The sequence below is a fragment of the Geothrix alkalitolerans genome, assembly GCF_022808885.1.
In the GTDB taxonomy this organism is placed as follows: Bacteria; Acidobacteriota; Holophagae; order Holophagales; family Holophagaceae; genus Geothrix; species Geothrix alkalitolerans.
Genome location: NZ_JAKZLE010000004.1, coordinates 223858 through 278796 on the forward strand (window position 1 = coordinate 223858; position 54939 = coordinate 278796).

Below are 54939 nucleotides of genomic sequence, written 5' to 3' on the forward strand. Positions count from 1 at the left end.
TGGCGGTCTACGACCGGCAGACCAAGACGCGCAAAGTGCTGACGGAAGCCATCGACAACTGGGTGGACACCTTCCAGTGGTCCGCCGACGGCAAGTCGATCTGGTTCACCGTGCAGGAGAAGGGCCGTTGGCCCCTCTTCCGCGTGGAGGTGGCCACCGGGAAGACCGCCCGCATGCTGGAGGGCCAGAGCATCCGGGAGTTCCAGGTGAGCCCCGACGAGAAGGCTGTCTACCTCAGCAAGACCCGCGTGGGCGAGCCTGTGGAGGTCTGGCGCTATGCCTTCGGCACCAAGGAGCTGAAGCGCCTCACGGCCTTCAACCAGGCCGTGGCCGACGAGGTCGACATCCGTCCCGCCGAGGAGCAGTGGGTGAAGGGCGCCGACGGCAAGGACATCCAGGTGTTCCTGGTGAAGCCCCACGGCTTCGATCCCGCGAAGAAATATCCCATCATCCTCAACGTGCACGGCGGCCCGCAGATGATGTGGTCCGACACCCTGAGGGGGGACTGGCAGGTCTATCCCGGCGCGGGCTACATCGTGGCCTTCCCGAACCCGCACGGCTCCACCGGCTACGGCCAGGCCTTCACAGACGCCATCAGCGGCGACTGGGACGGCAAGGTGCAGACGGACATCCAGAAGGTGGCCGACCATCTCGCGGCGCTGCCCTACGTGGACAAGGACCGCATGGGCGCCATGGGATGGAGCTGGGGCGGCTACGCCATGATGTGGCTGGAGGGCCACACCACGCGCTTCAAGGCCCTCGCCGCCATGATGGGCGTCTACGATCTGCGCTCCATGCACGGCGCCACCGAGGAGCTCTGGTTCCCCGAGCACGACCTCACGGGCACGCCCTGGGACCAGGCTGCGGCCTACGAGCGCATGAACCCCAGCAGCCACGTGAAGGCCTTCAAGACTCCCTGCCTCGTCATCACCGGCGAGCGCGACTATCGCGTGCCCTACACCCAGAGCCTCCAGTTCTTCACGGACCTGCAGGAGATGGGCGTGCCCAGCCGCCTCATCGTCTTCAAGAACGACGGCCACTGGCCGGACAACCTGAAGTCCATGCCCGTCTACTACAACGCCCACCTCGAGTGGTTCCAGAAGTACCTGGGCGGCGGCGCCGCCCCCTGGAAGACCGAAGACCTGGTGCGGAACCTGGCATTCGGGAACACCGGGAAGTAGCATCGGGTCAGTCCCCGGAGAAACCATGCGTCGAACGGTCCTTCCTGCCCTGATGCTCGCCTGCCTGCTGGCCTGCGCCGAGAAGGAGGCGCCGGCTCCGGCAGCGACCCCGGGGACGGCCCCGGCGGCTGGCACGCCCGCGGCTCAACCGTCGTCACAGCCCTCCTCCCAGCCGGCCCCCGCCGGGGCGAAGGCAGAGCCAGCGGCTCCGGCTCCCAAGGCCGCCGAGATGGCTCCGAAACCCGCCGCGGCCCCGTCGGCTCCAGCGCCGACTCCCGCCGCCGCGCCCGCGCCCGCCACCACGCCCGCGACCACGCCTGCTCCTGCGCCCGTGGCCGCTGCGCCAACCCCCGCACCCGCTCCCGCCGCGGCCCCGGCGCCAGCCCCCAAGCCAGCGCCCGCGTCCGCCGCCGGGCCCATGCCCTCCATGGCCAGCAACGGCCACCCGGCTGTCGGGGCCAGTGCCTGCAGGATGTGCCATCGCGTCCAGCACGACTCCTGGTCCGCTTCGGCCCACGCGAAGAAGGGGCTCGACTGCGAGGCGTGCCACGGCAATGGTGGCGACTACAAGGCCATGTCTGTGATGAAGAACCCGGCGGCAGCGAAGGCCGCGGGCCTGGTCCTGCCCACCCTCGACTTCTGCCGGAAGTGCCATGGCGCGAAGGCCGATGCGGCGCTCTTCGCGCGGGTCCACGCCCACAAGGCCAAGTAGCTCAGGGTTTCGCGGCCTTCAGCTTCCAGTAGTTCCCCCCGCCCGCCGTGCGCGGCTCCAGGCCGCGGCGGGCGGCGCGGAGGCCGTCCAGCAGCACCCGGCGGATGTCGCTGATCACCGGCGGGGCGGTGGCGAAGTAGGAGTGCTCCAGGAGGCTGGTGTCCAGGCCCGAGGCGTCGATGGTCTCGATGCCCGGCACCACGACGATGCCCTCGGCGGTGTCGCCCGCCCGCGGGTAGCCGTGGACCTTCTTGGAGGCCAGCAGGGCGTTGTCGCCATTGGAGGCATAGAGGGTGATGCGGTCGCAGCCCGCCACCAGGGCGGGGGCGATGTCGCGCTTGAAGATCTCGGCGTCGATGTCGGGGGCCGTGAGGATGATCTCCTTGAAGCGGCCCTTGAGCTTCGGCTGTTCCGCGAAGGCCTGCCGCAGCGCGCCCGTGAGGACGCGGTTGCCCATGGAGTGGGCGATGAGGTAGATGTCCGTCGCGCCGCTCTTCTGGGCGAAGTCCACGAGGAACCGCTTCAGGTTCGCCTCGCTCCACTGGGCGTTGTTCTCGTCCGTGGTGTAGCCCTGGAGGGTGCCCTGGGAGGGCCAGCTGTAGAACACGGGCACGCCCCGATAGTCCAGGTCGTAGGTGATCTGGGCGGTCCGGCGGGCAGCGTCCGCGAAGGCCACGTTGTAGCCGTGGACGAACACGAAGCTGGATCCGGATGCGCCCTGCGCCTGAACCCGGGCCCTCACGCGGTTTAGGAACCCGAGCCGCGTGAGGGGCGACCAGTCAAGGACGGCCACGTGCTTGCGGGGATCCTCGCTGAGCTCCAGCTTCCAGAGGGACGGCGCCTCTAACTCGCCGGTCCTGTGGCCGTGGGGGATGCTGACGGTGATTTCGCCGTAGGAGATCCGCTCGCCGCGCCCGCCGCCGAAGGTCCCCGCGCGGGGATCGAGCTTGCGGTCCGTGCCGAACATCACGGATACGCGGGCATAGGCCTGGGCCTGGTCCACGTTGGGGTTGGCCCCCACGGGCGTGGGGCGTGGAGGGGGCAGGGACGGGCGGGAGGAAGCCGCTCGCCGGGGCATCTCGGCCCTTTCCGCCATGCGGTGGTCCTCAGGCGGCCGGGATGCTTCGGCTTCCGCCAGGGGCTCGGGCCTGGGGGGGCGGGCGGAAGGCGCGGGCGGAGGCGGCGGCGGGGGCGCCGGAGTGGGCAATGGGGCGGGTGCCGGAGCGGGCGAGGGGGCTGGTGCCGGGATCGGCCGGACCATCGGCGGGCGGGTGGCGCAGGCCGCCAGGAGCCCCGCGAGCGCGGCGGGCCACAGGATCCGTGAAGGCGTCAGTCGGGGCTGGGGCGCGGGCATGGCATCCTCGTCGTGGAATGCTCGGAAGAGAAGGGGCCTTCTTTCGTTCTGCGGATGCCCGGATTCTACGTCCGTGGATCGCCGCTGGGCCAGTCCCGAGAGAGCGGCCGGAACCGCCCGAATTTCCTGTTTACACAGACAGGGGGTGATCATGATGGGGGCCTCCCCCGGGCCGATCAGCCCTCACGCCGTTCTGAGCGCCGCTTCCATCCACTCTGCCCCGCCGCTCCAGGAGGTGGCCTGCCGGGTTCCAAAGGCCAAGGAATGGACAGGGTCGACGCCTTCAAGATGGGGCGCTTCGACCTCACCCCCATGGGGGACATGATCTTCGTAACGTGAAGCGCTTCACTGGCCGGTGGACTGGGCGGCCATCCGGGCGGCCACCCACTTGTCGATGGCCTGGCGAACGGCAGGCATGGCCTGCTGGGCGGCCACGATGCCTGCCTCCATGCAGCGCTTCTTCTGGGTGAAGTCCAGGGTGCCCACGTCGCCGATGGCCGGTGAGATCAGCACGTCCGCATCCTTCTTCGAGTGCTCCACGTTGAGGGCGAACATGATGTTGGCGGCCTGGAGGCTCACGCCCAGCAGGTTGGTGATGTCCGTGTTCCCCACGTTGGCGCTGATGTCGACGGCGATGACCAGGTCGGCTCCCTTGGCGCGGGCCACGGAGATGGGGATGTTGTCCACCACGCCGCCGTCCACCAGGATCTTGCCCATGTGCTGCACGGGCTGGAACACGCCGGGAATCGCCGAGCTGGCCCGCACGGCACGGGCCACGGAGCCGCGGTCCAGCACGACCTTCTGGCCCCAGTTGAGATCCGTGGCCACGGCGGCGAAGGGAATCTTCAGCTGCTCGATGTTGGCCGGCTTGATGTGGCCCTTGACCCAGGTCTCGAGCTTGTCGCCCTTTGCGAAGCCCATGCCCGCCACCGTGGAGAGGACGCCGAAGTCGAAAAGGTCCTCCTTCTGGAGCTGGAAGGCGGTCCACTCCAACTCGAAGCTGTTGCGGTCCGCGGCGTAGATGGCGCCGATCAGGCTGCCCACGCTTGTGCCCACCACCAGGTCCACCGGGATCTTCTCCTGTTCGAGCGTGCGGATGACGCCGATGTGCGCGAACCCGCGCGCGGCACCGCCGCCCAGCACCAGGGCGATCTTCGGTTTGGGCGGAGGACCCTGCGGCTTGGGCGGAGCCGGGGGCTGAGTCTGGGGTGTCGGCGCCTGGGGCACCACCACGGGGGCCTGGGGCTGGCAGGCCAGGAGCAGGGCGAGACCCAGCAGGGCCCCGGCCCGGGCGATGCGCGAGGAGATGTGGCTGATCATCCTTCGAGAATACCCGACCCTCCCCGGGGCTCATCCGAGAGGCGACCCCTCGTAAGATGATGCTAGAGTGGGGTATGACCCCCCAGGAGCCTTCCATGCGTCCCGCTTCCGCCTTGGCCGCCCTCATGACCTTGCCCGCCCTCGCCGCCGATCCGTCTGTCGCCGCCAATCCCTTCTTCTCGGAGTGGAAGACGCCCTTCGGCGTGCCGCCCTTCGCGGAAATCAAGGAGGCGCATTTCCTTCCGGCCTTCAGGGAGGGCATGGCCCGCCAGAAGGCCGAAGTGGCCAGCATCGCAGAGGCCAAGGAGGCTCCCACCTTCGCCAACACCATCGTGGCCCTGGACCTGTCCGGCCAGTTCATGGACCGCATCGGATCGGTCTTCTTCAACCTCACGGGTGCCGAGACGAACCCGAAGCTCCAGGCTGTGAACCGCGAGGTGATGCCCCTCCTCGCCGCCCACCGCGACGACATCAACCTGGATGCGAAGCTCTTTGGGCGCGTGAAGGCCGTGTGGGACGGCCGAGCCGCGCTGAAGCTGGAGCCCGACCAGGCCCGCCTCCTGGAGCGCACCTACAAGGGCTTCGTCCGGGCCGGCGCCGCGCTCACGCCCGCCCAGCAGACCCGCATGCGGGCCATCAATGCCGAGCTGTCCAAGCTGGGCGTCGACTTCGGCGACCGCCTCCTCAAGGCCACCAAGGCCTTCCAGATGGTGGTGACGGACCCGGCCGACTTGGCGGGTCTGCCCGAGGGCACGCGCCTGGCCGCGGCGGCCGCGGCGAAGAAGGCGGGGCAGGACGGGAAGTGGCTGTTCACCCTGGACGGCCCCAGCATCTGGCCCTTCCTGGAGTACGCCCGGAACCGCGAGTTGCGGAAGCGGATCCTCACGGGCTACCTGGAGCGTTGCAACCAGGGCGGCGACACGGACACCAATGCCATCGTGGCCCAGGTGGCCGCCCTGCGCGTAGAGAAGGCCCAGCTGCTGGGCTACCGCACCTGGGCGGACTTCGTCCTCGAAGAGAACATGGCCAAGGATCCCAAGGGTGTCTACGGCCTGCTGGACCAGATCTGGAAACCCGCGCTGGAGGTCGCCAAGCAGGAGCGCGCCGAGCTGCAGGCCATGATGGCCAAGGACCTGCCGGGCCAGAAGCTGGAAGCCTGGGACTGGCGCTACTACGCGGAGAAGGTGAAGCAGGCCAAGTACGACTTCGACGAGGAATCGGTGAAGCCCTACTTCGCCCTCGATGCCGTGCGGCAGGGTGCCTTCACCCTGGCGGGCCGGCTCTACGGCATCACCTTCACGGAGGTGAAGGACCTGCCCGTCTACCAGAAGGACGTGCGCTGCTTTGAGGTGAAGGAGAAGGACGGGCGCCATCTGGGCCTGATCTACGTGGACTACCACCCCCGGCCCGGCAAGCGCGGCGGCGCCTGGATGAGCAGCTACCGCTCCGCCTGGGTGAAGGACGGAAAGCAGGTGGATCCCGTGGTGGTGAATGTCTGCAACTTCACGGCCCCGGCCGGCGACCGGCCGGCGCTGCTGACCTCCGACGAGGTGCGCACGCTCTTCCACGAGTTCGGCCACGGCCTGCACGGCCTCTTCTACAAGGGCCGCTACCGCGGCACCGCCGGCACGCCCCGCGACTTCGTGGAGCTGCCCAGCCAGGTCATGGAGAACTGGTCCATGGAGCCGGAGATGCTGAAGCTCTACGCCAGGCACTACAAGACCGGCGAGGTGATCCCCGATGCCCTGGTGGCCAAGATGAAGAAGGCCGCCACCTTCGGCCAGGGCTTCGCCACCACCGAGTACATGGCGGCTTCGCTGCTGGACATGGACTGGCACACGCTCACCACCACCAAGCCGCAGGACACGGCAGCCTTCGAGAAGACCTCCCTGACCAAGTGGGGCCTCCTCGCCGAGATCCCGTCCCGCTACCGCAGCCCCTACTTCAACCACATCATGGGCGGCTACGCAGCGGGCTACTACAGCTACATCTGGAGCGCCGTGCTCGACAGCGACGCCTTCCAGGCCTTCAAGGAGAAAGGCAACCTCTTCGATCCCGCCACCGCCGCCAGGTTCCGCGCCGAGGTGCTGTCCAAGGGCGGCACGGTCGATCCCGCGCTGCTCTACCGGAACTTCCGCGGGAGGGATCCGAAGGTGGAGCCCCTGCTGGAGAAGCGCGGGCTGAAGTAGCTCAGTACCGTCCCACGATCTCGTCCCACCGCCCCTGGGCCTTGAGAATCCGCTCGGCCGCCTGGCGCAGCACGCCCCGGCCGCCGGGGACGGGCACGGTCCAGTGGCAGACGGCCTTCACCTCGTCCGCCGCATCCGAAGGGCAGCAGGCCAGGCCCACTCGGCGGAGCAGGGGCAGGTCCGGCAGGTCGTCCCCCAGATGGCCGACCTGATCGTAGGCCAAGCCGTACCTGGCGCAGAGCTGGTCCAGGATGGGCAGCTTCTCCAAGTGCCCCGCGAAGCAGTCCTCCACCCCGAGATCCCGGGCCCGGTTCACGGTCGCCCCGGCGTCCAGGCCCGAGATGAACGCCACGCGGATGCCCGCCTGCTGGAGGTGCTTGATGGCTGCCCCGTCCCGCACGTGGAAAGCCTTGGTATGGCCCGGCTCCGGGCCATAGTGAAGGGCTCCGTCGGTGAGGACCCCGTCGATGTCGGTGCAGAGCAGGCGGATCTTTGCTGCGCGGGCGTCCAGGTCCTCCACGGGGGCCTCCTTCCTCAGCCTAGCATTGGCGGTCGTGAGGGCATCCCCCGGACCTTCGGGTGGATTTTCCCGGTAAAGGGATGATGTCCATCACGAAATCCCCACAAACCCATGCAGAAGGCTGGAATGTCGGTTGCTGGATGCTCCGATGGATATACAGTTTTTCAGTGGGACCGAGAATTTTGGGTTGACACGACCGAAAACTGAATGAATATAGTCGCATGGAGTTGAAGTCGTGAACCACCAGCTCAGCAATCCCATGATCGAAGAAGTGAGCGGCCTGTTCAGCGCCCTGGGGGATGCCTCCCGACTGAAGATCCTGCGCTCGCTCCTCGACAACAAGGGCCCCCTCAGCCAGGGGGCCGTGGCCGAGGCCTCGGGCCTGTCCCAGGCCAACGCGTCGAAGCACCTGGCCTGCCTGGTGCGCGTGGGCCTCGTGACCCGCGAACCCGAGGGCAATGCCGTGTACTTCACGCCCGTGATGCCGCTCGTGGGTGAGCTCTGCGATCTGGTGTGCGGTCATGTGACCGACCGCGCAAAGATGACCTACAAGGCCCTTAAATGAACGAATGCTTTTATATGCAGTTGCTTTTTTTTGTTTAGGAGTATTCCTTTATGAACATTAAAGCCATCACGGGATTGAGCTTGGCGCTGTTGTCGGGAGGAAGCCTCCTGGGGCAGGAGGGCTTGACCGTGGCCGACAGCATCCGGAAGGCTTGGCGGGACCAAGGCGGCCTTCGTGCGGGTCAGGCCATGGTGGAATCCCGCCAGGCGGAAGCCGAAGGCTACCGCGACCTCCGGTTGCCGAGCCTGACGCTCCAGGCCCAGGGGGTCCGCACCAACGAGCCCATGATGGCCTTCGGCATCAAGCTGAACCAGGCGCGGATCACCATGGCGGACTTCAATCCCGACAGCCTGAACCATCCGGATGCCATCGGCGCCTACGGCGGCTCGGCCGTGCTCCAGCAGCCCCTCTACACCGGCGGGCGGATCACCGCGGCCCGGCGTGCCGGCGACCTCATGGCCCAGGCCGAGGCCGCCAGCCAGGAGCGGCGGAAGCAGGAGACAGCCCAGGCCGTGGTGGAGGCCTACTTCGGCACGCAGGTGGCCGAGCAGGCCCTCAAGTGGGTGGAGGACTCCCGGACCTGGATCCAGGGCATGGAAGACTTCGTCGGGGCCCGCGTCAGGCAGGGCCTGATGCTGGAGTCGGAGCTCCAGCGCCTGAAAGCTTTCCACGCCCAGATCGACGCGCAGAAGGCCGAGGTGGTCAAGCAGGTGCATTCGGCCCGCTCGGGCCTGGGCTTGCTCACAGGCACCGGTCCCGTGGAGGGCCCCCTGGCGACGCCGCTGACCCCAGATTTCGAGGGGGGCATGCGCCCCTCGAAGGAGCCCACGGATCCCGCAGCCGACCTTCCCTCCGGCCGGCGAGGCGATCTGCTCGCCGCTGACCTCCAGGCCAGGGCCGCGACCGAAGGCGCCAAGGCCGCCAAAGGCAGCCTGCTTCCCGAGGTGGGACTGGAACTGGGGGCGGGCACCCTCCACCACTCCTGGTCCGAGAAGGGGAATTGGACCTGGGCCGGCGTGGGCGTGAAGTGGAAGGTGTTCTCCGCGCCCGATCAGGCCAAGGCCAGGGCCGCCCGCGCCCAGGAGCGCGCCGCCCGCGACATGCGCGACTTCAAGCAGAAGCAGGCCGAGCACGAAATCCGCGTGGCGAAGGAAAGCGTGCTGGCCGCCCAGGCCCGCTACGCCGCCGCGAAGGAGTCCCTGGCCGCCGCCGAGGAGTCCAAGCGCCTGCGGGAGGCCCGCCACAAGGAAGGGCTCGCGCCGCTCATCGAGGTGCTCGATGCAGAGGCCGCCGTGCAGGGCGCCCACACCCTCATTCTCCAAAGCCTGTTCGATCTTCGCGTGAGCCGCGCCAGCCTTGATCTTGCGACCGGAACCCCCATCGAAGGAGTGAAGCCATGAAGACCGCCCTTTCCGCCCTGGCCCTGTCGGGCGCGCTCTTGGGGACACTGGCCTGCGGCCACAAGGAGGCCCGGCCCGAGGCGAAGGAGCTGCCCAAGGTGGCCGTCGCCCTGGTGGCTGATGGCGGTCCCGAGGGCGGGGCCTGGGTGGCCGCCACCCTCCAGTCCTCACGCACGGCCATGATGTCCACCCGCATGGCCGCCCAGGTCAAGCGCGTCCTCGTCCAGGAGGGCCAGCGCGTGTCAGCCGGGACCCTGCTCATCGCCCTCGGTGATGAGGATCTCCAGGGCCAGCTCAAGGCGGCCCAGACCGGACTTGCGACCGTGGAGGCCTACCACCGCCGCATCCAGGCCCTCCAGGCCCAGAAGGCCAGCACCGCGGTCGAGCTCGAGCAGGTGGAGGCCCAGGTGGCCCAGGCCCAGGCGGGCGTCTCCTCGCTGAAGGCCAACATCGCCTACACGCAGATCCGCGCGCCCTTCTCCGGCGTGGTGCAGTCCCGGAAGGTCAGCGAAGGCGACTTCGTCGGCCCCGGCATGCCCCTGCTGGAGCTGGTGGGCGACGGCGAACAAGAGCTGGTCGCCACCGTGTCCGAGGATGAGGCCAGGGGCCTCAGGGCCGGGTCGAAGGTGAAGTTCGAATCGGAAGGCGTCGAAGGCGAGGCCCAGATCACGGGCCTGGCCCCCGGTGGGGATCCCTACAGCCACAAGGGAACCCTGCGCGCCAAGGTGCTCAGACCCAAGGGCCTCCGCCAGGGCTCCTTCGCCCGCATCCTGGTGCCCGGCCTGAAGGCCGATTCCCAGGGGTTCTCCGTGCCCCGCAGCGCACTCGTGCACCGGGGCGAGCTCACGGGCGTCTTCGTCGCCAAGGACGGACATGCTGAGCTGCGCTGGCTCTCCCTGGGCGAGGCCGAAGGCGCCTACCTGCCCGTCCGCTCGGGCCTGAAGGCGGGCGAGAAGGTCATCGACCATCCCGGCGCGCTCCAGGACGGCCAGCCCATCGAGATCAGACCTGCTACTGCGGCTTCGCCGAAGCAGCAGGTGGGGGGTTCCGGGGGGGACTTCGCGAGCGAAGCGAGCAGGCGGTCCCCCTCGGACCGTACCAAAGGCGGGGTGAGCCATGGCAAGTGAGCCCAAGCTGGGTCTGGCCGGCCGGCTGGCGAAGGGCTTCCTCCGCAGCAAGCTGACCCCCCTCATCGTCCTGGCGTCGCTGCTGCTGGGCATCCTCGCCGTGGTGCTCACGCCGCGGGAGGAAGAACCCCAGATCATCGTGCCGATGGTCGACCTCTACGTGCCCTACCCGGGGGCGAGCCCCAAGGAGATCGAGAGCCAGGTCACCACGCCCCTGGAGCGCCGGCTTTGGGGCATCCCCGGCGTCGAGTATCTCTACAGCATGAGCACCCCGGGCATGGCGCTCATCACCGTGCGCTTCAAGGTGAACGAGCCGCAGGAGCCCAGCCTGGTGAAGATCTACCAGGAGCTGGCCGCCAACCCCCAGATCCTGCCGCCCGGGGCCATGAAGCCCATCATCAAGCTCCAGACCATCGACGACGTGCCCTTCCTGGTGCTCACGCTCCATGGAAGCGAGGGCTCGGCCCAGACCCCTGGCCAGCTGCGCAAGTTGGGCGACGTCCTGGCGCGGGAGCTGTCGGACGTTCCAAGTACGGCGCAGGTGAAGGTCATCGGCGGCGCCCGCCGCATGGTCCGCATCGAGCCGGACCCTGATCGCCTGCGCTCCATCAACATGTCCATCGGCGAGCTCCAGCCGGCCCTCCAGGCCGCCGAGGCCCAGCTGCCCGCGGGCGCGCTCGTCGACCACGGCAAGCGCACGGAGCTCGAGGCCACCGGCTTCGTGCTCCAGGCCTCCGAGCTGCGCCGCCTCGTGGTGGGCGTACGGAACATGAAGCCCGTCTACCTCGCCGATGTCGCCAAGGTGGTGGACGCCCCCGAGCCCGAGCCGCCCATGGTTCACTACGCGGACGCTGCCCGGCCCGGCTTCGAGCCCGCCGTGAGCATCGCCCTGTCCAAGCGGGCGGGCACCAACGCCACCGCCCTGGCCGAGCAGGTCCTGGCCAAGGTGGAGGTCCTCCGCGGCAACCTCATCCCCCACGACGTCAAGGTGACCGTCACCCGGAACTACGGCGAGACGGCCGGCGACAAGTCCAACGAGCTCATCGAGCACCTGCTCATCGCCACCCTCAGCGTCATCGCGCTGATCCTGCTCACCATGGGCTGGCGCAGCGCCGTGGTGGTGGGCGTGGCCGTGCCCGTCACGCTGGCCCTCACCCTGCTCATCACCTACCTGTTCGGCTACACGCTGAACCGGGTCACCCTGTTCGCCCTGATCTTCTCGATCGGCATCCTGGTGGACGACGCCATCGTGGTGGTGGAGAACATCCACCGGCACATGCACCTTCCGGGCCTCCGCAAGAGCTTCGCCACGGTGGTGGTGGAGGCGGTGGACGAGGTGGGCAATCCCACGATCCTGGCCACCTTCGCGGTCATCGCGGCCATCCTCCCCATGGCCTTCGTGCGGGGGCTCATGGGCCCCTACATGCGCCCGATCCCCATCGGCGCCAGCGTGGCCATGATCTTCAGCCTGCTCATCGCGTTCGTCATCAGCCCCTGGGCCAGCCTGAACGTGTTCAAGAAAGAGGCCCACCTGCCGGATACGGACGAGTCCGGACTTCATCCCGCGACACCGGAAACCGCTGCCCCCGAGCCGGAGCACGACTGGCAGGACAAGAACCCCGAAGTGGCGCCGGACACGAAGTTCTCCGCGCTCTACCGCAAGGCCATCCGGGCCCTGATCAACGAGCCCAAGGTCCGCTGGACCTTCTTCGGCGGTGTGGTGGTGCTGCTCCTGGCGGCCATGTCCCTGGTGGGCTTCGGCGTGGTGAAGGTGAAGATGCTGCCCTTCGACAACAAGTCGGAGTTCATGGTCCAGCTTGACCTGCCTGCCGGCACGCCGAGGGAGGACGCCCTTGCCGCTGGTCAGGACATCGCCCGCCGGCTGCTCAAGGAGCCCACCGTCCGCAACGTCCAGGTGTACGCCGGAGAGGCCGCGCCCTTCACCTTCGTGGGCATGGTCCGGCACAGCTTCCTCCGCCAGGCGGCGGAGATGGTGGACATCCAGGTGAACCTGGTGCCCAAGGGCGACCGGAAGGAGCAGAGCCACGACATCGTCGTGCGCCTGCGCCCCGAGCTTGAGAAGATCTCCAAGCCCGCTGGGGCCCGCATGAAGCTCGTGGAGATCCCGCCCGGGCCGCCGGTCATGGACACCATCGTGGCGGAGGTCTACGGGCCTTCCGATGCCGAGCGGGCACGGCTGGCCGGCGATGTCCTGGGGGCGTTCAAGAGCGTGGACGGCATCGTGGATGTCGACTCGACCCTGAACGAGACTTCGCCCAAGATCAGCCTGGTCCTCGACCGGGAAAAGGCTGCCCTCCACGGTGTGGCGCCCGCCCATGTGGTCCAGACGCTCTACATGGCCGGCTACGGCCACACTGCCGGCACCTTCCATGTGCTGCGCGGCTCCAGCCAGGTGCCGGTGGTGGTTCAGCTCCCGGCCGAGAAGCGCCAGCGGCTCGACCAGATTCTCCAGCTCTACGTCCCCGGCGCTCGGGGCATGGTGCCCATCCGCGAACTGGTGACGGTGAAGGATGGCGCCGAGGAGCCGGTCATCCACCACAAGAACCTGATGCCCGTCACCTATGTGTTCTCCGATCTGGCGGGCGCCATCGAAAGCCCCGTCTACGCCCTGGCGGCGCTCAACAAGAAGATCGACGCCATGAAGGGCACCGGCGGCGCGGAGGTGGTCCGTCTGGGCCTCGCCCATCCCGAGAACACCGAGAACCTGATCATGAAGTGGGACGGCGAGTGGCACATCACCCTCGAAGTCTTCCGGGACCTCGGCATGGCCTTCGCCGCCGTGCTGGTGCTGATCTTCGTGCTGGTGGTCGGCTGGTTCGAGAGCTTCGAGATCCCCTGGGTGATCCTGGTGCCGATCCCGCTCTCCCTCATCGGCATCATTCCCGCCCACGGCCTCTTCGGCGCCTTCTTCACGGCCACCAGCATGATCGGCTTCATCGCCGGCGCCGGCATCATCGTCCGCAACAGCATCATCCTCGTGGACTTCATCGAGCTGAAGCTGCGCGAGGGGATGCCGTTGGCGCTGGCGGTGGAAGAAGCCGGCGTGGTGCGCTTCCGTCCCATCCTCCTCACGGCCGCGGCCGTGATCGTGGGCTCCCTGGTGATGTTGGCGGATCCCATCTTCCAGGGACTGGCCATCAGCCTCATGGCGGGCTCGGTGGCGGCCACCCTGCTGTCCGTGCCGTCCATCCCCGTCCTCTACTACCTTGTTGCCCGCCGGGGCCGCGCCGCGGACCTCCAGCGCGAGGCCTCCACCACCGTCAGCGAATAGGAGCCACTCATGAACGTCGATCGCATCGTCCACACCGTCGCCGGCACCTTCATCCTGCTGAGCCTCGCCCTGGCGAAGTTCCACAACCCGAACTGGATCTGGTTCACCGTGTTCGTGGGCGCGAACCTGCTCCAGAGCGGCCTCACCAACTGGTGCCTCATGTCCACCATCCTGCGCAAGCTTGGTGTGCCTGAAGGTCAGGGCGTGGGATGCTCGCGGTGAAGCCCATGGCCCTCCGCATCCTCCTGGGCCTCGCAGTCGGCGGAGTCCTGGGCTACGCCTACCAGCGGCTGGTGGGCTGCAGCACGGGCACCTGCCCGCTCACGGCCACACCGCTGCGCGCCATCACCTATGGCGCCGTGATGGGCCTGCTCTGGGCTGCGGCGAAGTAGGACCCGCGCGGACTGCTGTGTCCACAACTCTTCTTCCCTCTGATTCTGGAGTCGCCATGTCTGAAGTCATTCACCTCACCACCGAGGCCTTCCACAAGGTCTCTTCTCACGGGAACCCCGTGCTCATCGATTTCTGGGCCCCCTGGTGCGGCCCCTGCCGCATGCAGGGGCCCATCCTTGACGAAGTCGCCAAGACCGCGGGCGCGAAGGCCATCGTGGCGAAGGTCAACGTGGATGAGGAGCCGCTGCTGGCCGGCCAGTTCGGCGTCCAGAGCATTCCCACGCTCGTGGTCCTCAAGGATGGCCGCATCCTGAGCCGCATGGTGGGCGTCCAGCCTGCGCACACGCTCCTGGCGGCCCTCCAGCAGGCGGGCGCCTGATGGCCGAATACTGGATCTACCTCATCCCGGTGGCCGCCATCGGCTACCTGCTGTGGAGCCGCCGCTCCGCCTCGACGGCGGACGTGAAGGCCCTGTTGGCGCGGGGGGCGCAGATCGTGGACGTCCGCACCGCGGGCGAGTACCGCACCGCCTCGCACCCCAAGGCCGTCAACATCCCCGCCGACCAGCTGGACCAGCGGTCCAAGGAACTCGACCCCGAGCGCCCCGTGCTCCTCTGCTGCGACAGCGGCAGCCGCAGCGGGTTCGCGGTCGCCATCCTCAAGCGCAAGGGCTTCAAGGAGGTGCACAACCTCGGCTCCTGGCGCCGCATCGCCACCTTGCTGTCCTGACCTCCCGGAGACCTGCCATGAGCGTCCAGACCCCGCCCACCCCCGACCAGATCCTTCAGATGATGCAGGGGAAGATGGGAGACACCCTTCCGAAGTGGCCGGGGCAGCTGAAGGAGCTGGCTCCGGACCTGCTGGTGTCCACGGCGCAGCTCTCCCACGGAAGTGTGCAGCGACCGGAGAGCACGATCCCCCTGAAGTACCGGCACCTCATGGCCGTGGCCGCGGCGCTGGGCCGCCGCCAGGCGAGCTGTGCCCGATCGCAGGCGCGCATGGCGATGCAGGAGGGCGCCACCCGGGAGGAGGTCCTGGACGCGGTCCGTATCGCCCGGCATCTGATCGCCGTCGGTATCCTGGACGCGGCCGCCCCGATCCTGGAGGATCTGGCGGAGTAGGGAGGCGCGCATGGAAGCCAAGGTCCGCTGGGAATCCGGCCTGACGTTCCGGGTGGACCAGGAAGGCCACCAGTACCACATTGACGTGCCGGCCGGCGACGGGGCGCCCACCAAGGGGCCCCGGCCCAAGGGGCTCGTCCTGGCCGGGCTCGGCGGATGCACCGCCATCGACGTGGTGAGCATTCTCGAGAAGATGCGCGTGAAGCTGGACGGCCTCGAGGTGCAGGTGAGCGCCGAAGCCCGGGAGGAGCATCCCCGGATCTTCACCGGCATCCATCTCCGCTATGTGTTCCGGGGCAGGAACCTGCCCATGGACAAGCTGGAGCGCGCCGTGAAGCTGTCCGAGGAGACCTACTGCGGGGTGTCCGCCATGCTGCGGCCGGCCGTGCCCATCACCTCGGAGATCGTGGTCGAGGGCTGACCGGCGGTCCATCCCGGCGCGGAGGCTGGACCAATAAAACGGCGGGCCCACCCCGGGCCCGCCTCCCCTACCCCTGAGCTTTCCGGAACCGCGAGCGGTCCAGCGCTGGGATGAAAATAGGATATGACTAAATAACGATTTAAGACTATTAAAAACAATGTGATTTCCATCACCGACGGTTTCCTGTTTGGTTTCAGGTCTTTGGGTGAACCCCTTCCAGGCCGGCATGGGATACTGGCCGCGCATCATGGATCCAGAGGCGTCGCAGGCCGTTCATTTCGGGAGAAACCATGGGTGATCCGCTTTTCTGGCACAGGCTTCAGTTCGGCTTCACGGCGACCTACCACTACCTGTTTCCGCAGCTGACGATGGGGCTCGCCCTGGTGATCGTCGTGCTGAAGGCCATGGGCCTCCGCACGGGCGAGGCGCGCTACAACGACGCGGCCCGCTTCTGGATCAAGATCTTCGGCATCAACTTCGCCGTGGGCGTGGTGACGGGCATTCCGCTGGAGTTCCAGTTCGGCACGAACTGGGCCGCCTTTTCGCGCTTCTCCGGCGGCATCATCGGGCAGACCCTGGGCATGGAGGGCATGTTCGCCTTCTTCCTGGAGAGCAGCTTCCTGGGGATGCTGATCTGGGGCGAGAAGAAGCTCTCGCCGAAGGGCCACTTCGGGGCCGCCCTGGCGCTGTGGATCGGAAGCTGGCTCTCGGGCTACTTCATCATCGCCACCAACGCGTTCATGCAGCATCCCGTGGGCTACACCCATGCCGCCGACGGCAGCCTCCAGCTAGCCAGCTTCTGGGCCTTCGTGGTCAACCCCTGGGCGCTGGGCCAGTACGCCCACAACATGATCGCCTCCGTGGTGACGGCCTCCTTCGTGGTGGCGGCCATCGGCGCCTACTGGACCCTCAAGGGAATCCATCCGGAGCAGGCCCGGCTGAACCTGCGGGCGGGCACGATCATGGGCCTGATCTTCAGCGGGCTCGTGGCCTTCCCCACAGGAGACATCTCCGGCAAGCTCGTGGCGAAGTACCAGCCCATCACGCTGGCGGCCATGGAGGGCCGCTTCGAGAGCGGGCCCCGCGCCAACCTCACCCTGGTGGGCCAGCCCAACGTGGCCCAGCGGCGGATCGAGAATCCCATCCAGCTGCCCGCCGTGCTGAGCTTCATCGCCTACGGCAGCTTCTCCAGCAACGTGAAGGGCCTGCTCGCGTTCCCCGAGGACCAGTGGCCGCAGAACATCGAGCTGCTCTACTACAGCTTCCACATCATGGCGGGCCTGGGCACGATCATGATCGCGATCATGGGCCTGGCCGCCCTGCTGCTCTGGAAGAACCGCCTCGATACCGCGCGACCCATGCTCTGGGTGCTGATGCTGGCCTTCCCCTTCCCGTACATCGCCACGGCCGCTGGCTGGGCGGTGGCCGAGTTCGGCCGCCAGCCCTGGCTCATCTACGGCCTGCTGCGCACCATCCAGGGCGGCTCCCCCACGGTGAACGCAGGCCACACCGCGTTCACGACGCTCGGATTCGCCGGCATCTTCGTGGCGCTGAGCGTCCTGTGGCTCTTCCTCATCGGCCGGGAGATCGCCCACGGCCCCGTCTCCCACTACCAGAAGGCCTAGGAGGCTGCCATGGAAATGCTCTGGTTCTGGCTTGTCTCCGTGATGATGGCCATCTATGTCGTGATGGACGGCTTCGACTTCGGCGCCGGCATCCTGCACCTGGTGGTGGCCAAGACCAATGAGGAACGCCGCGAGGTGCTGGGCGCCATCGGCCCCCTGTGGGATGGGAACGAGGTCTGGCTGCTGGCGGGCGGAGGCTCCCTGTTCCTGGCCTTCCCCAAGGTGCTGGCCTCGGGGTTCTCGGGCTTCTACCTCGCCCTCTGGCTGGTGGTCTGGTGCCTGATGGCCCGCGGCATCTCCATCGAGTTCCGGTCCCACCTGGAGGATGGACTCTGGCGGCACTTCTGGGACGGGGCCTTCGCGTTCTCCAGCGTGCTGCTCCCCATCCTGTTCGGCGCGGCCCTGGGCAATGTCCTCCGGGGCGTGCCCGTGGACGGGAGCGGCTACTTCGAGATGGCGCTCTGGACCAACTTCCGCCAGGGCCCCCAGCCCGGCATCCTCGACTGGTACACCGTCCTCATCGGGGTGTTCGCCCTGGTAACCGTGGCAGGCCATGGCGCCCTGTTCCTGGCCTGGAAGACGGAGGGCGCCGTGCACGACCGTGCCAAGGGGCTCGGCATGAAGCTGTGGGGCGCCGTGCTGGTCCTGTGGATCGTGGCCAGCTACGCCACCTCGGCCGTGAACCCCGGCATCTTCCACCGCCTCCCGCAGGCCCCTCTGGGCTGGGTGGCCTCCCTCATCTTCCTTGCGGGCCTGGGCCTGGTGTTCGTGGGTCTCAAGCGGGAGCGGTTCCTGATGGCCTTCCTGGGATCCGGGGCCTTCATCCTCGGCCTCCTTGCGGCCAGCGCGGCCTGCGTCTACCCGGTGATGCTGAGATCCACCCTCGACCCCCGGTTCGACCTGACGGCCCTCAACGCCAGCGTGGGCTCCCACGGCCTTCGCGCGGGCCTGGTCTGGTGGCTCATCGGCTTCCCCATCGCCATCGCCTACCTGACCTTCCTCTTCCGCTTCCATCGGGGGAAGGTGAAGGCGGCGGCGGAGGGCGAGGGCTACTGAGCTTGTCCTCATGCTTCAGAAAACGGGCGCCGGGAGGCGTCCGTTTTCTGAAGCGGAGAAGGCGTGATGGCGGCAGCCCCTAGGCGCGGTCCGGGCGGCTCCGGCGCCACCGCCAGGCCAGCCAGGCCCAGCAGGCCACCATGCCGAGCCAGCCGAGGCCCTGGAGCCCGCGAGCCAGCGTCGTGTCCTGGGTCAGCAGGCCCCAGCGCCCCAGCAGGGTGGCCCAGTCGTGCTCGCCTCCACCCACCAGCGGGAGGACCTGCGCGCGGGCGTCCGCCACATAGCGCGCGATGTTCAGGAGGTTCTCGAAGGCCCAGATCCCCGTGGCCGCGGTGCCCACCGCATCCCGGCGCAGCCAGAAGGTCCCGAGCGCGACCAGGGGCACCAGGAGCTGCATGAAGGTCCCGCCGAGGATGGTCAGGACCTCCCAGCCCAGGAGGCCGAAGATGGGATGGCCGGCTTCGTGGAACACCAGATTCACACCGTCCAGAAGCGGGATCCAGCCCTGGTCGGCGCGGATCGCGAGAACGGCGAGCAGGAGGAAACCCAGGGAGACGCCGGCCACGGCGGCGGTTCCCACGGGCTGCCACTCGGCCTCCCAGGCTTCGGCCAGCGGTTCCAGAAGGGGCGTCACGGATGCGCCAGGTGCCTTGCCACGATCCAGTCCACCACCTGGTCGAGGGTCATGGCACTGGAATCCAGTTCCACGGCGTCCGCGGCCCTGCGCAGGGGCGCCTCGGCGCGGGTGCTGTCGGCCTCGTCGCGTCGGCGCTGATCGGCGAGCACCTCGTCGAACACCGGGGTCTGGCCCTTGGCTTCCAGCTCGAGGAAACGGCGCCGGGCGCGGGCCTCGGGGCTGGCGGTGAGGAAGATCTTGCAGCAGGCGCCAGGAAAGACCACCGTGCCGATGTCGCGGCCGTCGACCACCCAGCGACCGGAGGCGCCGATGCGACGCTGCTGCTCCACCAGCACTTCGCGAACCCGGGCATCCGCGCTCACGGGCGTCACCCCGCGCGTGACCTCCTGGCTGCGGATGGCCTCACTGACGTCCTCGCCGGCGAGGAAGATTCGCGTGCTCTCCTGGGCGAGGTCCAGGCCCGCCAGGAGGCGTTCCAGCGCGGGGCGGTCCGCCAGGGACAGGCCCGCGCGCTGGAGAGCCAGGGTTGCGGCGCGGTACATGGCGCCGGTGTCGAGGTACTGCCAGCCCAGACGCGCGGCGGCCCGTCGGGCTGTGGTGGACTTTCCCACGCCGGACGGGCCGTCGATCGCGATCAGGGGAAGGGCGGAAGCGGTCATGCCTTCATTCTGGGGGACCGCTCCCGGCCTTGCCATTACTTCATGCCGAGATCCTTGAGGACCTTGGGATCTTTCTCGTCCTGGGCCAGGATCGTGTGGCAGGTATCGCAGTCGCCCTTGATGCTGCGGCCATCAGCGGCGGTGTGGCTGCCGTCGTGGCAGCGGAAGCAGCCCACGGATTCCTCATGCCCGATGTTGTTCGGGTGCGTGCCCCACGTGAGCTTCATCTCGGGGAACACGTTGCGCATGTAGATCGCCTTCACGGCCTCGGCGGCCGCGTCCACCTGGGCCCGCTTGTGCTTGAACACGTCAGGGTAGGTGGTGCGGTAGAACTCGTTGATGCCGAGCACGATCTTCGAGCCGGCCTCCTGCTGACTGGCGTACTCGACCTTCAGCAGCTCCACCGCCTTCTTCTTGATGTAGGGCAGCTCGGGGCTGATGAGGCCGTTGGCCATGGACTTGTCCACGGCGCGGTCGGGCAGCTCGAAGGTGTGGGTGGGCCGGTTGTGGCAGTCGATGCAGTCCATCTTGCGCTCGGTGGCCTTGGCCAGCTGGTCGGGCGTGAGCTTCTTGTAGTCGTCGGTGACGTACTCCACGAGCTGGCCGTTGTCGTCGCGGTAGGTGACCTTGGGGATCTCCTGACGGCGGTGGTCCGTGCTGATGTAGCTGATGCGCTCCATGGCGTCGAGGTGGCGGCCGTGGATGCCCGTGGTGCCGTTGGCGGTGTGCCCACCGATCTTCAGCAGGAGGATGCTGGTGGAGGGGGTGTTGGCCTCGTCATCGGCGTACTTGGTGCGGATGAGCAGCTTGTCGTCCGTGAACTTCTGGGGCCAGTGGCACTGCTCGCAGGTCTCGCGGGCGGGACGCAGGTGCTCGACGGGGCTCGGGATGGGGCGGGAGTAGGTGCCGAAAGCCACCGCGAAGAGCTGGCGGGTGCCGGAGATCTTGGCCCGCACGAGGGCGGGAGCGCCGTGGCCGATGTGGCACTGGGCGCAGCCCACGCGGGAGTGGGGCGAATTCAGGAAGGCGGTGTACTCGGGGCTCATCACGGTGTGGCAGGTGAGGCCGCAGAAGCGGTTGGAGTCCATGTACTCCACGCCCTTGAGGCCTGCGGTGCCGAGGATGCCGACGTTGATGAAGGTGAGGGCGCCCACCACCAGCAGCAGGCGGCGGATGCCAGGCTGGGTGAAGTCCACCTTCTGGAGGGGCGTGGGGGCCTCCCCCGACAGGCGGCGCTGGCGGCGCACCCGGAGGATGCCCACGGGGATGAGAACCAGGCCCACGAGGAAGATGGCGGGAAGGGCGAGGAACAGCAGGATGCCGACGTAGGGGTGGACGGCCCGGGGGCTGGTCAGCTCCATGAACCAGAACCAGACGAGCGTGAAGGCCGAGCTGGTCGTCAGGGCCACGCCCAGCAGGGTGATCCAGTTGTTCCCCAGCTGGAAGCAGAGCCTGGCGAGGTCTCTGATGCGTTCTTTCAAGCTCATGGATCCACCTCCGCGACGTGGGGAAAAGACAAATGACACCCGAGTGGGCAATGCCTCATCCCACCCTAAATTCCTCCGGGATCAGCCGCAAGACAGAGCAGGGTCGAGGAGGCCTTATCTCCTTTGATATCAACGGGGGCCGTTCCAGGTTGTGACAGAGGCCCAGGCTACTGGAAGGTTACCATTAGATCGTCTTTTCACGCAGGAGGCGGAGGAAGGACCCGCCGTACTGCTGGAGCTTCTTGGGCCCCACGCCGCTCAGGGCCAGGAATTCCGCCTCGGTGACAGGCTGGAAGCGGGCCATCTGCTGGAGGGTGGCGTCGCTGAAGATCACATAGGCGGGCACGCCCCGGGCATCGGCGAGCTGCCTCCGCAGAGCCTTCAGATCCCGGTAGAGCGCCTCTTCGCCGTCCACCGGTCCCTCGGGCAGGGCCGGGCGAGTTCCGCGCGGCGAGCCGCGCTTGGCCTTGCCGGGTTTCGGCGCGGCTTCCAGCGGATCCGCCCCGGAGCAGACATCGCAGGACGCCCCGCAGGGCTCCATGCGCTCCCCGAAATGGGCCAGCAGGGCCTGGTGGCGGCAGCGCGTGGCATCCGCCAGGCGGAAGAGATCCCGGGTCTGGCGCTGCTGGGCTTGAGCCAGGTTCGCCTCCAAGCCATCCGTGAACCGGTCGTAGCTCAGCACATCGCCCCAGCCGTAGAACATGACGCAATCGGCGTCGGCGCCGTCGCGGCCCGCGCGGCCGATCTCCTGGTACCAGCCCTCCACGCTCTTGGGCATGTCGCGGTGGATGACGTAGCGGATGTTGCTCTTGTCGATGCCCATGCCGAACGCGACGGTGGCGACGATGACATCCACGTCATCCCGCTGGAAGGCCTCCTGGGCCGCGGAGCGCGCCGCGGCGTCCATGCCCGCGTGGTAGGCGGCGGCGAGGACGCCCTCGTCGCGCAGGAAGGCCGCCGTGGCCTCCACGGCTTTGCGCGACAGGCAGTAGATGATGCCGCTCTCGCCGCGCCGCGCCAGGACGAGCCGCAGCAGCGCCTCACGCACCGGCGGCAGTCCCTCGGCGCCCTTGCGGTAGGCGCTGATGCGCAGGTTGGGACGGAAGAAGGAGCCCTGCACTTCGACGGGCTTCCGCATCTCCAGCTGTTCCGCGATGTCGCGGCGCACCTCGGGCGTGGCTGTGGCCGTGAGGGCCAGGACGGGCACGCCCGGGAAGCGTCGCTTGAGGCCGGCCAGGGTGCGGTAGGCGGGGCGGAAATCGTGGCCCCAGTGGCTGATGCAGTGGGCCTCGTCCACCGCGATGAGGCGCAGATCCACCTCGCGGAGCAGGTCGGCGAGGTAGAGCTCGAGGCCCTCGGGCGCCGCGTACACCAGCTCCAGCTCGCCGTTCTTGAGGGCGCGGATGCGCTCGCGGCGGGCCTCCGCGTCGAGGCTGGAGTTGAGGAAGGTGGCGCGGAGCCCCGCCTCGGTCAGCGCGTCCACCTGGTCCTTCATGAGGGCGATGAGGGGCGACACCACCAGCGTCACGCCGCCCAGCAGCCGCGCGGGCAGCTGGAAGGTGAGGGACTTGCCGGCGCCCGTGGGCATGATGCCCACCACGTCCCGGCCCGCCATCACCGCCTCGATGATGGCCCGCTGCCCGGGCCGGAAGGAGGCATAGCCAAAGGTGGCCTTGAGGGCGGCCTCCAGATCGGGCGGGGCCTCCAATCCTGCCGCCAAGCCTTTCAGCGCTGCGATGGCCTCGGCATCGAAGGCTCCGGGCTCGGTGCGGTAGCGGGCCCGCAGCTGCGCCAGCCCTCCCCGGCATTCCCCGTACGCGTTCTGCGCCAGCAGGGCGCGCAGCCGCTCAATTTCGTCCGGAACCGGTCCCAATCAACAGCCACCGTCGAGCAGCGGCCCGGCGGCCTTCCAGAAGGCCTCCATCTCCTCGGGCTTCCCGAAGGTCACGCGGAGGTGGTTGGGCAGGCCGTAGCCCTGCATGGGCCGCACGATCACGCCGCGCTGGAGCAGTTCCTTGAACAGCTCGGCGGCGGGGAAGGCGGTCTCCACGAGGATGAAGTTGCCCGAAGTGCCCGAGGTCTGGCAGCGGTGCTTCGCGGCTTCCGCCACGAAGGCCGCGCGGGCCTCGGTGTTCTTCTGGCGGGAGAAGGCTTCGAAGGCCAGGTCCCGCACGGCCACTTCGGCGGCGGCCTGGGCCAGGTGGTTGGTGTTGAAGGGGCTGCGCACCCGCTCCAGGAAGCCCATCATCTCCCTGGACCCGAGCCCATAGCCGATGCGGAGTCCGGCCAGGGCGTGGATCTTGGAGAAGGTGTGGAGGACCAGCAGGTTCGGGCGCTGGTCCAGGTAGGCCGCGGCATCCGGATACGTGTCCGGATCCTCGTACTCGGCGTAGGCCTGATCCACCACGAGGACGATGTCCTCCCGCAGTTCGCGCACCAGGCGTTCCAACTCCGACCTCTCCAGGCGGATGCCCGTGGGGTTGTTGGGATTGCCGAGGTAGACGAGGCGGGTATCCGCCGCCACGGAGCGCAGGATGTCGTCGGCGTCGAGCTCCGTGGCCGAGGCCCGGGATTCGATGACGCGGCCGCCGGCGGTCTGGGTTGCGATGCCGTAGATGGCGAAGCTGTGCTTCGGGATGACGGAACTGCCGCCATCCAGGAAGGCGGCCTTGGCCACCATCTCCAGGATCTCGCTGCTGCCGTTGCCCAGCACCACACGGTCCAGGTCCAGGCCCTTGCGCTCGGCGATGCGCTGGCGGAGGTAGTAGCCGTCGCTCACGGGGTATAGGCCGAGGCCCTCGAACTCGGAGCCGGAGATGACCGCGGCCACCCGGGCCTTCACGGCGTCGGTGGGGCCCCAGGGATTCTCGTTGGAGGCGAGCTTGACGATGGAGGTGAGGCCCAGCTCGCGCTGGACCTCCTGGATGGGCTTGCCGGGGACGTAGAGCGGGATCCGCGCCAGGTGTTCGAAGGCGGGAAGGGCGGAAAGGCTGGTGTTCATCAGGCGGGCCGTTCGGAGAGGACCTTGTCGACGATGCCGTATTCCAGCGCCTCTTCGGCACCCATGAAGTAGTCGCGGTCCATGTCCTTCATGACCTTCTTCAGGGGCTGGTTCGTGTGCTTGGCGAAGGTGGCGGCCAGGTTCTCCTTCAGGCGCTGGATCTCCTTGAAGGTGATCTCGATCTCCGTGGCCTGGCCCTGGGCGCCGCCGCTGGGCTGGTGGATCATGATGCGGGCGTTGGGCAGGGCGAAGCGCTTGCCCTTGGTGCCCGCGGCCAGGAGATGGGCGCCCATGGACGCGCACTGGCCGATGCAGTAGGTGACGATGTCGTTCTTCACGAACTGCATGGTGTCGTAGATGGCCAGGCCCGCGGTGACGCTCCCGCCGGGGCTGTTGATGTAGATCTGGATGTCCTTGTCCGGGTCCTCGCTCTCGAGGAAGAGCATCTGGGCCACGATGGCGTTGGCCACGTTGTCGTCGATGGCCGTGCCCAGGAAAATGATGTTGTCCTTCAGCAGGCGCGAATAGATGTCGTAGCTGCGCTCGCCGCGCGGCGTCTGCTCGATGACGATGGGGGGATAGTAGCTGCTGGGCATGGGCCCTCCGGCTGGCTCATCAGGATAGCAAGAAGGCGCCAGCAGGCGCCTTCTCTGGGTGGTCTGCGCAGACCGCTACTTCTTGGCCGCGGGCTTCTTGGCCTTGGGCTTGTCCTCGGCGGGCTCGTCCTTCTTGACGGCGGCCTTCTTGGGCTTCTCGGCGGCGGGTTCGTCCTTCTTGGCGGCCTTCTTGGGCTTCTCTTCGGCTTCAGGCTCGGCCTTGGCCTTCTTGGCCGCGGGCTTCTTGGCGGGAGCCGCCTCCTCCTCGTGGCCCTGCTCGTGACCGTGATCATGGTCGTGGTCACAGTCGGGGCCGTGGACGTGGCCGGCGGGGGCCACGGCGGCGGGCTCGCCACCCTCCTGGCCCTCCAGGTCGCCGCCCTCCAGGCCGCCGGCGTCGAAGCGGTTCACGGGCAGGCCCGCCTCGCGCTTGCGCTCCAGCTCGACCAGGGCCTCGAAGGCGGCCTTGTCCAGCTGCTCCTCGGTGACTTTGGCGGTGGCGAGCAGGTGGGTGAAGATGCGGTCCGTGCGGAGACGGCCCTTGATCTCGGTGGTGTTGCCGCGGCGCTCGAGCTCGGCCTTGAAGGCCTCGAAGGGCTGCTGCACCTGGTTCTCGGCCATGAAGTTCCGGATTTCCGTGTCGATGTCGGCCTCGGGCACTTCGATGTTCTCGGCGTTGCCGATGGCCTGGAGCAGGTAGCCGCTGCGGACGGCTCGCTCGGCATCGTTGAGGCGGTACTGGCGGTAGCCCTGCCAGTTCACCTTCTTGGGATCCATGCCCTGGCGGGCCACGTGCTGGGCGAACTCCTGGCAGTAGTCGTCGAGCTGCAGGGCCACCATGGAGCGGGGCACCTCGAAGGGCGCCGCCTCCAGCAGGGTGTCGAGCATGTTGGCGTGGAGGCGGGCCAGGGCGTCACGCTCGGCGGCCTCCTCCAGGTCCTTCTTCACGGCGGCCTTAAGGGCGTCCAGGTTCTCGAAGGCGCCCATGTCCTTGGCGAAGTCGTCGCCCAGGACGGGCACGTCCTTGCGGCGGATGTCCTTGACCTGCACCTCGTAGGCCAGGGACTTGCCGGCGAGGACCTTGTTGGCGTCGTCATCCGGGTGGGTGAGGTTGAAGGCCTTCTTCTCGTCGACCTTCATGCCGAGGATCTGGGCGTCGAAGGGGCGCTTGCCGTCGATCTCCAGCAACTGGTCCTGGTAGGTCTGGGCCTTGAGGCCCTGGGGCTTCACGCGGATGTCGCACGTGACGACCAGGCCCTCTGCCACGGCGCCGTCCTCCACGGGCAGGAGCTTGGTGGCCCGCTGGCGGAGCCCCTCCAGGTGCTCGGCCACGGTGGACTCGTCGATGGCCCGCTTCTTCTTGGTGAGGGCCATGGCCTTGTAGTCCGGCAGGGCCACTTCGGGGGCCACGTCGAACTGGGCGCGGAAGACGGCGTCGGCGCCCTCCTTCAGGTCCAGCTTCTCCAGGGAGGGATGGGAGATGGGCAGGGCGCCGGCTTCCTGGGCGGCCTTCCAGAAGTGCTTCTCCACGAGCTGCTGGGCCACGTCGGACTGGATCTCGCGGGCGTAGCGCTGCATCAGGACGGGCCGGGGGGCCTTGCCGGGGCGGAAGCCGGGGATGCGGACCTTCGGCGCGATCTTGGCCACCACCTCGTTGAAGGTGGCGCTCACCTCGGCGGCGGGCACCGTCACTTCAACGGCCTTGCGGGTGGGGGACTGGTGATGCAGGGTGGCGGACATGGATGCTCCGTGTGATGCGAGGGTCATACGATGTGGTGCGAACGGTCGGACTCGAACCGACACGGTGTGAACCGCTGGAACCTAAATCCAGTGCGTCTACCAGTTCCGCCACGCTCGCAGGGTTGCCGAATTGTCATTGCCGGTGGTGCGCCCAGAGCGACTCGAACGCCCGACCCTCAGGTTCGAAGCCTGATGCTCTATCCAGCTGAGCTATGGGCGCGCACCGAATCCCCTAGTCTACCTGGAAGCTCCGGGCGCTTCGACCCCCGGGTTGGCTGGATAGAGCGCCGGATGCTGAAGGCTCTATCCAGCTTCGCCCGTGGCCTATTAGACGCGCCTTCTGGCGCGTCCTCCCGCTCGCCTCGCTCGCGGAGGCCGGAGCCGGGCGCGCACCGAATCCCCTAGTCTACCTGGATCCTCCGGGCGCTTCGAGCCCTGGTCGACCGCCGGACCGCGGAATGGCCTGCGGGGCAGGCCATGGAGCGAGGATCCGGCGAGGAGACCATGCCACCTGCCGGGGCGTCAGGCCAGGCACCAGGCGTCCTCCGCGCCATTCCGGCGGAGGGTCTCCAGGGCGGTGGCATCCAGGCCCATGGATCGGGCTGCGGCAGCTTCAGTGCGGAGGTTGCAGGGGGCCACACCGGGGTCGTCCGTGCCCAGGGCGCAGCGTACGCCGGCGGCCAGCATCCGGGGGAGGGGATGGGGCGCCACGTCGGCGGCCAGGGCCCGGTTGGAGGTGGGGCAGATGTCGACGGGGACGCCCCGGTCCGCCAACAGGTCCAGGGTGGCGTCGTCGGCCCGGATGCCGTGGACGATGCGGTCCACGCCGCCCTCCAGCACGGCTTCGCGGACGTTCGAGCCCGGCCCGTTCTCGCCGGCGTGCGCGGCGACGCGCAGGCCCGCCTCCCGGGCTCGGTCGAAGACGGGGGCCCAGTCCCGGAAGGGGCTGCCCTCCAAGCCGCCCGTGGAGAAGCCTCTCACGAAGGGGGGCAGCTCCGGCAGCACCAGGTCGAGAACGGAGTGGCCGTGCTTGGGGCCGAAGTGGTTCACGGCATCCACCACCACACAGCCCCGGACGCCCTGGACCGTGGCCTCGGCCAGGCCCTCCTCCACCCCGCGCCAGAAGGCGTCGAGGGTGATCTGGCCACGGTGCGCGACGAGGAAATGCGGAGAAGCCCAGAGATCGAAGCCGGACCCGCCGCAGGCATGCGTCCGTTGGACCACGGCCCGCACCGCCTCTCGGACGGCCTCCCCGCTGTCCAGCAGCGCGGCGCCGAAGAGGAAGGCCTCGATGAACCCTTCGAACGGCACGGAGCCACCGGACCACAAGGTTTCCAGCGGTCCCGGCAGCGCCAGCCCGCGCCGCCCCGCTTCGCTCCGGACCCAGGCAGGAGCCAGGGCGCCTTCAAGATGCGTATGCCGATCCACGAGCGGGTGAATCACGCCCCCTCCAGCACTTCCCCTACCCATGAGCGCAGCTCATGGGCCTATTCGTCGTAGTCGTCCATGCGCAGGTCGCCGGGATCGAAGCCCTCACCGCGGCCCCGCTCGAGAGGCACGCCGCTCTCGTTGAAGGTCTCCTCAAGGGTCTCCGCCTCAGGCTCGGCCGCGAAGTCGTCCTCGATGACGTGGACGCTCTTCTCCTTCTTCACGGCACGCGGCTTGGCCGGAGCGGCCTTCTGGTTCGCGCCGCACTTGGGACAGACCGCCTCCGGCTTGCCGAAGTCGTAGAACTTCGTCGCGCACTGGAAACACGTGAATTTCTTGCCGAGATCCGCCATTGACTTGTTCCTCGCCCATGCCCAAAGGAACAAGGTTCTACCAGACTCTGATCCGGTTGTCACTTCTTATGGTGGGAGATCTCAGGCCCAGGGGGCCGGTCCCAGCTTGGAGGCATCGCCTTCGCACAACTGGTTCACGACTGTGCTGGTGAAAATCCGGTGATGGGCCTCGACATCTTCTCCGAAGCGCTCCACGAAGGTGGCGCGGCTCCGCTCGAGTTCCTCCCGGAGCAGCCCGTAAAGGTTGCCGTGGGTCTGAGCCTGGGCGACCTTGGTCGGGAAATAGAGCTCGACGTCACCCACCAGGACCCGCGCCAGCCGCTCGGCGGCGGCCCGGGTCTTGGGGTCCAGGTCCAACGCCGCGGGGGCTTCGATGGGCTCGGGCACCATCTGCGTGGGGGCGCTCGAGTGGCTGCTGGGAAGGGGTGGCAGCGGCTGGGGCGGAGCAGGTGGCAGGCCCGATGACGGCAGAGCCGAGGGAGGCGGGGCTGAAGGCGGCAAGGCCGCTGGCGGGGGTGAAGGCAGGGCATGGGCGGGCTCATCCTTCCCTGCCGCCAGACCTCCCAGGGCGGCCGAGGCCGCCAGCACGAGGGCCCGGATCAGCTCGGGGTGGTCGACCTTCTGGCGCAGGCCGCTGTCCACGAGCAGCAGGGCCACGGTCTTCCGCTTGTGGCGCAGGGGCAGGATGACCAGGTCCGCGGCCTCGAAGGAACTGAGCACCGAGACGAGGGCCGAATAGCCGGCGCCCTTCTTCCTCAGGGATCGCCCCAGGCCCTGGATGACGGACTCCAGGTCCGGAGGCGGCACCACGGCGCCCGGCTTCAGGGGGGCGCCCGCCTCGAAGCCCCGGTGGGCGTACAGGGAGGCCAGCCCCTGCTTGACGATGAAGAGGGCGCTGCGCTCCACGAGGGGGTCCAGGCCGTCCAGAAGGCGCTTCAGAAGATCGCTCTGGGAGGGAGCGCCTTCGACCAGGTCGAGGGCGGAGGAGAAGGCGGCCATGGATCCCATGGTTCCGCCCCCATCTGTTTCAGCCGAAGCCTGGGTCGGGATGGCCTGGCGGAGCTTCTCGATCAGCGCGTCGTCGGGATGGAACCGGTCCATGGCCAGCTGCCAGGTGGCGATGACCTCCTCGAGCAGGCTCTGGTTCTTCTGGTTCACCCAGTTTTCAACCAGGCCACGGAGGGTGGCGTGGATGGGCTGGTCCTCAGGACGGGCGGCGCTCATGGGGGGCTCGGGTGAAAGGTTCGGATCCAGGGTATCCCAAGTTCGGGTGGGAACCCCGTTTGCTGGTATTTGCCCTGGGGAACCGATAGGATGGCCCAGGTTCCTTGGAGATGGCGGATGGCGGATCTTTCCATTGCGATGAGACAGGCCGGTGATGTGGCGATCCTGCTTCCGGCCGGCTTCATCAACGCCCACACGGTCCGCGAGTTCGAGGAGGCCCTGGAGGGGCTGGTCCGCGACGGACGGTACACCATCCTTCTCAACTGCAGGGATCTCCATTACATCAGTTCGGCCGGCCTCGGGGCCATCATGGGCCTCATCGAGACGGTCAGGGACCACCAGGGGGACATCCTCCTGTCCGACCTCCAGCCGAATGTCTTCACCATCTTCGACACCCTCGGCTTCACCCAGCTCTACCGCGTGTTCGGCGATGAGGACCAGGCGCTCGCCGCGGTCGCGCCCGAGCGGAAGGGGTGAGCGTGGCGGTCAGCATGGAGCCAGCCGAGTTCCGACTCGTGATCCCGAGTCAGACCCGCTACCTGAACCTGGTGACGGGTCTGGCCAAGCGGGCGTCGCTGGTGGCCGGCCTCGACGACGCCACTTCCGCCAAGGTGAGCATCGCCGTGGACGAGGCCGTGACCAACGTGATCCTCCATGCCTACCACGGGGAGGGGGAGCACAGCGTCGAGCTGGAGCTGCGGTTCACGGAGGAAGCGCTTGAGATCCACATCCTCCACTCCGGCCAGGGCCTTCGCGGCGACCAGGTGGTGCTGCCGGATCCCAAGGAGTACATCAAGCATCCCCGGAAGGGCGGCCTTGGCCTGCTGCTCATGAGCCGGTTCATGGACGAGGTGCGGTTCAAGGCGGATGAGGCCTCCGGTCGGAACGAGTGCTGTCTGATCAAGAAGCTGGACTGACGCCAGGTCCGCCCCCCATGCCGACCAACCCCTTCGACCGTCTCCGCCAGCTGGCGTTGAAGATCCCGGAGGGGGCCCAGGAGCTGCTCCCGCTCATCGACTTCCTGGAGACCTTTCCGGACCAGGGCACGGAGGAGGACCTCGTCCACCTGGTGGGCATCACCGCCATGGGCATCGCCAAGACGGGTCAGGGTGGCCTGTGGGACGGCGGCAAGTGGCTGTTCCTGCGGGGGGCTGCGCCAGCCTTCCCCACCCACCCGGGCGAGGGCTGGCAGGTCCTGCCCTGGGCCTACGGCGAGGAGACCTACGGCCACCTGGTTCTGCGCGCCGAGGAGCCGCCAGGGGCTGTGCCGCTGCTGCTGTCCATCAGCGCCCCCCTGCTGGCCTGGCGCCGGGCCGAGGCTGTGCGCAGCTCCCAGAACCAGGCCCTGGCCCTGCAGCTCTCCCGCCTGAACACAGTGTTCGAACTCACCCGCAACCTGGGCCAGGTGGAGACCCGGCAGGACCTGGTCCGGCTCATGGCCAATACGCTCATGGGCGAATTCAGGATCATGCGCCTCCTGGTGGTGGATGCCCAGGGCACCGTGCTGCACGCGAAGGGGCTCGGCACGGTTCCCGGGGTGCTGGAAGGCGATTCCCTCCATGAGCTGGTGGAGGCGAAGGGACTGGTCCACGCCGTCGAGTTGCAGGATCAGGACCACAGCCACGGCTTCGCCTATGCGGCGGATCCGGCGGTGGGAAAGCTGTCGGATGACGATGAGGTCTTCCTGCACACCCTGCTGAACCTCACCTCCTCCCAGCTCTCGAATCTGGAGTTCCGGGAGGCCCGCCGCCAGGCCGAGCGCCTGGAGAAGGACCTGGACCTGGCCCGGGACATCCAGCGCCGCCTCCTCCCCAAGGCGCTTCCCGAGCCCAGCGGTTGGCAGTGCGCCGCCGCGAACCTGCCCTACCAGGCCGTGGGCGGCGACCTCTACGACCTGTGGATGGCCCGTGACGAGGAGCTGGGCGAGCGGCTCCACATCGCCGTGGGCGACATCTCCGGCAAGGGCCTCCCCGCCTCCCTGATGATGACCCAGCTCTCCGCTTTCCTCCGGGCCCTCGGCGGCCGGCGCGTGCAGGATTGGGGCAAGCTGGCGGAGCGCCTGAACCGGCGCATGAACGACGTGCGGGACGGCAATCGCTACACCACCCTGTTCGCCGCGAGCCTCAATCCCCTGACCGGCGACCTCCGGTTCGTGAACGGGGGGCACAACCCGCCTCTGGTGGTGCGGGCCAGCGGCGAAGTCGTCCGGCTGGCGCCCACCGGCCCCATGGTGGGCCTGCTCCCCGGGGCCGCCTTCGCCGAGGGCCGGGCCTCCATGGGGCCGGGCGACGCGCTGGTGATCTTCACGGACGGCCTGGTGGAAGCGGAAAACGCCGCCGGCGAGGAACTGGGCGACGGGCGCCTGGCCGACGTCGTCCTGCGGCGCCCGCAGGCGGGGGCGGAGGAGCTGTTCGAGGCCCTGCTGGTGGAGGCCTTCCAGCACCTGGAGGATGGCCGTTTCCGGGACGACGTGACCCTGGTGGTCGTCAAGCGCATGGGCCTACCGGGGGCCTAGAGGACTGGGGCGCTTGATTCCTTTCGTATCCTGGTACCTGGAGGCAACTTCATGAACCAGGCGAAAACCCTTCTCATCATCGTGGCCATGACCGGCCTGCTGGTGTGGATCGGCGGCTACTTCGGCGGGCAGTCCGGCATGGTGCTGGCGCTGGCCATCGGTCTCGTGATGAACGGGATCAGCTACTTCTTCTCCGACAAGATCGTGCTGGCCAGCTACGGCGCCAAGGTGGTGGACCAGACCGACGCTCCCGAGCTCTACGCCATCGTGGCCAACCTGGCCCAGCGGGCTGGCCTGCCCACGCCCCGCATCGCCATCATCCCCGAGGACACCCCCAACGCCTTCGCCACGGGCCGCAACCCCGAGCACGCCGTGGTGGCCGTCACCGAGGGCATCATGCGGATCCTCAGCCGGCCCGAGCTGGAGGCGGTGATCGGCCACGAGCTGGGCCACGTGAAGCACCGGGACATCCTCATCGGCAGCCTGGCGGCCGTGCTGGCCCAGGCCATCATGTTCCTCTCCCGCATGGCCTTCTGGATCTCGCCCCGCGACGAAGAGGGCCGCTCCAACCCCCTGGCGGGCATCGCCATCATGATCCTGGGCCCCCTGGCGGCCATCCTGCTCCAGATGGCGGTGAGTCGCTCCCGCGAGTACCTGGCGGACGACTACAGCGCCCACCTCACGGGCCGGCCGGACATGCTGGCCTCGGCCCTGGAGCGCCTGCAGGCCTACAACCAGCAGCTGCCCATGGCGTCCGCCGAGCCCGCCACGGCCCACATGATGATCGTGAACCCCCTGAGCGGGGGCGGCCTCATGAGCCTCTTCTCCACCCATCCCCCCATGGAGGTACGGGTGGAGCGCCTGCGGCGCATGCCGATCGAGGCCCGGTAGGCCCTAGACGTTGAACAGGAAGTTCATCAGGTCGCCATCCTTGACGACGTAGTCCTTGCCCTCCGTGCGCATCTTGCCGGCGTCCTTGGCGCCCTGCTCGCCCTTGTACTGGATGAAGTCCTCGTAGGCGATGACCTGGGCGCGGATGAAGCCCTTCTCGAAGTCCGTGTGGATGACGCCGGCGGCCTGGGGGGCCGTGTCGCCCTTGTGGATGGTCCAGGCCCGCACCTCCTTCACCCCGGCGGTGAAGTAGGTCTGGAGGCCCAGCAGGTCATAGCTGGCGTGGATGAGCACGTTCAGGCCGGGCTCGGAGAGGCCGGCCTCTTCCAGGAAGAGGGGGCGGTCCTCCTCCGGCAGGTCCTGGATCTCGGCCTCGAGCTTGGAGCAGATGGGGATGCAGGGAGCCTGGCGCTCGGCGGCCAGCTCCTGCAGCTTCCGGTAGTGGGCGTTGCCCTCGGGGTTCCGGATGTCCTCCTCCCCGATGTTGCCCACGAAGAGCGTGGGCTTGAGGGTGAGCAGCCCGTAGGACTTGATCAGGGCCTTGTCCTCCGGGGAAAGACCGGCCGTCCGGGCCCACTTGCCCCCGTCCAGGGCGGCGAAAACCCGCTCCAGCACAGCCACCAGGGCCTGGGATTCCTTGTTGCCGGTCTTGGCGATCTTCCGGTGGCGCTCCAGGCCCTTCTCCACCGCGTCCAGGTCCTTGATGACCAGCTCGGTCTCGATGATGCCCAGGTCCCGCTCGGGGTTCACGCCGCCCTCCACGTGGGTGACGTTGCCGTCCTCGAAGCAGCGGACCACCTGCACGATGGCGTCCGTCTCCCGGATGTGGCCCAGGAAGGCGTTGCCCAGGCCCTCGCCCTTGCTGGCGCCGCGCACCAGGCCCGCGATGTCCACGAACTCCTGGGCCGCGGGGAGGATGCGCTGGGGCTTCACGATTTCCGCCAGGGCCGCCAGCCGCGGGTCCGGCACATCCACCACGCCCGTGTTGGGCTCGATGGTGCAGAAGGGGTAGTTGGCCGAAGCCGCGCCCGCACGGGTGAGGGCGTTGAAAAGGGTGGACTTTCCCACATTGGGGAGACCCACGATGCCACAGGCGACAGCCATTCCATCCTCCAAGCCCTCCAGTATCGCCTACCGGAGATGTGACGAAAAGAACGGCTTCTGGCCCTTGCGCGGGAAGCCCGTCCGCCATAACCTCCCCGCCAAGGTCGCGGATGGGCGAAAGGGAGGCAGCATGATCGTGCGGGCGGAATGGCCGGGCTATGTGGTGGACGTCCTTGTCCGCCCCGGCCAGGAGGTGGAGGAGGACGAGCCCCTGATGATCCTCGAGGGCACGGACGCCTCTCGCACCGCCTTCTACATCAACGCTCCGGAGTGCGGGAAGGTCCGCGAGGTCCTCATGGAGGAGGGCGACTTCGCCTACGAGGACGACGACCTGGTGGTGATCGGCGACTCCGACAAGGACGATTGACGCGGCAGACCGCTACACTGGGGCCATCGTCCTTTTCGAGAGGTGTTGGATGGCGCTGGTGCGGGCCGAGATGGCTGGGAAGGTCCTGGAAGTCTGCGTGGCGGAAGGGGATTCCGTGGGCGAGGACCAGGATCTGGTGATCATCGAGTCGATGAAGATGCAGATTCCCGTGGGGAGTCCCGAGGAGGGGACGGTCAGCAGGGTGTTCGTGGCCCCGGACCAGTTCCTCAACGAGGGGGATCCCATCGTCGAACTTTCGTGAGGTTTCCTGTGCGCGAAATGCTTGGTGTTGAGGTCTCGCGTATCCCCGCAGGGGATACCGAGAAGATCCAGATTCCCGTGGGAAGCCCCGAGGAGGGGACGGTCAAGAAGGTCTTCGTGACCCCGGACCAGTTCCTGAACGAGGGGGATTCCATCGTCGAGCTGGGCTGATGGAGATCCGCGTCGAACGCCTGGGGGGGGCCGATGCGGGTCTGGTCCTGCTGGGCCTCGATCGGCCTGCCGCCAAGAACGCGCTGGGCCGGCAGCTCATGGCGGAGTTCCGCCAGGCCCTCGCGGACCTGCGCTTCGACCCGGAGGTCCGGGTGGTGGTGGTGCACAGCCTGGTGCCCGGCGTCTTCTGCGCGGGGGCGGACCTGAAGGAGCGAGCGGGCATGTCCCCAGTCGAGACCGCCGCCTTTGTCCACGGCCTGCGGAGCGCCTTCACGGAGCTGGAGGACCTGCCGGTGCCCGTCATCGCGGCCCTGGAAGGGGCGGCCTTCGGCGGCGGGCTGGAGCTGGCCCTGGCGGCGGACCTCCGCGTGGCGGGGGCCGAGGCGAAACTGGGCCTGGTGGAGACGGCCCTGGCGATCATCCCGGGCGCCGGAGGCACCCAGCGGCTGCCGAGGCTCATCGGCGCCTCCCGCGCCAAGGAGCTGATCTTCACGGCCCGCCGCATCGGAGCGGAGGAGGCCGGGCGCCTGGGGATCGTGGACCGGGTGGTTCCCGCGGGCGGCGCCCTGGACGCGGCCCTGGCCTTGGCGCGGGAGATCCTCCCCAATGGGCCCGTGGCGCTGCGCATGGCCAAGCTGGCGGTGAACCGGGGTCTCGAGCTGGACCGGGACTCGGGCCTCGCTTTCGAGCAGGCCTGCTACGCCCAGGTGATCCCCACCAAGGATCGGCTCGAGGGGCTGGCCGCCTTCCGGGAGAAGCGGAAACCCCAGTACCGGGGCGAATGATGTCGGACCACCACCATCACGGGCCCAGCACCACCGGGCGCCTGGCCTGGAGCGCCGGCATCTTCTTCGCCAGCTTCGTCCTCCAGGGCCTCGGCGGGTGGTGGACCGGCTCCATCGGCCTGGTGAGCGACAGCCTGGAGAACCTGAACGATGTGCTGGTGAACAGCCTGGGCATCCTCAGCCTCTGGCTGGCCAACCGGCGGGACCCCGACGACCGCTGGACCTTCGGCTGGCACCGCCTGGAAGTGTTCAATAGCCTCGTGGGCGTGGGATTCCTCCTGTTTCTCGCCGGGGCCGTGGGCTGGGAGGCCCTGGCCCGCTTCCGCCACCCCGTGCCCATCCAGACCGGCTGGGTGCTGGTGTTCTCGGGCATCGGCCTCCTGCTGAACATCGCCGCCACGGTGGTGCTGGTGCCCCGGGACCGCAGCCTGCTGGAGCGGGACGCCAACCTCCGCGCCGCCTATCTGCACGCCTTCGCCGACAGCCTCACCAGCGTGTCCCTCGTGGGGAGCATGATCCTCATCCGCCTCACGGGCTGGCGCTGGGTGGATCCGGCCATCGCCCTGGTGATCCTGGCGGTCATCCTGCGGGGCGCCGTGCTGCTGCTGCGGGACGCCGTGGGGATCCTCATGCATCGCGCCGCCTTCGAGCACGAGTCCGTGAAGGCGGAGCTGATGGCGCTGCCGGGCATCCTCGGCGTGGAGGATTTCCGCAGCTGGAAGATGTGCAGCCACCTCACCATCGCCACCGCCCACATCATCGTGGAGGCGGATCGGCTGGGAGACACCGAGGCCCACCTTGAGCGCATCGAGCGCCTGCTGTGGGATCGCCACGGCGTCCGCCACCTGACGGTCCACTTCGAAACCCGCGAGATGGCGGACCACCACCACCATCGGTTCATCCACCGGCACGAGGTGGAGGCGGATCATCACCATTAGGCCGCTTTTCATGTGCTGCAAAAAACAGGGCGGCTCAAGCCGCCCTGTTTTTTGCAGCAAGCAAAGGCTTCAATTCCCCATTCCATGCTTCTTCATGATGGCGGCGCGCTGGGTGTCGTACTCGGCCTGGGTGATGAGCTGGCCGTCGAAGAGCTCCTTGAGCTCGGTCAGTTCGTCCTTGAGCGACTTCGCGGGAGCCGCGGGCGCGGCGGGGGCGCTGCCGGCGGGGAAGCCCTGCTGGCCCATCTGCTGGGCGGCGCCTGTCATCTGCTGGCCCATCATGTTGCCCATGCCGAAGCCTAGGCCCACGCCCATGCCCATGCCGGCGACCCCGCCGGGATTCTGGGCGGCGAGCGGGATGCTGTCGGCCACCTGCATCTGCGTGTAGGCGCCCATGACCGGGGCCATCATGCCCACGCCAGTGCGCTTGTCCATCATGGCTTCCACTTCCTCGGGGAGGCTGATGTTCTCCACGAAGAACTTGGAGAGCTCCAGGCCCATGGTCTTGAACTCGTCCTGGAGCTTCTGCTTCACCAGGTCCGAGATCTCGTCGTATTTGGCGGCCAGGTCGAGGGCGGGGATCTTGGCCTCGCCGAGGGTGTCCGTGAAGCGGCTCATGATGGTCTTGCGGAGCTGCTCGGAGATGTCGGGAACGGTGTAGACGCCGTTGGTGCCCACCAGCTGCTTGAGGAAGGTGCCGCTGTCCACCACCTTGATGGAGTAGATGCCGAAGGCCCGGATGCGCAGCATGCCGAAGTCGGCGTCGCGCATCATGATGGGGTTCGAGGTGCCCCACTTCAGGTCGTTGTAGAGCTTGGTGGAGATGAAGTAGACGTCGCTCTTGAAGGGGCTCTCGAAACCGTACTTCCAGCCCTTCAGCGTGGCGAGGATGGGCAGGTTCTGGGTGGTGAGGTTGTGCGTGCCGGGCTTGAACACGTCCGCCAGCTGGCCCTCGTTGACGAAGACGGCCTCCTGGCTTTCGCGCACCACCAGCTTGCCGCCGTTCTGGATCTCCTGCCCCCGCATGGGGAAGCGCCAGGCCAGCGTGTCGTTGGAATCATCCAGCCATTCGAGGATGTCGAGGAATTGGGCTTTGCCCCAGTCCATCAGACCCATGTGTCGTTCTCCTTGCGGCATCGGCCGCACGTACGATTCTAGGCCGGGCTGTCAAGCCGGACAGGCCGTGCGGTGGGAAAAACCGGTGAACGGTCGCCGCAGGTCGGGGAGCCTCCGTCAGCGGCTTCCCTTGACCATGCGAACGGTGCCGTCGGCCTTGCCCTTGGCGCCCGGCTGGTCGATGCGGGCCTTGCTGTGGACCATGTGGGTGTCGCTGTCGATGATGCAGCGCCAGCCCCGCTCCTCGCCGGGCATGCGGAGGTCCACCTCCCAGCCTCCGGAAGCGCCATTCAGCGGGATGCGCCGGGCGCTGATGGCCCGGCCGCCGGTCTCCCGCTCGGCGATGGATTTGGCCTCGCCAGCGGTCTTCACGGGCCCGCCCGAGTGCTTGCGGGATCTGGGGGTGCCTGCGGACAGGACGAGGGCGGGAACCAGCGCCAGGGCGGCGCCGAAGGCAAGGGCACGCATATGGGACTCCGGGGTTTGCCAGGATTCTAGGCGGTCCGGGGCGGCCGAGGCAACCGACCTTCAGCGGCCGAAGAAGGCTCCGACGTAGGTGCCGATGTAGTAGCCGAGGTAGCTGGCGATGACGTAGCCCCAGACTCCCGTGAGGAGCGCTGGAAGGACGAGGCTGTTCCAGCCCTTGCCGATGGCCATGGCGGCGGCGGTGGTGGGGCCGCCGATGGTGGCGTTGGAGGCCACGAGCAGCACCTCCAGATCCTGGCGCGTCCACTTGCCCAGAAGGAGCGTGACGAGGAGGTTCACCGCCAGGATGATGGCCGCGTACGCCAGGAGGATGGGGCTCTCCCGGAGGACGTTCGAGATGGAGGCCGGCACCCCGATGACCACGAAGAAGAGGTAGATGAGGAGGGTGCCCAGTTCCCGGGCCCCCCGGATGCCGGACAGGAACCGGGGGAAGGCCGTGGCAAGGCCGGCGGTCAGGGCTGTGATCAGGAGGTATTTCTGCCCGATGAGCCCCTTCAGCAGCGGCGGGAGGCCGCTGGCCCCGACGGCGGCCGCGAGCTTGACGGAGACCGTGACGATGAGCAGGGCGCAGGCCAGGGCGGCGGACAGGTCTTTGAGGGAGATCTCATTGCGGCCCCAGTAGCTGGAGGCGGGGTTGTCGGTCCCGGACCCCTGTGCGGCCTCGAGCTGGTCCAGGAGGGGGGTGGGGTACTTCCGCCGGATGAAGACCACGCTGGGCAGGGCGGTGAGCAGTCCGAAGAAGACAGCCATCAGCAGGTTATCCGCCACCAGCCCCGCGTTGATGAGGCCCGGCGAGACGCGGAAGGCTTCGGACATGGCCACGTAGTTCACGCTGCCGCCGATGTAGCTGCCAGAGAACATGGCCGAGATCCCGCCGATCTCGGGGATCCTCCGCCCCAGCAGGGCCGTGGCGAGGATGGTGCCCAGGACCGTGCCGAGGGTGGACATGTGGAAGGCCCCGAAGACTCGCCCGCTCTCCCGCCAGATCTTCCGCAGGTCCGCCGTGAAGAGCAGGAGTGGCACGGCCATGGGCACCACGTAGGTCCAGACACTGTCGTAGACCGGGCTCGCAATGGGAACCACACCGAGGTTGGCGAACAGCAGTCCCCCGCCCAGGGCCAGGATGCAGCCGGAGACGGCGGAGGCCCAGCGGTAGCGCTGCTCGAGGTGGATGCTGACCGCGGCCCAGGCGAAGAGGAAGGCCCAGAGGGCCCAGGTGTCGTCCGGTTTGATGAGCGTCATCGCTCCTCCTTGGCCCGATCCGTATCCAGGGTGGTCTCGTCAGGCGTTCTCAGGCCCGGTACAGCGCGGCGCCCCAGTGCAGGCCGGAGCCCAGGGCGGTGAAGGCTACCAGGCCGCCGGGGCGCACCAGGCCCTGCTGGCGGCACTCGTGGAAGAGAATGGGCAGGGTGGCCGCGGTGGTGTTGCCGTAGCGCTCGATGTTGTGGGGCACCTTCTCCGGCGGCAGGCCGAGCGCTTTCTGGACGCCCTCGATGATGCGAAGGTTCGCCTGGTGGACCAGCACCAGGTCCAGGTCCGCCACCGTGACGCCCCCTTCGTCGCAGACGTCCCGCACCGCCTGCGGCATGAGGGTTACCGCGGACCGGAAGACCTCCTTGCCGGACATCACCGGAAGGGTCTCGCCGGCTTCGATCTGCGCCTGGTCCACGAAGGGCCGGCGCTTGAAGCTGGCGCCCGGCATGGTCAACACGCCCGCCCCGGTGCCATCGGTGAAGAGCTTCGTCTTCAGGAGGCCGCGGTCCTCGTCCCGCGCCTCGATCACCACGGCGCCGGCCCCGTCGCCGAACAGGACGGTGCGATCCCGGCTGGCGGTGTTCTCGGCCTTTTCCGCGTCGGTGACCTCGCGCGTCGAGCGGCCGATCACTGTGTCCCACCCCAGGTGCCAGGGCATGAAGCCCGTGTGCACCTCGGCCCCCACCAGCAGGACCTTGCGGTACCGGCCGCTCTGGATGAGCAGGTCCGCCAGCTCCAGCCCGTAGAGGAAGCCGCTGCACTGCTGCCGGATGTCGAAGGTGGGGAGGTCCGTGCGGAGGCCCAGCGCCGCCTGCAGCAGGGGGCCATCGCCGGGGAGGACGTGGTCGGGCGTCATGGTGGCGAACACCACCGCGTCGAGGTCTCCGGGCGCCAGCCCCGCATCGGCCAGGGCGGCCCGGGAGGCCAGCACGCCCAGGTCGGTGGAGCCCTGGCCGGGCTCCGCGAAGCGCCGCTCCTGGATGCCGCTGCGGGTCCGGATCCACTCATCCGAGGTGTCCATGATCCCCGCCAGGGCCGCGTTCGTGACAACGTGCGGAGGCAGGCCGATGCCGGTTCCAGTGATCACGCTTCGCATGGATTTCCTTTTCTCGTGAGGGCGCGACAGCATACCCCGGATTCCAGGGCGGAGCCAGATCCGGCCGGGAGGCCCGGAAGGCCGGCTCAGCCTTCGCTGATCCCGAGCGCCCGGAGGGCGTTGGCCTGCTCACTGGGGCGCTCCAGCCGGGCTCCCTCCACCTTGAGCGTGTGGAGACGCAGGGCCCCGTCCGCGAAGCCGAGCAGCACGCCATCCCTCAGGGCGAGGAAGCGTCCCTGGGGGCAGGGCAGGTCCGTGGGCAGCGCCCAGGCGACCTTGGCAGAGCCCTCGGCGGTCTCGAGGAAGGCGTTGGGCCAGGGGTCGGCCACGGCCCGGATCTGGTTGAAGGCCTCCTGGGCCGTCATGGCGAAATCGAGCCGGGAGTCGACGGGCTTCCGCCCTCCGAAGTAGGTGGAGGGTCCCAGGGTCTTCTGGTCGATGCGGGGGAGGCTCCCGTCCACCAGGCCCGGGATGGCCTCGCGCACGAGGCCCCGGCCGGCGTCCGCGGCCTTCTGCGTGAGGCTGAGGGCGGTCTCGTCCCAGTCGATGGGGAGGCGGGCCTGGGCCAGGATGTGGCCGTCGTCGGGCTTGGGCGTCATGGCGTGCAGGGTGATGCCGGTTTCGCTCTCGCCCTTCACCAGCACCCAGTTGATGGGCGCCCGGCCCCGGTACTTCGGCAGCAGGCTGCCGTGAAGGTTGTAGGCCCCCAGTCTCGGAATCTCCAGGAAACGCGCCTGGATCATCTCCCGGAAGTAGAAGCTGAAGAGGAAGTCGGGCCGGTGCGCACGGATGGCCTCGAACACCTCGTCGGCGTTGAAGGCGGGGGCCATGTGGACCGGGATCCCGTGGGCCCCGGCCACGACCGCCGGCGGCGTGAACCACTGCTCATCGGCCCCCTGGGCGTAGGTGTACAGGGCCTTCACCTCCACCCCGGCCTCCAGCAGTCCCTGCAGGGCCGAGGTCCCCACGCTGGAATAGGCACACACAACAGCAGTCGGGCGCGGCATAATCCCTCCACGTCCAGCATCTCATAACCCGTTGACCTTCCTGTCCGTAGCCCTATGTTGTGCCGGGAGCTTCCATGCGCCTGCGTGTCCTGCCCTTGCTGTTCGGCGCCGTGCTGCTGGCGGCTGGCGAGGATCCCTTCGAGCCGCCTCCGGAGGTCCAGGCCTTTGCGCGTCAGCAGACCAATGGCCGGCCGAGCATCTCCTCCAAGGTCTCCACCCTGCTCCGGGCCTTTTTCTCCCCGGCTGAGGAGGGCGGGCTGGGGATCGTCTATGACAATGCCTACACCCGGACGCCCAAGGAGGTCTGGCGGGATCGCAAAGCCAACTGCCTCGGCTTGACCGCGCTTTTCGTGGGCGCCTGCAAGTCGATCGGCCTCGAGGTGCGGTACGGCGAGCCCCTGCGGATCAGCCGCTGGCGCCGGGTGGGCACGACGGTGCGGTTCGAGCGGCACGTGGTGGCCGTGGTGCAGTCGGGAACGCTGGGGCAGGAACTGGTGGCCGACTTCCTGCCCGAAGTGCGCCGAGACAGCCTGCTGATCGCCCCGCTCGAGCCGAAGCGCGTGAAGGCCCTCTACTTCAGCAACCGGGCGGTGGAGCTGCTGGCGGAGGAGAAGCAGGAGGAAGCCCTCCACGCCGCCCGCCATTCCATCGAGGTGGATCCGGCCCTGGGCGTGGGCTGGAACATCCTGGGGGTGGTCCAGCGGGCCCAGGGGCACGACGCCGACGCCGAGGCCTCGTTCCGGAAGGCCCTCTGGGAAGATCCCAAGGACGGCGCCCCCTGCGGAAACCTGGAGAACCTCCTCCGGGCCCAGGGCCGCACGGAGGAAGCGATCGCCTACCGCGAGCGTGGTCTGGAGATCCGGAAGCGGGACCCCTTCTTCAACGCCTTCCTGGCCGAAGAGGCCCTCGGGGAGCAGCAGTGGGACGAGGCGGGACGGCGCATCAAGCAGGCCATCCGGCTGCTTCCCTATGAACCGGAATTCTACTGGATCCAGGCCCGGGTGGCCCTGGCCCAGGGCCGGACGAAGGACGCCATCAAGTCGCTGGAGAAGGCCCGCAAGTGGGCTCAACCCGAGGCGCAGGCCCGGTACGACAGCAAGCTCTCGCTGCTCCGGAACATCAAGCCCGAGTGATCCCGGGAGGTCAGTTCGCTTCCAGCTCCGCCAGGCGGGCCTGGGCCTCGGCGCTGTCGGGGTGGTGGAGCAGGCATTCGCGCAGGTAGCGGCGCGCTCCGTCGAGGTCTTCCAGTTCCCGCCTCGCCTCCGCCAGCTGGATCAGGGCCTCCTCGGACTGGCTGTCCACCTGGAGGGCCTGCCGCCAGTGGCTTTCCGCCCGGTCCCAATCGCCCAGTTCCGCACAGGCATGCCCTGCGTCCATGAGGAACCCCAGGTTCCGGGGGTCCATCCGGACGGCATGTTCCAGGTCCAGGCGGGCGGGGACGTGATCGGCCAGGTTGGCCCGGGCGAGCCCCCGCAGGTGCCAGAACTCTGCCCGCTCCCGGCAGGACTCCCCCAGGCCATTCAGATAGGGGAGCAGGGCCTCCCAGGCTTCCAGGCCGGCGAGGCAGTCGGCCTGGAGAAGCAGGAGGTCCGTGTCGTCGGGGGCCTGCTGGAGCAGGGTTGCGACTTCTCCATAGGCGGCCTCGTATTCCCCCAGGGCCACCCGGACCTGCAGGAGAAGCGGCGGACGATGGTCGCCCCGGCGATCCGGCGGGATCTTCTCGAGGAGCTGCTTCGCGAAGGCCGGATCGCCCTCCCACCAGAAGGCGAACTCCGCCCGGCGGAGCTGCCACTCTTCGCGGAGGAGATCCCCCTCCGTCCCCTCCGGGAGGGTCCGCCAGGCCCGCGCCAGGCTCCCGAGCGCCTCGGCATTGCGCTCCAGGTCGAGTGCGATCTGGTACCGCTCCATCCATAGGCGGAAGGCGCCCGGCAATTGTCCGACGGCATCCTCCACCGTCCGCCAGGCACCGTCGATGTCCCCCATGCGCCGTCGGGAGAGGCACTCCACGAGCCAGGGCAGGGGCTGGTTCCGGCGGTCCCGGGGGAGGCCCCCGACCAGGCCCAGGGCCTCGGCGGGTCGGCCGTTCCGCAGCAGGTACATGCCCGCCGCCCCCCGGTCCCAGGGGAGCCGAGGGTCGCCATGGCGGGAGATCAGCGTCGCCAGGGCGCGCTCGGCCACGTCCTCCCGTCCATGCTGGAACCCGGCCAGCATCAGGTCCTCGAGCACCAGCGGATCATCCCAGGCCAGGGGGAGGGCGTCCTCGAACCGCGTCCAGGCCTGATGCAGCGCATCCTCTCGGCCGGAGCGCAGGAGGAGGATGCCCTGCAGGTGGCGCAGCCGGGCCATCCGCGGAGCCAGCCGGATGAACCGGTCGCCCCAGGCGATGCGGCGGAGCGAAGGCGCGTCGGGAACCCGCCGGAAGGCCTGGGACACCACCAGGCGCTTCCATAGGGGAAGGCGGGTGAGCTGGGCATCCAGGGCGTCCAGCCAGGCCCGGTCCCGGTAGCCGAGGGCCTGGTGCGCCGCGCTCCGCAGGAGGCGGATCCGATAGCCCAGCTCGCCGGTGGCCAGGGGCGCCCGGGAGAGGTGCTCCGCCACGGTCGAGGCGGGTTCGCCGGCGGCCCACATGGCCTCGGCGCGGGTCAGCCGCGACGGGTACAGCCAGGCCTGCCGAATCGCCCAGCCCAGCCAGGCCCCGGCCAGGATCGTGAGCGGGAGGATCCACCCGAACCGGGGGTCGCGGCGGAATCCCTCCAGCGACAGGAGGACCATCAAGGCCATCAGCAGGATGCCCAGGACCGGGCGGACGGAGACCTTCTTCATGGCTCCAGGGTACGCGACGGGCCCCGGCCGGAACCGGGGCCCGGGGGAAAAACGGGGATCAGATCTTGTTGACGTTCGCAGCCTGGGGTCCCTTGGGGCCCTGCACCACATCGAAGCTGACCCGCTGCTTCTCCTCGAGGGTGCGGAACCCCTTGGCCTGGACGGCTGAGTAGTGAACGAAGATGTCGGCCCCACCCTCATCGGGGGTGATGAACCCGAACCCCTTCTCGGCGTTGAACCACTTGACGGTACCTTCGGACATGACTTTCTTCCCGGGGACCAAGCCCCATAAGCCTGGAGGTTGGTCGCGCGATACGCACCAGGCATGCGGATCGCGGGGGCTTACGCCCGAGTGAAACCGGGATCCCCGGCGGGAGTCCCTCCCCCACTTTTCACGGCTGTTGAGCTGGTAAAGATGGATGGTTGACAGGGATTCTAGGGTCGGGGGTTGCGGTCTTCAAGACCCAAAACGCAGAAGGCGGCCACGGGCCGCCTTCTGCGCACGGGGCTTCGCCCCTTTTGTTGCCTTGCTGGATCTCCTTGGCGATGACCAGGCGCTGGATCTGGTTATGGACGAACGCCGGGTCCCCGCTCGGGACAGCGCCGGTGCGCTGTCCGCTCGCGACCCGGACGATCCAGCGGCCTAATTGCCCTGCTGGATCTCCTTGGCGATGACCAGCCGCTGGATCTGGTTCGTCCCTTCATAGATCTGGAGCAGCTTGGCGTCGCGCATGCACTTCTCGACCAGGTAGTCGCGGCTGTAGCCGTTGCCGCCGAGAATCTGCACGGCGTCGGTGGTGACTTCCATGGCGGTGTCCGTGGCGAAGGTCTTGGCGATGGCGCTCTGCTTGGAGTTCTTGATGCCGTTGTCAGTCATCCAGGCGGCCTGCCAGGTGAGCAGGCGGGCGGCCTCGATCTTCTTGGCCATGTCCGCCAGCATGAAGCTGATGGCCTGGTTGGCGAAGATGGGCTGGCCGAACTGGATGCGGGTCTTGGCGTACTGCAGGGCGATCTCGTAGGCGGCGCGGGCCACGCCCACGCCCCCGGCGGCGACGGCGGCGCGGGTCTGGTCCAGGGTCTTCATGGCGATGACGAAGCCCATGCCCTCCTTGCCGAGGAGGTTCTCGGCGGGCACCTCGGCGTCGTTGAAGTAGAGCTCCACCTGATTGCTGGCGCGCTGACCCATCTTGTCCAGGGCCTTGCCCACCACCAGGCCCGGCGTATCGCGGGGCACGACGATGCAGCTGGTGCCGCGGGCGCCCTTGCTGGGGTCGGTGCTGCAGAAGAGCGCGTACCAGTCGGCGTAGCCGCCGTTGGTGCAGTAGCACTTGGTGCCGTTGATGATGTACTTGTCGCCCTTCTTCTCGGCGCGGCAGCTCATGCCGCCGGCGTCGGAGCCCGCGTTGGGCTCGGAGAGGGAGAAGGCCGCGAACTTGGGCTCCTCGGCGATCATGCCCAGCCACTTCTTCTTCTGCTCGGGGCTCGCCGCGATGAGGAGGGGCGTCATGGCCAGGCCGTTGGCCATGATGGAGGTGTAGAGGCCGCCGCAGCCCCAGGACAGCTCTTCGCAGACGATGGCCTCATCCATCTGGGAAGCGCCGGGGCCGCCGCAGTCCTCGGGCACCAGGGCCTGAAGGTAGCCGTAGTCGAAGGCGGCCTTGTAGACGTCCACGGCCCACTCGCCGGTCTCGTCGTACTTGCGGGCCACGGGGCGCATGATCTTCTCGGCGAAGGTATGGGCCCGTTCTTTTTCGGCCAGCTGTTCGGGGGTGAGCGAGAAACCGAGCATGGATGCCTCTTCAGAATAGGGAGGTGGAATGGCGCGCGGATGGGTCCGGAGGGTCCAGTCTAGCGGCCCACCCCGCGCCGCCCAAGGCCGGAGGCCCTGTCGCGGAGTAGGATGACGGCGGTCACAGTGCGGCCCCGGGTTAAACTCAAGGGTTGGAGTGCCCATGACCATTCATCTGACCGACCTCGGCAAGGCCGTCCTCGAGACCGAATACGCCGTGCGGGGCCCCATTGTGGCCCGGGCCGCGGAACTGGAGAAGCAGGGCCGCGAGATCATCTACTGCAACATCGGGAACCCCCAGTCCCTGGGCCAGAAGGCACTCACCTGGAACCGCCAGATCCTCGCCCTCTGCGAATATCCGGCGCTGATGGACCTGGCCCCCGGAATCTTCCCGCCCGATGTGATCGAGACCGCCAAGGCCATCCTCGCCGGGACGAAGCACGGCCTCGGCGCCTACAGCGAGAGCCGCGGCGTGCGGTACATCCGCGAGGCTGTGGCCGAATTCATCCTGGAACGCGACCACATGCGGGTGGATCCCGACGCCATCTTCCTGACGGACGGCGCCAGCAAGGGCGTGCAGACCATCCTGCGCCTGCTCATCGCCGGCCCCCAGGACGGGATCATGATCCCCATCCCCCAGTACCCTTTGTACTCGGCCACCATCACGCTGTACGAGGGGCGCATGGTGCCCTACTACCTGGACGAGGCCAACGGGTGGAAGCTGAGCCGCGCCATGCTGGAGGCCTCCCTGGCCCAGGCGAAGGCCGAAGGCACCCACGTGAAGGCCATCTGCGTCATCAACCCGGGCAATCCCACGGGCGCGGTGCTGGACGAGGCCAACATCGAGATGGTCATCGGGTTCGCGAGGGATCACGGACTCTCGATCCTGGCCGACGAGGTCTACCAGGAGAACATCTACCTGCCGGGCGACGAGTTCGTGTCCTTCGCCAAGGTGCTCCACCAGATGGAGGCGAAGGAGGTCTCCCTCTTCAGCTTCCACTCCTGTTCCAAGGGCTATCTGGGCGAGTGCGGCGTGCGCGGCGGCTACTTCGAGTACCGGAACGTGCCCGAGGACGTGGCCGCCCAGATCCTCAAGCTCCAGAGCGTGAGCCTCTGCGCCAACTTGGCGGGGCAGGCGGCCACCTGCGCGATGGTGCGTCCTCCGAAGCCGGGCATGCCCTCGTACGCCCGGTACGCCGAGGAGAAGGCTGCCATCCTCGGCGCGCTGAAGCAGCGGGCCATCCTGCTGGCCGAGGGCCTGAACCGCATCGAGGGCATCGCCTGCAACGTGATCGCGGGTGCCATGTACGCCTTCCCCAGCATCACGCTGCCGCCCGGCCGCACGGACTTCGACTACGCCATGGCGCTGCTCGAGCAGACGGGGATCTGCGTGGTGCCCGGCTCCGGCTTCGGCCAGGCCGATGGCACGGCCCACTTCCGCACCACCATCCTGCCGCCCACGGACAAGCTCCAGAAGGTCGTCGAAGCCCTGGGCGAATTCCACCGGAACTACCGCTGAATCCCACAGGAGACGCCATGCGCCCCGAGCACCCCATCGTCCTCATCACCGGCGCGTCCAGCGGCTTCGGCGAAGCCATGGCGCGGCTGCTGGCCTCCCAGGGGTGCCACCTGGCCCTGGGCGCCCGCCGGGTGGAGCGCGTGCAGGCCCTGGCCGACGAGCTCCAGAAGGCCCATGGCGTGAAGGTCTTTGCCGGGGCCGTGGACACACGCCACACCGCCAGCGTGGATACGTTCGTGGCGGAGGCCGCCGCCGAGCTGGGGGGCCTCCACGTCCTCATCGCCAACGCGGGCCTGGCCAGCGGCACCTACAAGATGTGGGAAACGCCGGACGAGGACCTGGAAGCCATGATGCGCACCAACGTCGAAGGCGTGGTGAAGACCGTCCGTGCGGGCCTGCCGCACCTGCGCAAGGCCGGCTGGGGCCACGTCTTCTTCATCGGGTCCACGGCGGGCCATCAGCCCTACGAGGGCGGCAGCGTCTACTGCGCCTCCAAGTTCGGCGTGAAGGCCATGGCCCACAGCCTGCGCCTGGAGCTGAACGGCGAGCAGATCCGCGTCACCTCCGTGGACCCCGGCATGGCCGAGACCGAGTTCTCCAACGTCCGGCTCAAGGACGGCGCCAAGGCCGCCGCGGTCTACCAGGGTGTGAAGCCCCTCAGCGCCTTCGATGTGGCCGAGTGCGTGCGCTGGTGCCTCATGCTCCCGGACCACGTGAACATCGACGAGATCCTCGTGAAGTGCGTCGATCAGGCCAGCGCCTACAAGTTGCACCGCCGGAGCTGATGTTCACCCATCCGACAGGCCGGTTTCGCGGGAGGGCTTTCCCTCCCCGGACCCTCTAGGTGTCCTCCCGCTCCAGGTCCACCCGGAAGGCGGGAGCCCGGTAATCCGGAGGGCGATGGGACTCGGGGACCGTGGCGGTGTTCCCGTCCCTCAGGGCGCGATAGTGGGGGCTCATGATCTCCACCCCGGCCCGGTTGAAGGCTTCCTGGATGTGCTGGTGAAGGCTCGATCGGAGGTCGGCCATGCGCCTGGGTTCCAGGGTGTAGGCGTTGATCTGGTACGACACGTAGAAATCGTCGAGGCTGGTCTGGAGGACGAACGGCGCGGGGACCTCCAGGAGGCCCTCTGTGGCGACGGCCGCATCCAACAGCAGGCCATGCACCGTCCGCCAGGGCACGTCGTACCCGATGGTGACTGTGCTGTGGAGGATGAGGCCGCCCTCCCCGGCGCTGGCGGAGTAGTTGTGCACCTGGCTTGCGAGGATGGTGGCATTGGGGATGCTGATCTCCACGTTCTTGATCGTGCGGAGCCGCGTGGCCAGGGCCGAACGTTCGATCACGTCGCCGGTCGCGTCGCCGATCTGCACGCGGTCCCCGATCCGGAAGGGGCGCATGTAGGTGAGCAGGACGCCTGCGATGACATTCCCCATGGCGCCCGAGGAACCGAAGCTGACGATGACGCCGAGGAAGAGGCTGACGCCCTTGAAGGCCTCGGACCCCGAACCGGGAAGGTAGGGGAAGGCCAGCACGAGGGCGATGGCCAGAGTCACGAGTTTGGCCAGCTTGTGGGTGGGGTCAGCCCAGTCCGGGTGGAAGCTGGCGAACTTCAGGCGATGGTCCTGGATGGCTTCGAAGATCAGGCGGAGGAACCGGAGCGCGTACCGGGTTCCCAGGAAGATGATGGCCAGGTAGAACAGGTTCGGAAGGTAGTCCAGGATGGCGCGCCCTGCCACGCTCAGAGGCTGCAGGACGGCATGGAACAACCGCCAGGTCAGCCCGCGGGTCCAGGGAAACATCCCGAACAGCACACTCAGGTAGGCGTAGCCCACGACGAGGAGCACCAGGATCTGCAGGCCCCCTCCGAGGAGGTTCAGGAGCTGGCGGGCCCGGTCCTTCGGGATCAGCTCCAGGTCCTGGAATCTCAGTTGGGCGGCCATGGCCAGGGCGCGAGGCTCAAGCCTGATTCTGAGGGCCCCCATCAGGCGCCGGATCAGCCGGTAGAGGACCCAGGCCGCCAGGCTGGCCAGGAGCGCCAGGGCGGCGCCGGCGGCCAGGCGCTTCAGGCGGTTGGCGGGCCGGAACTGGACGAGGACCTGCTCCACGGCGGCCCGGCGCTGCTCCGCAAGGGCAGACTTTTCGGTGCCCGCCGCGGCTGCATCGGCCTCCGTCACGGTGAACAGGATCACGTCTCCTGCGGTGACCTGGGCATCAGGCCCCTCCTGGATCACCCGCAGGGGCGGGAGGGGGGCGAAAGGGTTCCTGTCCAGTTCCGCGAGCCTCCCTTCGAGCGCCTTCGCACGCTCTTCGGCGGAGAAGGCGCCGAGGCCCGTGGAGATCCGGAACAATTCCACGCCATGGTGGCTCACAGGGAAGCCCTGGGGCGTCGGGGCGACGGCCTGAAGCGGGAGCAGGATGCCGAGAAGGAGGAAGGTCGCGGTCCGGACTAGGGTCCTGCATGGCGTCATGGCGGACTCCCGTGGGGCAGGTGCCTCGATGGTACCTCCATCGCCCGGGCGGGCTACTTCCCGGGAACCAGGGGGACCGGCAGGCTGCTCCCGCACCACCGGCAGCGGGTGGCCTCGGGGTGGATGGGCTCCCTGCAGAAGGAGCAGACCCTGGATCCCACCCCCGAACCCCCGGTCTCGGCCCCCCTTCGCAGGCTTCCAAGCCCCTTGATCAGAAGCAGATACATCACTCCGACCTTGGCCAGGAAGTCCAGGATCGCCGAGATCACCGGGCCGATCCGCCATTGCCAGTAGGTCCATTTCTCCCACTGGGTTTCTCTCAACCAGAATGCGAAGGTGGGCATCACCAGGCCATCGACGCAGGCGGTGATGATCCGTCCGATGGCGCCGCCGATGACCACGGCCATGACGAAATCCAGGACGTTCCCACGCAGCGCGAAGCCCTCGAACTCCTCCAGCGCCTTTTTCACATGCATGCCGACTCCGAACCGGTCCGGGCGGAGGCTAGGCCTCCTCCAGTTCCTTCGTGAATGCCTTCCGCCACCAGCCGAGATCCCGGTTCCGGCTGACGCGGCGCATGGCCCGGAACCGCTTCTTCCGCTCACTGGCGGGCAGCGTGAGCGCGGTGTGGATGCCCTCGGCCACATGCTCGGGGGAGAAGGGATTGACGAGCACCGCGCCCGGGAGGTCGAAGGCGGCGCCGGCGAATTCCGAGAGGACCACCGCGCCGTCCTCGCGGCAGAGGGCGTATTCCTTGGCGACGAGGTTCATGCCGTCGCGCAGGGGCGTCACGAGGCAGACGTCCGCGGCCAGGTAGAAACCCACCAGCTCCTTGAGGGGCAGGGTCCTGCCGAGGTTGATGATGGGGAGCCAGGTGGGCGTGCCGAGGCGGCTGTTCACCTCTCCCACGGCCTGGTGGGTCTGATCGCGGAGCCGCTCGAACTCCGGCACCCCCTCCCGGCTCGGGACGGCGATCTGGAGGAGCGTCACCCGGCCAATCCATTCCGGATGCCGGTCAAAGAGGGCCTCCATGGCCTTGACGCGCTCGACGGGGCCTTTCACATAGTCCAGGCGTTCCGCCGAGAGGAGCAGATGATCCACCGCCATCTGGGACCTCAGGTCGGAGGCGTAGGCCTTGGCCTCGGGAGAGTCGACGAGGCGCTCCAGGTCCTCCCTCGCGGCGCCGATGCCCAGGGAGAGGAGCTTCACCGCGCGTCCGCCGTGCATCAGCGAATCACAGACCAGGGTGGGGGCGAGGGCGTGGCTTTCCAGGTTGCTCCTCCGCCAGTGGGGCTTGGCGCCCAGGAACCGGCCGCAGCTCCGGGCGAAATTCGTGGCGTAGAGCGGAATGTGGAACCCGACGAGGTCGCATCCCAGCACCCCGTCGAGCAGCTCCTCCCGCCAGGGCAGGATGCCGAACACATCCGGGGGAGGAAAGGCCGTGTGGAGGAAGAACCCCAGCTTGAGGTCCGGCCGGAGCTTGCGCAGGAGCCCGGGAAGGAGCATCAGGTGGAAGTCCTGCACCCAGACGGTGGCCCGGGGGGCCGCAAGGCGGGCGATGGCATGGGCGAAGCGCTCGTTCACCATCCGGTAGGTGTCCCAGAGTCCCGGTGTGAACTGGAGCCTGCTGGGGAAGCAGAAGAGGATCGGCCAGAGGGATTCCGTGGTGAATCCCTCGTAGAACTCCTTGGCCTCCTCGCCCGTCAGGAGCACCTCGTGGATCCGGAACCGCTCCTCCTCCTCGATGAGCACGGTCCGGTGCCGCTCCGGCATGACCTCACCCTCTTCCCGCAGGCCCCAGCAGACCCAGGTTCCTCCGTTGGCGCGCATGACCGGCTCCATCGCGCCGAACACGCCGTTCACCCTGCGGTGCCACCCGCCCTCGGGCTGTTGGGCGAAGGGTCCCCGATGCGAGGCCACGATGAGCTGGGAGGGTTCCCGTTCGGATGCGATCAGGTCAATGGTCATGTTCCTCCTCATCAAGCAGGCCGAAGGCGGCGAGGGCCTCATGGATCCCCCGGGGGCCGGGGAAGGAGGCCCTGCGGGCCCGGCGGATCAGGGCGGGAGGCGCTTCCCGGTCATCGAGCCCGGCCGGCATGAGAACGGGGTGGTCCGCGAATTCGAACAGGCCCAGGTCGTTGGCGGAGTCTCCGCAGCCCACCACGGGCCGCGGGAGATCCTGGGTCTGCTGGAGGAACGCGAGCGCCGCGCCCTTGTGGACGCCTGGCGGCAGGACGTCGAAGTAGAGATCGTGGGACGGCAGAATGTCAGCCTTCAGCCCGTGAGCTTCGCAGGCCAGGTGGAGCTTCCGCCCAGCGTCCGCCATGTCCGCGCCTGCGGCCCGCTGAAGCCCGAGCCTGCGGATGGGGGCCAGGCCCGGCTGGACCTGGAGGCCGTCGGGCAGGCCGGCCTCGAGGAGGCGCTGCGCCGCGCCAGCGTCCCAGTGTCCGGCCACGCGGTCGGCCCAGGCGCGGTCCTCCTCCCAGGAGCCATCGGGCCTGCGGTGGAAGAGGGCCGTCCCCACATCGGAAATCAGGTGCTGCGGGGGCAGGAGGCCCCACCGCTCGATGGCTTCGAGCGCGGACAGGAAGGTGCGGCCCGTGGCGAAGGTGAGCACCGCCCCCGGTTGCGCGAGCAGGGTCGCCTCCAGCCGCCGGAGGTCGGGAACTTGGCCGGGGCCCGGCAGCCAGGTGCCATCCAGGTCGGTCGCGAGATGGAAGACCGTCATCCTAGCCCTCCGCAAAGAAGAACCGGGCGTCGGTCGCATCCACCTCCATGTCCGAGGCGAGCCGCTTCAGGGACTGGTTGAGGCTCGCCACGGAGTCGAGGTCCATGCCGTGGAGGGCGTAGAGGAGCTGCCCCTGGGCCGGATGCGGCGCGCCCTTGAGGAGCTGGGACCCTTCCGCCGTGAGGGAGAGCATCACCCGGCGGCGGTCGGCGGGGTCGGGCTCCCGCGTGAGCAGGCCCCGCTTGTGGAGGCGCTCCACCACACCCGTGACCGTGCTGGGTTCGAGGTGCATCTGTTTCGAGAGGGCCTTCAGCGAGAGCGTGCCGGCCCGGTTCAACTCCCAGAGGGCCCAGAGCTGGGGACCGGTGAGCCCGCATTGCTTCTCCACCTGCATCGAGTAGTCGTGCAGCGCCTTGACGATGCGCCTCAGGCTTTGCATGACCTCCTCGGCGTGGAGGTGTTTTTCCTGAGTCTCAGGGTTATTGATTTGCATTCAAATAGTTTGCACCCAAATTAAAATGACGTCAAGCCGGGGCCTGGACTTGGCTCTTCCAGAGGCCAAGATCCAGGGGTCAGGGGCAGACGGTCGCGGGCCGGCTGAGCCGGAGGGCCACGGGCAGAGAGGCCAGGATGGCCGCCGCACCCAGGGCCCAGCCCATGCGGTAGCCCTGGTGGCCGATGATCCAGCCCAGGCCGAAGCTTCCGAGGCCGATGCCCGAGTCGAAGGCGAAGAGCAGGGCCCCGAAGGCCGCGCCCCGGCGCTTGGGGTCGGCCGTTTCCAGGAGCTTCGCGTTGAGCAGGGTGTGGACCATGCTGTAGCCGGCCCCGTAGAGCACGGCGGAGGCCACATGGCGGGCCATGGCTCCGGGCAGGGCGGCCAGCAGGATCATGCCCGCCAGAGCGCCCACCAGCATGGCCGGGAGCAGGCGGATGGGGCGCCTGCCGAAGCCCGTCCGCAGCATGGCGATGCGCATGAGCACCATGCCCAGGGCCATGCAGGAGAGGAAGGCGGAGGGCAGGGGCATGCCGAGGGCCAGGGCCTCCTGGGCCGTGTAGCTCCCCAGCGCCCCGTAGCCCAGGGCCACGCAGAAGAGCACGAGGCTGGGGCCCAGGGCCGACGCATCCGGCCACTGGAAACCCTCGGCCCGGCCGTGGGGCTGGTCCTTGGGCAGGGTGGTGCCCAAGGCGGCAAGGGCCAGGAACAGGGCGGCCAGGTACCACCCGATGGGGGCGAATCCCCAATGCTGTTGGATCCACAGGCCCAGCAAGGGGCCCACGATGACGCCGCCGGGGCTGGCCAGGCCATAGAGGCTGAGCCCGTCGGCGCGGCGATCTTCCGGCAACACATGGGAGAGGGAAGCCATGGTGGCCGTCAGCAGGCCGGACCAGACGATGCCGTGCGGGAAGGCGAGGGCGTAGAAACCCCAACGCATCGGCATCAGCGCATAGGCGCCCAGGAAGAGCGCGTAGAGCGAGGCGGAAGTGACCACCAGGCGGCGGTGGCCCACGCGGTCGCCCAGCGGACCCGTGAAAAGCGCGCCCAGGGCGCTGCCGGCGGTGAAGAGGCTCATGAACCGGCCGCTTTCCGCCAGGCTGGCCCCCAGGGCGCGCAGGCGCAGCGGCACCGTGGGGAAGAGCTGGAAGGCCGCGAAGAAGGTCACGAACGTGATGGCCCAGACGAGGGCGAACTGCCGCGTCATCAGGCGCGGCCGCGGGCTCGAAAGATCCGTCATCCCTCTACGATGACAGAGGCCCCCGGCACGGATGTCACGGCCGGTCTGCGGACCACGCGCTGCGCCACGGGAATGCACAGGGTCATCAGGCCAGCCCCGACGGCCCAGCCCCAGCGGAAGCTGGCGTGCTGCATGACCCAGCCCAGGCCCAGGGACCCTATGGCGGTGGCCGCGTCGAAGGCGAAGAAGAAGGCGCCGGTGGCCGCGCCCCGGTGGTGGGGCGGCGTGGTCTCCATGACATGGGTGAGCATGAGCGTGTGCACCATGCCGTAGCCCGCGCCGTAGACGAGGCCTGAGGACAGGTGCCGGACCAGGCCCCCCGGCAGGAAGGCCAGCAGCCCGTAGCCCAGGGCGGTGAGCGCGGCCATCCACGGCAGCAGGGCCACGGGCCGCCGGCCCATGCCGGTGAGGGCGAGCAGGCCGCGCATGCCCATCATGCCCAGGGCGAAGCAGGTCAGGAATGCGGACGGCCAGGGCAGGCCCAGG

56 protein-coding genes and 2 tRNA genes (2 of these 58 cut by a window edge) are annotated in these 54939 nt (G+C 68.3%); 27 read left to right on the forward strand and 31 right to left on the reverse strand.

The window, feature by feature from the left end:
- Together MLJ35_RS10280 and MLJ35_RS10285 are read left to right on the forward strand one after the other, a co-directional pair.
- Positions 1-1181, forward strand: the 3' portion of a protein-coding gene (locus tag MLJ35_RS10280; protein WP_243384274.1) for a S9 family peptidase. The gene continues 898 nt to the left of window position 1, outside the view; only the last 1181 of its 2079 coding nucleotides appear in the window; the start codon falls outside the window, past its left edge; the stop codon is at positions 1179-1181.
- A gap of 25 nt (positions 1182-1206) precedes the next feature.
- Positions 1207-1893, forward strand: coding sequence for a hypothetical protein (locus MLJ35_RS10285; protein WP_243384275.1), 687 nt, complete (start codon positions 1207-1209; stop codon positions 1891-1893).
- 1 nt (position 1894) lies between these two features.
- On the opposite strand, the gene MLJ35_RS10290 is transcribed toward MLJ35_RS10285, so the two are convergent.
- Positions 1895-2989, reverse strand: a complete 1095-nt coding sequence (locus MLJ35_RS10290) for an alpha/beta hydrolase (protein WP_243384276.1) — start codon at positions 2987-2989, stop codon at positions 1895-1897.
- Between the two features lie 603 nt (positions 2990-3592).
- Positions 3593-4567, reverse strand: a complete 975-nt coding sequence (locus MLJ35_RS10295) for a patatin-like phospholipase family protein (RefSeq protein ID WP_243384277.1) — start codon at positions 4565-4567, stop codon at positions 3593-3595.
- A gap of 95 nt (positions 4568-4662) precedes the next feature.
- Between MLJ35_RS10295 and MLJ35_RS10300 the strand changes: the two genes are divergently transcribed.
- On the forward strand, positions 4663-6756 hold the full coding sequence (locus MLJ35_RS10300) for a M3 family metallopeptidase (protein WP_243384278.1): 2094 nt from the start codon (positions 4663-4665) through the stop codon (positions 6754-6756).
- Position 6757: 1 nt separating this feature from the next.
- On the opposite strand, the gene MLJ35_RS10305 is transcribed toward MLJ35_RS10300, so the two are convergent.
- On the reverse strand, positions 6758-7276 hold the full coding sequence (locus MLJ35_RS10305) for a KdsC family phosphatase (protein ID WP_243384279.1): 519 nt from the start codon (positions 7274-7276) through the stop codon (positions 6758-6760).
- A 235-nt stretch (positions 7277-7511) separates the two neighbouring features.
- On the opposite strand from MLJ35_RS10305, the gene MLJ35_RS10310 reads away from it, so the two are divergent.
- From MLJ35_RS10310 to cydB, 12 genes are all read left to right on the forward strand, one after another.
- A complete protein-coding gene (locus tag MLJ35_RS10310) occupies positions 7512-7841 on the forward strand; it encodes an ArsR/SmtB family transcription factor (RefSeq protein WP_243287650.1) in 330 nt (109 codons plus the stop codon).
- 50 nt (positions 7842-7891) lie between these two features.
- Entirely contained in the window at positions 7892-9241 is a 1350-nt protein-coding gene (locus tag MLJ35_RS10315) for a TolC family protein (RefSeq protein WP_243384280.1), read from the forward strand.
- Positions 9238-10368 carry an efflux RND transporter periplasmic adaptor subunit gene (locus MLJ35_RS10320; protein WP_243384281.1) on the forward strand — a complete coding sequence of 377 codons (1131 nt, stop codon included), beginning with the start codon at positions 9238-9240 and terminating at the stop codon, positions 10366-10368. Before MLJ35_RS10315 ends, MLJ35_RS10320 begins: the two co-directional genes overlap by 4 nt.
- A complete protein-coding gene (locus MLJ35_RS10325; protein WP_243384282.1) occupies positions 10358-13660 on the forward strand; it encodes an efflux RND transporter permease subunit in 3303 nt (1100 codons plus the stop codon). The genes MLJ35_RS10320 and MLJ35_RS10325 overlap by 11 nt, the downstream gene beginning before the upstream one ends.
- Before the next feature lie 9 nt (positions 13661-13669).
- Positions 13670-13882: a YgaP family membrane protein gene (locus MLJ35_RS10330; RefSeq protein WP_243324670.1), complete on the forward strand. Its 213-nt coding sequence runs from the start codon at positions 13670-13672 to the stop codon at positions 13880-13882.
- Between the two features lie 5 nt (positions 13883-13887).
- Complete coding sequence (locus tag MLJ35_RS10335) at positions 13888-14052, forward strand: DUF6132 family protein (RefSeq protein ID WP_243304550.1); 165 nt, start codon at positions 13888-13890, stop codon at positions 14050-14052.
- Between the two features lie 56 nt (positions 14053-14108).
- Positions 14109-14432: a thioredoxin gene (gene trxA, locus MLJ35_RS10340; protein ID WP_243324669.1), complete on the forward strand. Its 324-nt coding sequence runs from the start codon at positions 14109-14111 to the stop codon at positions 14430-14432.
- Positions 14432-14782 carry a rhodanese-like domain-containing protein gene (locus MLJ35_RS10345; RefSeq protein WP_243384283.1) on the forward strand — a complete coding sequence of 117 codons (351 nt, stop codon included), beginning with the start codon at positions 14432-14434 and terminating at the stop codon, positions 14780-14782. Before trxA ends, MLJ35_RS10345 begins: the two co-directional genes overlap by 1 nt.
- A 17-nt stretch (positions 14783-14799) precedes the next feature.
- Positions 14800-15174, forward strand: a complete 375-nt coding sequence (locus tag MLJ35_RS10350) for a carboxymuconolactone decarboxylase family protein (protein WP_243384284.1) — start codon at positions 14800-14802, stop codon at positions 15172-15174.
- 10 nt (positions 15175-15184) lie between these two features.
- Entirely contained in the window at positions 15185-15595 is a 411-nt protein-coding gene (locus MLJ35_RS10355; protein ID WP_243384285.1) for an OsmC family protein, read from the forward strand.
- A gap of 290 nt (positions 15596-15885) precedes the next feature.
- Positions 15886-17220, forward strand: a complete 1335-nt coding sequence (locus MLJ35_RS10360) for a cytochrome ubiquinol oxidase subunit I (RefSeq protein WP_243384286.1) — start codon at positions 15886-15888, stop codon at positions 17218-17220.
- Between the two features lie 9 nt (positions 17221-17229).
- Positions 17230-18276, forward strand: a complete 1047-nt coding sequence (gene cydB, locus MLJ35_RS10365; protein WP_243324658.1) for a cytochrome d ubiquinol oxidase subunit II — start codon at positions 17230-17232, stop codon at positions 18274-18276.
- A 79-nt stretch (positions 18277-18355) separates the two neighbouring features.
- On the opposite strand, the gene MLJ35_RS10370 is transcribed toward cydB, so the two are convergent.
- The 12 genes from MLJ35_RS10370 to MLJ35_RS10425 form a co-directional block, all read right to left on the reverse strand.
- Positions 18356-18910: a hypothetical protein gene (locus MLJ35_RS10370; RefSeq protein ID WP_243384287.1), complete on the reverse strand. Its 555-nt coding sequence runs from the start codon at positions 18908-18910 to the stop codon at positions 18356-18358.
- The gene (gene cmk, locus MLJ35_RS10375; RefSeq protein WP_243384288.1) at positions 18907-19572 is read right to left on the reverse strand and encodes a (d)CMP kinase; all 666 of its coding nucleotides are present in this window, start codon (positions 19570-19572) and stop codon (positions 18907-18909) included. Before cmk ends, MLJ35_RS10370 begins: the two co-directional genes overlap by 4 nt.
- A 35-nt stretch (positions 19573-19607) precedes the next feature.
- Complete coding sequence (locus MLJ35_RS10380; protein ID WP_243384289.1) at positions 19608-21059, reverse strand: NapC/NirT family cytochrome c; 1452 nt, start codon at positions 21057-21059, stop codon at positions 19608-19610.
- Between the two features lie 184 nt (positions 21060-21243).
- A complete protein-coding gene (locus MLJ35_RS10385; RefSeq protein WP_243384290.1) occupies positions 21244-22932 on the reverse strand; it encodes a RecQ family ATP-dependent DNA helicase in 1689 nt (562 codons plus the stop codon).
- A complete protein-coding gene (gene hisC / locus MLJ35_RS10390) occupies positions 22933-24060 on the reverse strand; it encodes a histidinol-phosphate transaminase (RefSeq protein ID WP_243384291.1) in 1128 nt (375 codons plus the stop codon).
- Positions 24060-24656 (reverse strand): ATP-dependent Clp endopeptidase proteolytic subunit ClpP, encoded by a 597-nt coding sequence (gene clpP, locus MLJ35_RS10395; protein ID WP_243294996.1) that lies wholly within the window; start codon positions 24654-24656, stop codon positions 24060-24062. The genes hisC and clpP overlap by 1 nt, the downstream gene beginning before the upstream one ends.
- Positions 24657-24731: 75 nt before the next feature.
- A complete protein-coding gene (gene tig, locus MLJ35_RS10400; RefSeq protein ID WP_243384292.1) occupies positions 24732-26396 on the reverse strand; it encodes a trigger factor in 1665 nt (554 codons plus the stop codon).
- Positions 26397-26429: 33 nt separating this feature from the next.
- Positions 26430-26514, reverse strand: a tRNA-Leu gene (locus tag MLJ35_RS10405).
- A 25-nt stretch (positions 26515-26539) separates the two neighbouring features.
- Positions 26540-26616, reverse strand: a tRNA-Arg gene (locus tag MLJ35_RS10410).
- A gap of 302 nt (positions 26617-26918) precedes the next feature.
- Entirely contained in the window at positions 26919-27839 is a 921-nt protein-coding gene (locus tag MLJ35_RS10415) for an adenosine deaminase family protein (protein ID WP_243384293.1), read from the reverse strand.
- A 44-nt stretch (positions 27840-27883) separates the two neighbouring features.
- Positions 27884-28177 carry an FYDLN acid domain-containing protein gene (locus MLJ35_RS10420; protein WP_243384294.1) on the reverse strand — a complete coding sequence of 98 codons (294 nt, stop codon included), beginning with the start codon at positions 28175-28177 and terminating at the stop codon, positions 27884-27886.
- Between the two features lie 81 nt (positions 28178-28258).
- Complete coding sequence (locus tag MLJ35_RS10425) at positions 28259-29401, reverse strand: hypothetical protein (protein WP_243384295.1); 1143 nt, start codon at positions 29399-29401, stop codon at positions 28259-28261.
- Positions 29402-29539: 138 nt separating this feature from the next.
- Here MLJ35_RS10425 and MLJ35_RS10430 point away from each other — a divergent pair, with 138 nt between their 5' ends.
- The 4 genes from MLJ35_RS10430 to htpX are packed head-to-tail and all read left to right on the forward strand — an operon-like array spanning position 29540 to position 32807.
- A complete protein-coding gene (locus MLJ35_RS10430) occupies positions 29540-29878 on the forward strand; it encodes an STAS domain-containing protein (protein WP_243384296.1) in 339 nt (112 codons plus the stop codon).
- Positions 29879-29880: 2 nt separating this feature from the next.
- The gene (locus MLJ35_RS10435) at positions 29881-30318 is read left to right on the forward strand and encodes an ATP-binding protein (protein WP_243324636.1); all 438 of its coding nucleotides are present in this window, start codon (positions 29881-29883) and stop codon (positions 30316-30318) included.
- Positions 30319-30335: 17 nt separating this feature from the next.
- Positions 30336-31916 carry a PP2C family protein-serine/threonine phosphatase gene (locus tag MLJ35_RS10440; RefSeq protein WP_243384297.1) on the forward strand — a complete coding sequence of 527 codons (1581 nt, stop codon included), beginning with the start codon at positions 30336-30338 and terminating at the stop codon, positions 31914-31916.
- Between the two features lie 51 nt (positions 31917-31967).
- Positions 31968-32807, forward strand: coding sequence for a zinc metalloprotease HtpX (gene htpX / locus MLJ35_RS10445; protein WP_243384298.1), 840 nt, complete (start codon positions 31968-31970; stop codon positions 32805-32807).
- A gap of 3 nt (positions 32808-32810) precedes the next feature.
- Here the strand turns inward: htpX and ychF are convergent, their stop codons facing one another.
- The gene (ychF, locus tag MLJ35_RS10450) at positions 32811-33911 is read right to left on the reverse strand and encodes a redox-regulated ATPase YchF (RefSeq protein WP_243384299.1); all 1101 of its coding nucleotides are present in this window, start codon (positions 33909-33911) and stop codon (positions 32811-32813) included.
- A 130-nt stretch (positions 33912-34041) separates the two neighbouring features.
- Between ychF and MLJ35_RS10455 the strand changes: the two genes are divergently transcribed.
- Genes MLJ35_RS10455 through MLJ35_RS10475 form a run of 5 tightly spaced genes read left to right on the forward strand, consistent with a single transcriptional unit; the run spans position 34042 to position 36433 of the window.
- Complete coding sequence (locus tag MLJ35_RS10455) at positions 34042-34278, forward strand: acyl-CoA carboxylase biotin carboxyl carrier protein subunit (RefSeq protein ID WP_243384300.1); 237 nt, start codon at positions 34042-34044, stop codon at positions 34276-34278.
- 49 nt (positions 34279-34327) lie between these two features.
- Positions 34328-34540 carry an acyl-CoA carboxylase biotin carboxyl carrier protein subunit gene (locus MLJ35_RS10460; RefSeq protein WP_243295006.1) on the forward strand — a complete coding sequence of 71 codons (213 nt, stop codon included), beginning with the start codon at positions 34328-34330 and terminating at the stop codon, positions 34538-34540.
- Positions 34541-34557: 17 nt separating this feature from the next.
- A complete protein-coding gene (locus MLJ35_RS10465) occupies positions 34558-34710 on the forward strand; it encodes a biotin/lipoyl-containing protein (protein WP_243384301.1) in 153 nt (50 codons plus the stop codon).
- Positions 34710-35495 (forward strand): enoyl-CoA hydratase-related protein, encoded by a 786-nt coding sequence (locus MLJ35_RS10470; protein ID WP_243384302.1) that lies wholly within the window; start codon positions 34710-34712, stop codon positions 35493-35495. Before MLJ35_RS10465 ends, MLJ35_RS10470 begins: the two co-directional genes overlap by 1 nt.
- Positions 35495-36433 carry a cation diffusion facilitator family transporter gene (locus MLJ35_RS10475; RefSeq protein WP_243324627.1) on the forward strand — a complete coding sequence of 313 codons (939 nt, stop codon included), beginning with the start codon at positions 35495-35497 and terminating at the stop codon, positions 36431-36433. Before MLJ35_RS10470 ends, MLJ35_RS10475 begins: the two co-directional genes overlap by 1 nt.
- Before the next feature lie 69 nt (positions 36434-36502).
- Here MLJ35_RS10475 and MLJ35_RS10480 read toward each other — a convergent pair whose 3' ends face one another.
- The 5 genes from MLJ35_RS10480 to MLJ35_RS10500 form a co-directional block, all read right to left on the reverse strand.
- A complete protein-coding gene (locus MLJ35_RS10480; protein WP_243287618.1) occupies positions 36503-37549 on the reverse strand; it encodes an SPFH domain-containing protein in 1047 nt (348 codons plus the stop codon).
- A 117-nt stretch (positions 37550-37666) separates the two neighbouring features.
- Positions 37667-38017 carry a hypothetical protein gene (locus MLJ35_RS10485; protein WP_243384303.1) on the reverse strand — a complete coding sequence of 117 codons (351 nt, stop codon included), beginning with the start codon at positions 38015-38017 and terminating at the stop codon, positions 37667-37669.
- Between the two features lie 60 nt (positions 38018-38077).
- On the reverse strand, positions 38078-39277 hold the full coding sequence (locus tag MLJ35_RS10490) for a DUF819 family protein (RefSeq protein ID WP_243384304.1): 1200 nt from the start codon (positions 39275-39277) through the stop codon (positions 38078-38080).
- A 49-nt stretch (positions 39278-39326) separates the two neighbouring features.
- Positions 39327-40385 carry a 3-oxoacyl-ACP synthase III family protein gene (locus MLJ35_RS10495; RefSeq protein WP_243324621.1) on the reverse strand — a complete coding sequence of 353 codons (1059 nt, stop codon included), beginning with the start codon at positions 40383-40385 and terminating at the stop codon, positions 39327-39329.
- Positions 40386-40471: 86 nt separating this feature from the next.
- Positions 40472-41392, reverse strand: a complete 921-nt coding sequence (locus MLJ35_RS10500; RefSeq protein ID WP_243384305.1) for a formyltransferase family protein — start codon at positions 41390-41392, stop codon at positions 40472-40474.
- Positions 41393-41466: 74 nt separating this feature from the next.
- Here MLJ35_RS10500 and MLJ35_RS10505 point away from each other — a divergent pair, with 74 nt between their 5' ends.
- Positions 41467-42525, forward strand: a complete 1059-nt coding sequence (locus MLJ35_RS10505; protein ID WP_243384306.1) for a tetratricopeptide repeat protein — start codon at positions 41467-41469, stop codon at positions 42523-42525.
- A gap of 10 nt (positions 42526-42535) precedes the next feature.
- Here MLJ35_RS10505 and MLJ35_RS10510 read toward each other — a convergent pair whose 3' ends face one another.
- The 3 genes from MLJ35_RS10510 to MLJ35_RS10520 all read right to left on the reverse strand — a co-directional run bounded on the left by MLJ35_RS10510 (position 42536) and on the right by MLJ35_RS10520 (position 46004).
- Complete coding sequence (locus MLJ35_RS10510) at positions 42536-44215, reverse strand: tetratricopeptide repeat protein (protein ID WP_243384307.1); 1680 nt, start codon at positions 44213-44215, stop codon at positions 42536-42538.
- A gap of 58 nt (positions 44216-44273) precedes the next feature.
- Entirely contained in the window at positions 44274-44477 is a 204-nt protein-coding gene (locus MLJ35_RS10515) for a cold-shock protein (RefSeq protein WP_243287612.1), read from the reverse strand.
- Positions 44478-44858: 381 nt separating this feature from the next.
- Positions 44859-46004 (reverse strand): acyl-CoA dehydrogenase family protein, encoded by a 1146-nt coding sequence (locus MLJ35_RS10520; RefSeq protein ID WP_243287611.1) that lies wholly within the window; start codon positions 46002-46004, stop codon positions 44859-44861.
- Between the two features lie 163 nt (positions 46005-46167).
- On the opposite strand from MLJ35_RS10520, the gene MLJ35_RS10525 reads away from it, so the two are divergent.
- Entirely contained in the window at positions 46168-47523 is a 1356-nt protein-coding gene (locus MLJ35_RS10525) for an aminotransferase class I/II-fold pyridoxal phosphate-dependent enzyme (RefSeq protein WP_243384308.1), read from the forward strand.
- A gap of 17 nt (positions 47524-47540) precedes the next feature.
- Positions 47541-48308 carry an SDR family NAD(P)-dependent oxidoreductase gene (locus MLJ35_RS10530; RefSeq protein ID WP_243324615.1) on the forward strand — a complete coding sequence of 256 codons (768 nt, stop codon included), beginning with the start codon at positions 47541-47543 and terminating at the stop codon, positions 48306-48308.
- Between the two features lie 55 nt (positions 48309-48363).
- Here the strand turns inward: MLJ35_RS10530 and MLJ35_RS10535 are convergent, their stop codons facing one another.
- From MLJ35_RS10535 to MLJ35_RS10565, 7 genes are all read right to left on the reverse strand, one after another.
- Positions 48364-49992 (reverse strand): mechanosensitive ion channel family protein, encoded by a 1629-nt coding sequence (locus tag MLJ35_RS10535; protein ID WP_243384309.1) that lies wholly within the window; start codon positions 49990-49992, stop codon positions 48364-48366.
- 53 nt (positions 49993-50045) lie between these two features.
- Positions 50046-50468 (reverse strand): large conductance mechanosensitive channel protein MscL, encoded by a 423-nt coding sequence (locus tag MLJ35_RS10540; protein WP_243384310.1) that lies wholly within the window; start codon positions 50466-50468, stop codon positions 50046-50048.
- A gap of 28 nt (positions 50469-50496) precedes the next feature.
- Positions 50497-51960, reverse strand: a complete 1464-nt coding sequence (locus tag MLJ35_RS10545; RefSeq protein WP_243384311.1) for an alpha,alpha-trehalose-phosphate synthase (UDP-forming) — start codon at positions 51958-51960, stop codon at positions 50497-50499.
- A complete protein-coding gene (locus MLJ35_RS10550) occupies positions 51950-52720 on the reverse strand; it encodes an HAD-IIB family hydrolase (RefSeq protein WP_243384312.1) in 771 nt (256 codons plus the stop codon). Before MLJ35_RS10550 ends, MLJ35_RS10545 begins: the two co-directional genes overlap by 11 nt.
- Before the next feature lies 1 nt (position 52721).
- Positions 52722-53159, reverse strand: coding sequence for a MarR family winged helix-turn-helix transcriptional regulator (locus tag MLJ35_RS10555; protein WP_243384313.1), 438 nt, complete (start codon positions 53157-53159; stop codon positions 52722-52724).
- Between the two features lie 133 nt (positions 53160-53292).
- Positions 53293-54453: an MFS transporter gene (locus tag MLJ35_RS10560; RefSeq protein ID WP_243384314.1), complete on the reverse strand. Its 1161-nt coding sequence runs from the start codon at positions 54451-54453 to the stop codon at positions 53293-53295.
- On the reverse strand, positions 54450-54939 hold the end of the coding sequence (locus tag MLJ35_RS10565) for an MFS transporter (RefSeq protein ID WP_243384315.1). It continues 710 nt past the right edge of the window; the window shows 490 of its 1200 coding nt (coding positions 711-1200); its start codon lies off the right edge, out of view; its stop codon occupies positions 54450-54452. Before MLJ35_RS10565 ends, MLJ35_RS10560 begins: the two co-directional genes overlap by 4 nt.

Coding starts and splice junctions, on each gene's coding strand:
- MLJ35_RS10350 (WP_243384284.1), top strand. CDS start 14,800: ATGAGCGTCCAGACCCCGCCCACCCCCGACCAGATCCTTCAGATGATG.
- MLJ35_RS10330 (WP_243324670.1), top strand. CDS start 13,670: ATGAACGTCGATCGCATCGTCCACACCGTCGCCGGCACCTTCATCCTG.
- MLJ35_RS10470 (WP_243384302.1), top strand. CDS start 34,710: ATGGAGATCCGCGTCGAACGCCTGGGGGGGGCCGATGCGGGTCTGGTC.
- MLJ35_RS10510 (WP_243384307.1), bottom strand. CDS start 44,215: ATGAAGAAGGTCTCCGTCCGCCCGGTCCTGGGCATCCTGCTGATGGCC.
- MLJ35_RS10355 (WP_243384285.1), top strand. CDS start 15,185: ATGGAAGCCAAGGTCCGCTGGGAATCCGGCCTGACGTTCCGGGTGGAC.
- MLJ35_RS10560 (WP_243384314.1), bottom strand. CDS start 54,453: ATGACGGATCTTTCGAGCCCGCGGCCGCGCCTGATGACGCGGCAGTTC.
- MLJ35_RS10505 (WP_243384306.1), top strand. CDS start 41,467: ATGCGCCTGCGTGTCCTGCCCTTGCTGTTCGGCGCCGTGCTGCTGGCG.
- MLJ35_RS10380 (WP_243384289.1), bottom strand. CDS start 21,059: ATGAGCTTGAAAGAACGCATCAGAGACCTCGCCAGGCTCTGCTTCCAG.
- htpX (WP_243384298.1), top strand. CDS start 31,968: ATGAACCAGGCGAAAACCCTTCTCATCATCGTGGCCATGACCGGCCTG.
- MLJ35_RS10325 (WP_243384282.1), top strand. CDS start 10,358: ATGGCAAGTGAGCCCAAGCTGGGTCTGGCCGGCCGGCTGGCGAAGGGC.
- ychF (WP_243384299.1), bottom strand. CDS start 33,911: ATGGCTGTCGCCTGTGGCATCGTGGGTCTCCCCAATGTGGGAAAGTCC.
- MLJ35_RS10535 (WP_243384309.1), bottom strand. CDS start 49,992: ATGACGCCATGCAGGACCCTAGTCCGGACCGCGACCTTCCTCCTTCTC.
- trxA (WP_243324669.1), top strand. CDS start 14,109: ATGTCTGAAGTCATTCACCTCACCACCGAGGCCTTCCACAAGGTCTCT.
- MLJ35_RS10315 (WP_243384280.1), top strand. CDS start 7,892: ATGAACATTAAAGCCATCACGGGATTGAGCTTGGCGCTGTTGTCGGGA.
- MLJ35_RS10485 (WP_243384303.1), bottom strand. CDS start 38,017: ATGCGTGCCCTTGCCTTCGGCGCCGCCCTGGCGCTGGTTCCCGCCCTC.
- MLJ35_RS10495 (WP_243324621.1), bottom strand. CDS start 40,385: ATGCGAAGCGTGATCACTGGAACCGGCATCGGCCTGCCTCCGCACGTT.
- MLJ35_RS10540 (WP_243384310.1), bottom strand. CDS start 50,468: ATGCATGTGAAAAAGGCGCTGGAGGAGTTCGAGGGCTTCGCGCTGCGT.
- MLJ35_RS10430 (WP_243384296.1), top strand. CDS start 29,540: ATGAGACAGGCCGGTGATGTGGCGATCCTGCTTCCGGCCGGCTTCATC.
- MLJ35_RS10475 (WP_243324627.1), top strand. CDS start 35,495: ATGTCGGACCACCACCATCACGGGCCCAGCACCACCGGGCGCCTGGCC.
- MLJ35_RS10500 (WP_243384305.1), bottom strand. CDS start 41,392: ATGCCGCGCCCGACTGCTGTTGTGTGTGCCTATTCCAGCGTGGGGACC.
- MLJ35_RS10300 (WP_243384278.1), top strand. CDS start 4,663: ATGCGTCCCGCTTCCGCCTTGGCCGCCCTCATGACCTTGCCCGCCCTC.
- MLJ35_RS10345 (WP_243384283.1), top strand. CDS start 14,432: ATGGCCGAATACTGGATCTACCTCATCCCGGTGGCCGCCATCGGCTAC.
- MLJ35_RS10425 (WP_243384295.1), bottom strand. CDS start 29,401: ATGAGCGCCGCCCGTCCTGAGGACCAGCCCATCCACGCCACCCTCCGT.
- MLJ35_RS10460 (WP_243295006.1), top strand. CDS start 34,328: ATGGCGCTGGTGCGGGCCGAGATGGCTGGGAAGGTCCTGGAAGTCTGC.
- clpP (WP_243294996.1), bottom strand. CDS start 24,656: ATGCCCAGCAGCTACTATCCCCCCATCGTCATCGAGCAGACGCCGCGC.
- MLJ35_RS10515 (WP_243287612.1), bottom strand. CDS start 44,477: ATGTCCGAAGGTACCGTCAAGTGGTTCAACGCCGAGAAGGGGTTCGGG.
- MLJ35_RS10490 (WP_243384304.1), bottom strand. CDS start 39,277: ATGACGCTCATCAAACCGGACGACACCTGGGCCCTCTGGGCCTTCCTC.
- MLJ35_RS10295 (WP_243384277.1), bottom strand. CDS start 4,567: ATGATCAGCCACATCTCCTCGCGCATCGCCCGGGCCGGGGCCCTGCTG.
- MLJ35_RS10555 (WP_243384313.1), bottom strand. CDS start 53,159: ATGCAAAGCCTGAGGCGCATCGTCAAGGCGCTGCACGACTACTCGATG.
- MLJ35_RS10545 (WP_243384311.1), bottom strand. CDS start 51,960: ATGACCATTGACCTGATCGCATCCGAACGGGAACCCTCCCAGCTCATC.
- MLJ35_RS10525 (WP_243384308.1), top strand. CDS start 46,168: ATGACCATTCATCTGACCGACCTCGGCAAGGCCGTCCTCGAGACCGAA.
- MLJ35_RS10480 (WP_243287618.1), bottom strand. CDS start 37,549: ATGGGTCTGATGGACTGGGGCAAAGCCCAATTCCTCGACATCCTCGAA.
- MLJ35_RS10440 (WP_243384297.1), top strand. CDS start 30,336: ATGCCGACCAACCCCTTCGACCGTCTCCGCCAGCTGGCGTTGAAGATC.
- MLJ35_RS10320 (WP_243384281.1), top strand. CDS start 9,238: ATGAAGACCGCCCTTTCCGCCCTGGCCCTGTCGGGCGCGCTCTTGGGG.
- cydB (WP_243324658.1), top strand. CDS start 17,230: ATGGAAATGCTCTGGTTCTGGCTTGTCTCCGTGATGATGGCCATCTAT.
- MLJ35_RS10360 (WP_243384286.1), top strand. CDS start 15,886: ATGGGTGATCCGCTTTTCTGGCACAGGCTTCAGTTCGGCTTCACGGCG.
- MLJ35_RS10420 (WP_243384294.1), bottom strand. CDS start 28,177: ATGGCGGATCTCGGCAAGAAATTCACGTGTTTCCAGTGCGCGACGAAG.
- MLJ35_RS10530 (WP_243324615.1), top strand. CDS start 47,541: ATGCGCCCCGAGCACCCCATCGTCCTCATCACCGGCGCGTCCAGCGGC.
- tig (WP_243384292.1), bottom strand. CDS start 26,396: ATGTCCGCCACCCTGCATCACCAGTCCCCCACCCGCAAGGCCGTTGAA.
- MLJ35_RS10335 (WP_243304550.1), top strand. CDS start 13,888: ATGGCCCTCCGCATCCTCCTGGGCCTCGCAGTCGGCGGAGTCCTGGGC.
- MLJ35_RS10285 (WP_243384275.1), top strand. CDS start 1,207: ATGCGTCGAACGGTCCTTCCTGCCCTGATGCTCGCCTGCCTGCTGGCC.
- MLJ35_RS10550 (WP_243384312.1), bottom strand. CDS start 52,720: ATGACGGTCTTCCATCTCGCGACCGACCTGGATGGCACCTGGCTGCCG.
- MLJ35_RS10290 (WP_243384276.1), bottom strand. CDS start 2,989: ATGGCGGAAAGGGCCGAGATGCCCCGGCGAGCGGCTTCCTCCCGCCCG.
- cmk (WP_243384288.1), bottom strand. CDS start 19,572: ATGACCGCTTCCGCCCTTCCCCTGATCGCGATCGACGGCCCGTCCGGC.
- MLJ35_RS10520 (WP_243287611.1), bottom strand. CDS start 46,004: ATGCTCGGTTTCTCGCTCACCCCCGAACAGCTGGCCGAAAAAGAACGG.
- hisC (WP_243384291.1), bottom strand. CDS start 24,060: ATGAACACCAGCCTTTCCGCCCTTCCCGCCTTCGAACACCTGGCGCGG.
- MLJ35_RS10465 (WP_243384301.1), top strand. CDS start 34,558: ATGCTTGGTGTTGAGGTCTCGCGTATCCCCGCAGGGGATACCGAGAAG.
- MLJ35_RS10455 (WP_243384300.1), top strand. CDS start 34,042: ATGATCGTGCGGGCGGAATGGCCGGGCTATGTGGTGGACGTCCTTGTC.